General features: G+C 71.9%; 42 protein-coding genes and 1 pseudogene (1 of these 43 running past the window's edge). 20 read left to right on the forward strand and 23 right to left on the reverse strand.

The window, feature by feature from the left end:
- Positions 1 to 784, reverse strand: partial view of a TrmH family RNA methyltransferase gene (locus C7C45_RS01570; RefSeq protein ID WP_110561807.1) — the 5' portion only. The gene continues 29 nt to the left of window position 1, outside the view; only the first 784 of its 813 coding nucleotides appear in the window; the start codon lies at positions 782 to 784; its stop codon lies beyond the left edge, outside the window.
- Between the two features lie 119 nt (positions 785 to 903).
- Here C7C45_RS01570 and C7C45_RS01575 point away from each other — a divergent pair, with 119 nt between their 5' ends.
- Positions 904 to 2751, forward strand: a complete 1848-nt coding sequence (locus C7C45_RS01575) for a thiamine pyrophosphate-requiring protein (protein WP_110561808.1) — start codon at positions 904 to 906, stop codon at positions 2749 to 2751.
- Positions 2752 to 2894: 143 nt separating this feature from the next.
- Here C7C45_RS01575 and C7C45_RS01580 read toward each other — a convergent pair whose 3' ends face one another.
- Complete coding sequence (locus C7C45_RS01580) at positions 2895 to 5267, reverse strand: ABC transporter permease (protein WP_110561809.1); 2373 nt, start codon at positions 5265 to 5267, stop codon at positions 2895 to 2897.
- Complete coding sequence (locus C7C45_RS01585; protein ID WP_110561810.1) at positions 5261 to 5992, reverse strand: ABC transporter ATP-binding protein; 732 nt, start codon at positions 5990 to 5992, stop codon at positions 5261 to 5263. Before C7C45_RS01585 ends, C7C45_RS01580 begins: the two co-directional genes overlap by 7 nt.
- Before the next feature lie 67 nt (positions 5993 to 6059).
- Between C7C45_RS01585 and C7C45_RS01590 the strand changes: the two genes are divergently transcribed.
- Both C7C45_RS01590 and C7C45_RS01595 read left to right on the forward strand, forming a co-directional pair.
- Positions 6060 to 8765 (forward strand): helix-turn-helix transcriptional regulator, encoded by a 2706-nt coding sequence (locus tag C7C45_RS01590; protein WP_167454605.1) that lies wholly within the window; start codon positions 6060 to 6062, stop codon positions 8763 to 8765.
- Positions 8766 to 9044: 279 nt separating this feature from the next.
- A pseudogene (locus tag C7C45_RS01595) lies at positions 9045 to 9332 on the forward strand (transposase); the annotation flags it as partial.
- Between the two features lie 15 nt (positions 9333 to 9347).
- On the opposite strand, the gene C7C45_RS01600 reads toward C7C45_RS01595, so the two are convergent.
- The 4 genes from C7C45_RS01600 to C7C45_RS01615 form a co-directional block, all read right to left on the reverse strand.
- On the reverse strand, positions 9348 to 11552 hold the full coding sequence (locus tag C7C45_RS01600; protein ID WP_244200185.1) for a transglycosylase domain-containing protein: 2205 nt from the start codon (positions 11550 to 11552) through the stop codon (positions 9348 to 9350).
- Positions 11553 to 11834: 282 nt separating this feature from the next.
- Positions 11835 to 12608, reverse strand: coding sequence for a hypothetical protein (locus C7C45_RS01605; RefSeq protein ID WP_110561813.1), 774 nt, complete (start codon positions 12606 to 12608; stop codon positions 11835 to 11837).
- Positions 12609 to 12759: 151 nt separating this feature from the next.
- The gene (locus tag C7C45_RS01610) at positions 12760 to 13866 is read right to left on the reverse strand and encodes an SPFH domain-containing protein (RefSeq protein ID WP_110561853.1); all 1107 of its coding nucleotides are present in this window, start codon (positions 13864 to 13866) and stop codon (positions 12760 to 12762) included.
- Positions 13867 to 13871: 5 nt separating this feature from the next.
- The gene (locus C7C45_RS01615) at positions 13872 to 14345 is read right to left on the reverse strand and encodes an NfeD family protein (protein ID WP_110561814.1); all 474 of its coding nucleotides are present in this window, start codon (positions 14343 to 14345) and stop codon (positions 13872 to 13874) included.
- Positions 14346 to 14453: 108 nt separating this feature from the next.
- Here C7C45_RS01615 and C7C45_RS01620 point away from each other — a divergent pair, with 108 nt between their 5' ends.
- Positions 14454 to 15767 (forward strand): serine hydrolase domain-containing protein, encoded by a 1314-nt coding sequence (locus tag C7C45_RS01620; protein ID WP_110561815.1) that lies wholly within the window; start codon positions 14454 to 14456, stop codon positions 15765 to 15767.
- Positions 15768 to 15957: 190 nt separating this feature from the next.
- On the opposite strand, the gene C7C45_RS01625 is transcribed toward C7C45_RS01620, so the two are convergent.
- Entirely contained in the window at positions 15958 to 16770 is an 813-nt protein-coding gene (locus C7C45_RS01625; protein WP_110561816.1) for a DUF3097 domain-containing protein, read from the reverse strand.
- 187 nt (positions 16771 to 16957) lie between these two features.
- Between C7C45_RS01625 and C7C45_RS01630 the strand changes: the two genes are divergently transcribed.
- A complete protein-coding gene (locus C7C45_RS01630; protein ID WP_110561854.1) occupies positions 16958 to 17752 on the forward strand; it encodes a hypothetical protein in 795 nt (264 codons plus the stop codon).
- Between the two features lie 133 nt (positions 17753 to 17885).
- Here C7C45_RS01630 and C7C45_RS01635 read toward each other — a convergent pair whose 3' ends face one another.
- The 4 genes from C7C45_RS01635 to fabG form a co-directional block, all read right to left on the reverse strand.
- Positions 17886 to 18665: an HAD-IIA family hydrolase gene (locus C7C45_RS01635; protein ID WP_091403868.1), complete on the reverse strand. Its 780-nt coding sequence runs from the start codon at positions 18663 to 18665 to the stop codon at positions 17886 to 17888.
- Positions 18666 to 18680: 15 nt separating this feature from the next.
- On the reverse strand, positions 18681 to 19709 hold the full coding sequence (locus tag C7C45_RS01640; protein ID WP_110561817.1) for a ferrochelatase: 1029 nt from the start codon (positions 19707 to 19709) through the stop codon (positions 18681 to 18683).
- Positions 19710 to 19809: 100 nt separating this feature from the next.
- Entirely contained in the window at positions 19810 to 20577 is a 768-nt protein-coding gene (gene fabI / locus C7C45_RS01645; RefSeq protein ID WP_110561818.1) for an enoyl-ACP reductase FabI, read from the reverse strand.
- A gap of 27 nt (positions 20578 to 20604) precedes the next feature.
- Complete coding sequence (fabG, locus tag C7C45_RS01650) at positions 20605 to 21309, reverse strand: 3-oxoacyl-ACP reductase FabG (RefSeq protein WP_110561819.1); 705 nt, start codon at positions 21307 to 21309, stop codon at positions 20605 to 20607.
- A 155-nt stretch (positions 21310 to 21464) separates the two neighbouring features.
- On the opposite strand from fabG, the gene C7C45_RS01655 reads away from it, so the two are divergent.
- The 5 genes from C7C45_RS01655 (at position 21465) to C7C45_RS33845 (ending at position 25885) form a co-directional block, all read left to right on the forward strand.
- Positions 21465 to 22700 (forward strand): sensor histidine kinase, encoded by a 1236-nt coding sequence (locus C7C45_RS01655; protein WP_146247227.1) that lies wholly within the window; start codon positions 21465 to 21467, stop codon positions 22698 to 22700.
- A complete protein-coding gene (locus tag C7C45_RS01660) occupies positions 22697 to 23359 on the forward strand; it encodes a response regulator (protein ID WP_110561821.1) in 663 nt (220 codons plus the stop codon). The genes C7C45_RS01655 and C7C45_RS01660 overlap by 4 nt, the downstream gene beginning before the upstream one ends.
- A gap of 99 nt (positions 23360 to 23458) precedes the next feature.
- Entirely contained in the window at positions 23459 to 24364 is a 906-nt protein-coding gene (locus tag C7C45_RS01665; protein WP_110561822.1) for an alpha/beta hydrolase, read from the forward strand.
- Positions 24361 to 25605, forward strand: a complete 1245-nt coding sequence (locus C7C45_RS01670; RefSeq protein ID WP_110561823.1) for an acyltransferase family protein — start codon at positions 24361 to 24363, stop codon at positions 25603 to 25605. The genes C7C45_RS01665 and C7C45_RS01670 overlap by 4 nt, the downstream gene beginning before the upstream one ends.
- Positions 25606 to 25729: 124 nt before the next feature.
- Positions 25730 to 25885, forward strand: a complete 156-nt coding sequence (locus C7C45_RS33845; protein ID WP_167454599.1) for a hypothetical protein — start codon at positions 25730 to 25732, stop codon at positions 25883 to 25885.
- A gap of 42 nt (positions 25886 to 25927) precedes the next feature.
- On the opposite strand, the gene C7C45_RS01675 is transcribed toward C7C45_RS33845, so the two are convergent.
- Genes C7C45_RS01675 through C7C45_RS01685 form a run of 3 tightly spaced genes read right to left on the reverse strand, consistent with a single transcriptional unit; the run spans position 25928 to position 28955 of the window.
- Positions 25928 to 26878 (reverse strand): VWA domain-containing protein, encoded by a 951-nt coding sequence (locus tag C7C45_RS01675; protein WP_110561824.1) that lies wholly within the window; start codon positions 26876 to 26878, stop codon positions 25928 to 25930.
- Complete coding sequence (locus C7C45_RS01680; protein WP_110561825.1) at positions 26875 to 27873, reverse strand: DUF58 domain-containing protein; 999 nt, start codon at positions 27871 to 27873, stop codon at positions 26875 to 26877. Before C7C45_RS01680 ends, C7C45_RS01675 begins: the two co-directional genes overlap by 4 nt.
- Positions 27852 to 28955 (reverse strand): AAA family ATPase, encoded by a 1104-nt coding sequence (locus tag C7C45_RS01685; RefSeq protein WP_110561826.1) that lies wholly within the window; start codon positions 28953 to 28955, stop codon positions 27852 to 27854. The genes C7C45_RS01680 and C7C45_RS01685 overlap by 22 nt, the downstream gene beginning before the upstream one ends.
- Before the next feature lie 241 nt (positions 28956 to 29196).
- Between C7C45_RS01685 and C7C45_RS01690 the strand changes: the two genes are divergently transcribed.
- The 3 genes from C7C45_RS01690 to C7C45_RS01700 are packed head-to-tail and all read left to right on the forward strand — an operon-like array spanning position 29197 to position 31587.
- Positions 29197 to 29427, forward strand: a complete 231-nt coding sequence (locus tag C7C45_RS01690; RefSeq protein ID WP_110561827.1) for a hypothetical protein — start codon at positions 29197 to 29199, stop codon at positions 29425 to 29427.
- The gene (locus C7C45_RS01695) at positions 29424 to 29975 is read left to right on the forward strand and encodes a PH domain-containing protein (protein ID WP_425271102.1); all 552 of its coding nucleotides are present in this window, start codon (positions 29424 to 29426) and stop codon (positions 29973 to 29975) included. Before C7C45_RS01690 ends, C7C45_RS01695 begins: the two co-directional genes overlap by 4 nt.
- Before the next feature lie 43 nt (positions 29976 to 30018).
- Complete coding sequence (locus tag C7C45_RS01700) at positions 30019 to 31587, forward strand: PH domain-containing protein (RefSeq protein ID WP_244200186.1); 1569 nt, start codon at positions 30019 to 30021, stop codon at positions 31585 to 31587.
- A gap of 162 nt (positions 31588 to 31749) precedes the next feature.
- On the opposite strand, the gene C7C45_RS01705 is transcribed toward C7C45_RS01700, so the two are convergent.
- Positions 31750 to 32817: a phosphatase PAP2 family protein gene (locus C7C45_RS01705; protein WP_244200187.1), complete on the reverse strand. Its 1068-nt coding sequence runs from the start codon at positions 32815 to 32817 to the stop codon at positions 31750 to 31752.
- 124 nt (positions 32818 to 32941) lie between these two features.
- Between C7C45_RS01705 and C7C45_RS01710 the strand changes: the two genes are divergently transcribed.
- Both C7C45_RS01710 and C7C45_RS01715 read left to right on the forward strand, forming a co-directional pair.
- Entirely contained in the window at positions 32942 to 33346 is a 405-nt protein-coding gene (locus C7C45_RS01710) for a thioesterase family protein (RefSeq protein WP_110561828.1), read from the forward strand.
- A complete protein-coding gene (locus C7C45_RS01715; RefSeq protein WP_110561829.1) occupies positions 33343 to 34173 on the forward strand; it encodes an MBL fold metallo-hydrolase in 831 nt (276 codons plus the stop codon). Before C7C45_RS01710 ends, C7C45_RS01715 begins: the two co-directional genes overlap by 4 nt.
- A gap of 3 nt (positions 34174 to 34176) precedes the next feature.
- On the opposite strand, the gene C7C45_RS01720 is transcribed toward C7C45_RS01715, so the two are convergent.
- Both C7C45_RS01720 and C7C45_RS01725 read right to left on the reverse strand, forming a co-directional pair.
- Positions 34177 to 35112, reverse strand: coding sequence for a carbohydrate kinase family protein (locus C7C45_RS01720; RefSeq protein ID WP_110561857.1), 936 nt, complete (start codon positions 35110 to 35112; stop codon positions 34177 to 34179).
- 117 nt (positions 35113 to 35229) lie between these two features.
- Positions 35230 to 36408, reverse strand: a complete 1179-nt coding sequence (locus tag C7C45_RS01725) for an XdhC family protein (RefSeq protein ID WP_208641031.1) — start codon at positions 36406 to 36408, stop codon at positions 35230 to 35232.
- A gap of 368 nt (positions 36409 to 36776) precedes the next feature.
- Between C7C45_RS01725 and C7C45_RS01730 the strand changes: the two genes are divergently transcribed.
- Complete coding sequence (locus tag C7C45_RS01730; RefSeq protein ID WP_110561830.1) at positions 36777 to 37871, forward strand: lytic polysaccharide monooxygenase; 1095 nt, start codon at positions 36777 to 36779, stop codon at positions 37869 to 37871.
- Positions 37872 to 37947: 76 nt separating this feature from the next.
- Here C7C45_RS01730 and asnB read toward each other — a convergent pair whose 3' ends face one another.
- Positions 37948 to 39909 (reverse strand): asparagine synthase (glutamine-hydrolyzing), encoded by a 1962-nt coding sequence (gene asnB, locus C7C45_RS01735; RefSeq protein WP_110561859.1) that lies wholly within the window; start codon positions 39907 to 39909, stop codon positions 37948 to 37950.
- Positions 39910 to 40037: 128 nt separating this feature from the next.
- Here asnB and C7C45_RS01740 point away from each other — a divergent pair, with 128 nt between their 5' ends.
- From C7C45_RS01740 to C7C45_RS01760, 3 genes are all read left to right on the forward strand, one after another.
- Entirely contained in the window at positions 40038 to 41519 is a 1482-nt protein-coding gene (locus tag C7C45_RS01740) for an aminopeptidase P family protein (protein ID WP_110561831.1), read from the forward strand.
- Between the two features lie 598 nt (positions 41520 to 42117).
- Positions 42118 to 44001, forward strand: coding sequence for a right-handed parallel beta-helix repeat-containing protein (locus C7C45_RS33460; protein WP_146247228.1), 1884 nt, complete (start codon positions 42118 to 42120; stop codon positions 43999 to 44001).
- A gap of 305 nt (positions 44002 to 44306) precedes the next feature.
- Positions 44307 to 45959, forward strand: a complete 1653-nt coding sequence (locus tag C7C45_RS01760; protein ID WP_146247229.1) for a hypothetical protein — start codon at positions 44307 to 44309, stop codon at positions 45957 to 45959.
- A 75-nt stretch (positions 45960 to 46034) separates the two neighbouring features.
- On the opposite strand, the gene pulA is transcribed toward C7C45_RS01760, so the two are convergent.
- The 4 genes from pulA to C7C45_RS01785 all read right to left on the reverse strand — a co-directional run bounded on the left by pulA (position 46035) and on the right by C7C45_RS01785 (position 54064).
- Positions 46035 to 51560, reverse strand: a complete 5526-nt coding sequence (gene pulA, locus C7C45_RS01765; protein WP_110561835.1) for a pullulanase-type alpha-1,6-glucosidase — start codon at positions 51558 to 51560, stop codon at positions 46035 to 46037.
- Positions 51561 to 51681: 121 nt separating this feature from the next.
- Positions 51682 to 52362, reverse strand: coding sequence for a cellulose binding domain-containing protein (locus C7C45_RS01770; protein WP_110561860.1), 681 nt, complete (start codon positions 52360 to 52362; stop codon positions 51682 to 51684).
- 76 nt (positions 52363 to 52438) lie between these two features.
- Entirely contained in the window at positions 52439 to 53140 is a 702-nt protein-coding gene (locus C7C45_RS33465) for a hypothetical protein (protein ID WP_146247230.1), read from the reverse strand.
- A 120-nt stretch (positions 53141 to 53260) separates the two neighbouring features.
- Positions 53261 to 54064 (reverse strand): hypothetical protein, encoded by an 804-nt coding sequence (locus C7C45_RS01785; RefSeq protein ID WP_110561838.1) that lies wholly within the window; start codon positions 54062 to 54064, stop codon positions 53261 to 53263.
- A 19-nt stretch (positions 54065 to 54083) separates the two neighbouring features.
- On the opposite strand from C7C45_RS01785, the gene C7C45_RS01790 reads away from it, so the two are divergent.
- Entirely contained in the window at positions 54084 to 54272 is a 189-nt protein-coding gene (locus C7C45_RS01790) for a hypothetical protein (RefSeq protein WP_110561839.1), read from the forward strand.
- Positions 54273 to 55436: the final 1164 nt, after the last annotated feature.

The following is a 55436-nucleotide window of genomic DNA, read 5'->3' on the forward strand; positions in this document are numbered from 1 at the left end:
CCCAGAACGCCACCGCCGCGGCGGCGGCCACGTTCAGCGAGTCCACCCCGCGCCGCATCGGGAGCCGCACCCGCACGTCACTGGCGCTCTGCGCCGCCCCGGTCAACCCGGGCCCCTCCGCACCGAACAGCAACGCCGCGCGGGCCCGCTCGGCCGGGGAGAGCCGCTGGATCGGCAGGGCGTCCTCCGCCGGGGTCAACGCCAGCACCGTGAAGCCAGCCTCCCGCACCTGCTCCAGCCCGTCCGGCCAGCGGCTGAACTTGGCGTACGGCACCGCGAAGACCTCGCCCATGCTGACCCGCACGCTCCGCCGGTACAGCGGGTCGGCGCAGGTCGGCGACAGCAGCACGCCGTCGATGCCGAGCGCGGCGGCACCCCTGAACACCGCGCCGAGATTGGTGTGGTTGTTGACGTCCTCCAGGATCACCACCCGGCGCGCGGCGTCGAGCACCTCGGCCGCCGTCGGCAGCGGGCGGCGGTGGAACGACGCCAGCACCCCGCGGTGTACGTGGAAGCCGGTGGCCCGTTGCAGCACGTCCTGCGTCGCCGCGTAGACCGGCGCGTCGCCGGTGTCCAGATCGGCGAGCTGGTCGATCCGCTTGGCGTCGACCAGGTACGACCGGGCCGGGTACCCGGCGCGCAGCGCCCGGCGCAGCACCAGCTCACCCTCGGCGATGAACAGGCCGTGCGGTGGCTCCCAGCGGGTGCGCAGCTCGACGTCGGTGAGCGCTCGGTAGTCGGCGATCCGGTCGTCGTCAGGGTCGGTGATCTGGTGGACGGGCACCCGACGATTCTGCCGGACGACGAACCTCGCTCACCGATGCCCGCCTGGCGGGGCGTTTTGTCCGAGGAAGAAGGGGAATGACCGGCCGTGTAGCCGACCCGACGGGAAGGACCAGCCAGGTGAGCAGGGACCACACCGCACCGGGAGAAGCAGGTGCACTACCCCGGCGCCCGACCGTCGCCGACCACATCGTGTCGCGGCTGTTCAGCTGGGGGGTGCACCGCTACTTCGGCTACCCCGGAGACGGCATCAACGGCCTCACCTCCGCGCTGCAACGCACCAACCAGCGGGCCCAGTTCATCCAGGTACGCCACGAGGAGACCGCGGGTTTCGCCGCGTCGGCGCACGTCAAGTACGGCGGCGGGCCGCTCGGCTGCGCGCTGGTGACCAGCGGGCCGGGCGCCATCCACCTGCTCAACGGCCTGTACGACGCCAAGCTCGACCACCAGCCGGTGATCGCCCTGGTCGGGCACACCGCGGTCACCGCCGAGGGCGGCGGCTACTACCAGGAGGTCGACCTGCTCGCCCTCTACAAGGACGTGGCCGCGGCCTTCCTCGCCCAACTCGACCATCCGGCACAGGTCCGCCACCTCATCGACCGGGCGTGCCGCACGGCGTTGGCCCGGCGTACCGTCACCGCCCTGATCCTCCCCCTGGACCTGCAGGACGAGCCGGCCGTCCCGAACCCACCGCACGCGCACGGCTACTACCAGACCAGCAACGTGCCGAGCAGTACGCCCACGGTGCCACCGGAGGCGGACGTACGCCGGGCGGCCGAGGTGCTCGCCAGCGGGCAGCGGGTGGCGATGCTGGTCGGGCAGGGCGCGCTGGGCGCGACGGACGAGGTCCGGGAGATCGCTGATCGGCTCGGCGCCGGGGTGTCCACCGCACTGCTCGGCTTCACCGCCGTCGACCACCGCGAACCGTGGGTCACCGGGGCGATCGGGCTGCTCGGCACCCGACCCAGCTGGCAGTTGATGACCGGCTGCGACCGGCTGCTGATCGTGGGCAGCAACATGCCGTACTCGGAGTTCTACCCGCCGCCCGGTCAGGCCCGTGCGGTGCAGATCGACCTGGACGGCACCCAACTCGGCCTGCGGTATCCGACCGAGGTGAACCTGACCGGCGACGCCCGCCCCACGCTGCAGGCGCTGCTGCGCGAGCTGGGCCCCGGCCCCGGCCCGACCGCCTGGCGGGCGGAGATCGCCGCGGCCACCTCGGCGTGGCGTCGAGTGCAACGCGACCTGGCCGAGCAGCCGGCCGACCCGGTCAACCCGCAACTGCTCTTCCACACCCTCAATGAGCGGCTGCCCGACGACGTGCTGCTCGCCGTCGACTGCGGCACCGCCACCGCCTGGTACGCCCGCCACATCCAGGTCCGCCCCGGGATGCGAGCCAGCCTGTCCGGCACACTGCTGTCGATGGGCGGCGCCATGCCGTACGCGCTCAGTGCCAAGTTCGCCCACCCGGACCGCCCGCTCGTCGCGTTGATCGGCGATGGCGCCATGCAGATGAACGGCGTCAACGAGCTGATCACCGTGGCCAAGTACTGGCGAAGCTGGGCGGACCCGCGATTCGTGGTGCTGGTGCTCAACAACCGGGATCTGGCGTTCGTCAGCTGGGAACAGCGCTCCTCCGAGGGGACGCCGATGTTCCCGGACAGCCAGCAGTTGCCGGACATCGCCTACCACCAGTGGGCACAGGTGCTCGGGCTGCAGGGTGAGCTGGTCGACTCGCCGGAGCAGGTGCCGGACGTCTGGGATCGGGCACTCGCCGCCGACCGGCCGGTGGTCATCAACGCCCTGGTCGACCCGGCCGAGCTGATGCTCCCACCGCACTTCACCGCCGAGCAGGCCCGCAAGACGGCGGCGGCGGTGCTGCGCGGCGACACCGACTGGGCCGGCATCATCCGCCGCGGCCTACCCTCAACGCTGGCGAGCTACCGCCCCCGCCGCCGCGAGCGCTAACCCACCCCACCCCCACCCCACCCCCACCCCACCCCACCCCCACCCCGCGATCTTGCACTTTCTGTTGCGACAAAAGGTATTAAATAGGGCGAGTCGGCAACCGAAAGTGCAAGATCGCGGGCGCCTGCACGCCTGGTCTGGCATCACGCGTTTGGTGCGCCTGCGGCGCGCTCGAGCAGAGCCGGCAGGACCGTGGCGATCAGGACGCAGCCCGAGACCACGGCGCCCAGCACCGTCCACGGCACGTCGAGCGGAACGGGGCCGGCCACCCGCAGCAGGGCCACCAACAGCCCGCTCAGCCCCGCCGCGGCGACGGCTGCCGCAAGCACCACCCCGACACCGACGGCGACCAACGACTCCGCCAGCGCGTACCGGAGCACCTGGCCACGATCGGCGCCGAGCAGGTGCAGGGTTCGCCGCTCGCCGGCGCGGTCCGGTGCGCCCATGACCAGGGTGTTCACCAGCGCGATCGTGGTGTAGGTCAGCAGGATCCCGAGGACCATCAGCAGCCCGAGGCGGCTCGCGCTCGCACTCCCGGCGGCGGCCGCCGCCGACCACTGCCGCTTGCTGACGACTTTGGCGCGGTGCGTCTGGGCGGCTCGGCGCAGGGCGGCCTCCACGGCGGCCGGGTCGGCGCCGGAGCGGACCTCGACCAGGGCCGTCGACGGCAGGCCGGCGCGGGCGTTGCGTTGATTCACCAACGCGGCCGTGGCCGTGGCCGCACCGGGAGAAAGTAGCCGAATCACGCGCAGCCGGGTCTCGGTGCCGTCGGCCAACCAGACCCGGGCCGTGTCACCCACCCGGTATCCCCAGTCCGGCTCCGGGACGATCGCGTCGTCCGGTACGGACTCCACGCCCTGCGTCGGGCGCCGGATCAGCACGGTGTCGCCCTCAAGCGTGTAGACGCTGGTCTCGGTGACGGTCGAGACGTCGGCACCGGGAACGGACCGCAGGCTGGCCGTCAGCTCGGCGTCGAGCCCCGCGGTGCCGTCGGGCAACACCAGGTAGTCGGCCTGCACCGACTTCGCATCGGCCACCGCTTTCGCGGCGTCGGTCATGGTGGAGGCGGCGAGCAGCGCCGCGGGCAGTGCCACGGTCAGCAGTACGGGCGTCGCGAGCGCTGCCGTACGCCGTGCCGAGCTTGCCGCGGCGGCCGCCACCAGCATGCCGATGGTGCCGCCCAGCCGCTCGAAGGGTCGCGTCAGCAGTCGGGCTGTTGGCCGGACCACCGCGGGGGCGAGCAGCGCGGCGGCCGCGATCAGCAGCATCAACACCGGCATGTAGGTCTTACGGTTGGTCGCCGAGCCGGGATCGAAGACGGCGGTGACCACCATGGAGACCAGCGCGGTGGCCAGCGTCCCGAGGCCCAGCACCCAGCGGCTCAGCGGCATCGCCTGCGCCTGCGCCTGGGCCTCGCGCAGCGCCTCGACAGGCCGGACCCGGCTGGCCCGCCAAGCGGCGGTCACCACGGCGAGCAGAGCGACGAGGATGCCGGAGGCGAAGGAGAGATACGCCGGTACGGCGGAGTCGCTGACTGTGTCGATCCAGTCCGGGGCCATGCGGCGGGCCACGAGCCAGTCGAAGAGGGCCGGGGCGGCGTACGGGCCGGTGACAGCGCCGACCCCGGCCGCGAGGACGGAGACGACCAGCGCCTCAAGGTAGATCATCCGGCGGATCTGGCCGGGTGTGGCCCCGGCCGCCCGCAACAGCGCCATCTCCCGATGCCGCTGGCCCACCGCGAATGCGAAGGCCGCGGCCACCACAGCGATCGAGATGAAGATGGCGAAGCCGAGGGCGATGCCCACGATGGTGTTCGCGTTGTTGCGAGCGTCGCCGTCGCTCTCCCGGTTGGGGTCCAGCCGGGCACGCTCGTCGGAGACCAGCACCCGGGCCTGGGCACCGACCGCCGCGCGGACGTCAGCCTCCGGCTGCCAGCTCAGTAGCGCGTCGATGCGCGGAGAGAGCTGCGCCGCGCGGACGTCGGTGAAGAAGACGGAGTTTTCGCTGCTGGGGCTAATGACGCCGACGACGGTGTACGCGCGGACCCCGGCCGCCGTGATCACCTGCGTCCGGTCGCCCGGCTGCGCGCCGCCGCTGACGACGATCTCGTCGTCGGCCGCCGGCGCCCGGCCTGCGACCAGATGCCCCCCGGCAGCCCGCAGGGCCGACCAGGGTCGCCCGACACTCCCGCCGGGACCGGTGGCGAGCGTCGCCGGGAAGACCCGGTCGACGACCGCGTGCGGCAACGTGGCGGCCACCGCGGCGGACACCCCCGGTGGCTGGGCCAGCGGCACCGTCTCGGCGCCCTGCCAGGTCGGCACGCTGAGTTCACCGAGGCTCACCACGACCACCGGGACGTCCGGATAGCGTTGCGGTTCGCGGTCGGCGGCGCCGGCCGTGGTGGCGAGCACCTGGCCGAGCGCGGCGACCAGCGCCGATCCCAGGGCCAGAGCCACGAACATGCCGACGAACGACCGCCACCGGACCCGCAGCGTCGCCAGCGAGAGCGTCAGCATGCGGCCGCCTCCAGCCGCGCCAACTGCATCATGATGGCCTCCGCGGTCGGCGCGAGAATCTCGCCGTCGATGCGGCCGTCCGCGAGGAAGAGGACCCGATCGGCGTACGCGGCGGCGTGCGCGTCGTGGGTGACCATCACGACGGTCTGCCGGCGCTGGTCGACCAACTCGCGCAGCAACCGCAGCACCTGCTCGCTGGAGCGGCTGTCCAGCGCCCCGGTCGGCTCGTCGGCGAAGAGCACCGTCGGCGCGGTCAGCAGCGCCCTGGCAATCGCGACGCGCTGCTGCTGCCCGCCGGAGAGCTCACCCGGCCGGTGCCCGCCGCGGTCGGCAAGTCCGACAGCGGCGAGGCTGGCAAGCACATCTGAGCGGCTGGGACGGCGCCCCGCGAGCCGCAACGGCAAGGCCACGTTCTGTTCGGCGGTGAGTGCCGGCATCAGATTGAAGGACTGGAACACGAAGCCGATGCGGTCACGCCGGAGCAGGGTCAGCCGTCGCTCACTGAGCACGGTCAGGTCCTGTCCGGCGAGGCTGACCCGTCCGGAAGTGGGCCGGTCCAGGCCGGCCGCGCACTGCAGGAGAGTGGACTTGCCGGAGCCGGAGGGCCCCATGACGGCGGTGAAGGATCCGGTGTCGAAACTGACGGAGACACCGGCCAGAGCGGTGACCCCGTTGGCGAAGCGCCGGGTCACCTCGCTGATCTCGACGACGGGTACGGAAGGCATGCACCGACGCTATGAAGATCCGTTCCCGCGAGGTACCGGACACGTGACTGGTGTAGTTTCCGATCTCATGCTGTTGGGCCGCGATGCCGACCGGGCGGTCCTGCGGACCGCCGTGGAGCAGGCACGCGCCGGTCGCAGCGCCGCGCTGGTGGTACGCGGCGAGCCCGGCATCGGCAAGTCCGCGCTGCTGGACCACGTCACCACCGGCCCGGGACTGACCGTGCTGCGCTGCGCCGGGGTCGAGTCCGAGGCGGAGATTCCGTTCGCCTCTCTCCACCTCCTGCTCTACCCGGTGCTCGGCCGCGCGGAGACCCTGCCCGAGTTGCAGCGCACCGCCCTGCTCGGTGCGCTCGGGGTGGAACCGGCCGCCGGTCGGGACCCGCTGCTGATCGGCGCCGCCGCGTTGACGTTGCTGGCCGACCTGGCCGAGAACGAGCCGGTGCTCTGCCTCATCGACGACGCGCACTGGCTCGACGAATCCTCCGCGCGGACACTGCGTTTCGTCGCCCGTCGACTGCACGCCGACGCGGTTGCGATGATCTTCGCGGCACGCCCCGAGTTCGACCCGGCGGGTCTGCCCGAGCACCGATTGGACGGGCTCGGAGCCCCGGCCTCCGCCGCCCTGCTGGACCGCTGGGCTCCCGACCTGGACCATGCGGCGCGGGAACGGATCATCCAGGACAGCGGGGGCAACCCGCTGGCACTGCGCGAGCTGCCGCATCTGGCGGCCGAACAGGCGCACCTGCCCGCGCCGCTGCCGCTGTCGCGGCGCCTCGAACATGCCTTTGGTACGCGCATCGCACGGTTGGCCCCCACCGCGCGTTCCGTGCTCGCCATCGCCGCCGCCGACGAAACCGCCGGGCTCGGCAACCTGTTACGTGCCGCCGCCGCCAGGGGGATCTCCCGCGACGCCCTACGCGCCGCCCTGGCCGAGGCCGAGGAGGCCGAACTACTGCGGGTCTCCGCCGGCCGGGTGGTCTTCACGCATCCGTTGCTGCGGGCCGCCGCCTACCAGCAGGCCGGAATCGAGCGGCTGTCCGTGCACCGGGCGCTCGCCGAGGCCGTCGCCGCGGACCCGGATCAACAGGCCTGGCACCTTGCCGCGGCGGCGACCGGCCCTGACGAGACCACCGCCCACGCACTCGAACTCGCCGCCGAGCGGGCGCAGGGCCGCAGCGGATACGCCGCGGCAGCGGCGGCACTGGAACGCGCCGCCGACCTCAGCGGCGATCCCGAGCAACGCGCTCGCCGGCTCATCGGGGCCGCGGTCGCGGCAAACCAGGCCGGACAGCAGCACCGCACCCAGCACCTGCTGGACCAGGTTGGCGAGACTCCCAGTGACCCGCTCCGAGCCGCCCGCTACCACGAACTGCAGGCCCGGGTCGCCTTCGAGTCCGGCGATGCCGCCCGGGCACACGACCTGCTGGTGGCAGCGTCCACGGCACTCACCGACGTGGACCCCGTCGGGGCGCAGGCCGTCCTCATCGACGCCGCCCGCAACGCCTGGCAGCTCAGCGACCCGCCCCGCGTGGCCGACGCGGCCGCACGGCTGGCGAAGTTGGGCCCCGCCCCGGACAGCCTGGCGGCGGCGGTCTCCGCCGTCACCGGAGCCGCGACCCTGCTCACCGCCGGCCCGGCGGATGCCCTACCCGTGATGCGCCCGCTGGTCGCCGCGGGACTCCGATCCCAAGGCGCCTACGCCCTGCGGCTCAACGCCGCGTTCGTGGCGGGCATCGTCGGAGACTTCACCGCCGGCGGCAGCATCGCCCGGCAGGTCGTCGACGACTGCCGCGCCGCCGGCGCGGTCGGCTGGTTGCCACTCGCACACGTGACCCTCGCTACCGCCGAGCTCTATCTCGGACAGTTCCGCAACGCGGTCGCCTCCGCCACCGAGGGCCTGCAACTGGCCGACGACACCGGCCAACCGAACCGCGCCGGATACCTGGAGGGCGTGCTCGCCTGGATCGCCGCCGTGCAGGGCGACGAAGACAACTGCCTGCGTTTCAGCGGCCAGTGCCAGGACGGCTTCGCCACCCACCGCATCGCCAATGGCCTTGCCTGGGCGGTCTGGGCCCGGGCGATGCTCGACCTCGCGCACGGCCGCACGGCCGAGGCGCTGGCCCGGCTCGACGCCGCCCTGAACGGGCCGGTGCGGCACCAGGCCCACGCCGTCTACTTCGCACCCGACCAGGTCGAGTGCGCCGTACGCCTGGGTGAGCCGGAGCGCGGCCGCGCGGCGAGCGACCGGTTCGGCGCGTGGGCCGATGCGTCCGGACAGGACTGGGCACGGGCCGTGTGGCACCGCTGCCAAGGCATGGTGACCGTGGACACCGATCTCGCGGACCACCACTTCGCGGCGGCGTTGCGCGCGCACGCGGACGGCTCACGGCCGTGGGAGATCGCCCGTACCCACCTGTCGTACGGCGAGCGGCTGCGCCGCGACCGACGCAAGAACCAGGCCCGGTCGCACCTGAGGACCGCACGGGAGATCTTCGAGCGGCTGCCGGCACAGCCGTGGGCCGACCGGGCTGCCGCGGAGTTGCGTGCCGCCGGCGAGCAGACCACGTCCGCCCCAGCGGTCGACCTGCTCGCGGCCCTCTCGCCGCAGGAGTTGCAGATCGTCAAACTGGCGCACACCGGGCTGACGAACCGCGAGATCGCGGCGCAGCTCTTCCTCAGCCCGAAGACTGTCAGCTACCACCTGTATCGGGCGTTCCCGAAGCTCAACGTCGCCAACCGGGGCCAGTTGGCCCGCCTCGACCTGGGGGTGTGAGCAGAGCAGGTGCGACGATCGGCCTAGGGCGTGTCCTGCCGATCATGACGCCAGTGACGGCGGCGATGGCGCGAAGGTTGGGGCAGGTCAAGCCTACTGTGGGCCGGCAGCGCCGTCGTGTGAGGCACCACAAGTCCAGGACCGACCGAGGCCGGGGACGACAGAGCCCTGGGCACCCTCTCGCCATGATCAATTGATGAGAAGTAGGTACCAGGGGCAGCTCGAACCTACTTTTCATCAATTGATCAACGCATGCCATGCCGGTGTCGCAATGGCGCGTCGCAGCAGGGCTACGCCCACGACTCGACTCGCCGAGCGTTGCGACAACGCGGCATCCGCCACGTCATCCCTGAACGGTCGGACCAGGTCGCCCGCCGGGCCGCCAAGGACAGCGCCGGCGGGCGACCCCCGGCCTTCGACAAGGTGATCTACCGCAAACGTAACGTCGTGGAACGCTGCTTCAACCGATTCAAACGGTGGCGTGACCTGGCCACCCGCTACGCCAAACACGCATCCCTTTACCGCGCCAGCCTGGTCCTCATCGCTGCCGTCATCTGGCTTCCTTGATCGACAGGACAGGCCCTAGCCCCGGCGGTTGTTCAGCCAGCGTTGCAGGAGGTCGCCGGGGTCTTCGTCGGTGGGCTGCTGCTGGCGGTCCGGAACCGCCGGGCGGTCCACCGGGCGGTGCGGATCGCCGGCCAACTCGTGGCTGGGCGCGGCGAACGCCTTCTCCGGTTGTCCCTTGACCGCGGTGGCCATGACCCGGGCGACCGCGTCGATCACCTTGGTCTGCACCGCCGAGCCCACCTCGTCGGCCGGGTCGTCCGGGTTGGCGGCGATGCCGGCCACCGCGACCTGCGGGGTGAAGCCGACGAACGTCTCGGTGGAGTTCTGCTCCGAGCTACCCGTCTTACCGGCCACCGGCCGGCCGTCGAGGATGTCGTTCACACCGGTGGCCGTGCCGCCGTTGCACTGCCCGAACGCCGACTGCTGGCCCACCGGGCACCGAGCGGCGTCGGTCGCGGCACGGGCGACGTCGGCGTCGAGGACCCGCTTGCAGGACGGCTGCCCGACCGGCACCTTCTCGCCGTTCGCGTCGGTCACCGAGGCCACCGGCACCGGCGTGCAGTAGGTGCCTTCGGCGGCCACCGTGGCGTACGCGTTCGCCAGGTCCAGCGGAGTGGTGGCGGCCACGCCGAGGGTGAAGGAACCCCAGTTGGCGGCGTTGTTCTTGGCGAAGGAGGCGTCCGAGTCGGCACGGAAGGTGATGCCGAGCCGCTGCGCCATCTCGACCACCTTGTCCTGGCCGACCTGCTCGGCCAACCAGACGAAGTAGGTGTTCACCGAGCGGCCGAAGCCGTCCCACATCATCCGGTACCCGTCCATCCAGTCCGGGTTCGCGTTCGCCGGGCACCAGTGACCGTCACAACTGCCCGGGCCCTCGGCGGCGTACCGGGTGGGCAGTTTGGCGGGCGCGTCGAAGCCGGTGGAGAGGGTACGGCCCGCCTCCAGCGCGGCGAGCATGGTGAACAGCTTGAACGTCGAACCCGCCTGGTACCCGTCGACGCTCGCCCCGCCGGAGATCAACGGGTTGACGGTGTTCGGGTAGTTGGCCTGCCCGGCCGGGTTGTCGGCCAGGCTGTAGTGCCGGTTGACCGCCATCGCCAACACCTGCCCGGTGCCCGGCTGGACCGCCGCGATCGGCAGGGCGCGCTTGTTGTCGTAGGAGTAGACCTTGGTGGCCTGCTGCTGCGCGGTGGCCTGGACCTTCGGGTCCAGCGAGGTGACCACGGTGTAGCCACCCGAGCGCAGAGCCTGCTCGCGCTCCGCGACGGTCGCCCCGAACGCGGGCTGGCTCACCCACCACTGGCGCAGGTAGTCGCAGAAGTAGCCCCAGTCGTCGTGGCCCTGGGAGACGGCGGTGCAGCCGTTGGGCTGGGCGGTCGGGTGCAGGGTCAGCGGCTCCGCCTTGGCCTGGGCGGCCTGCGCGGCGGTGATCGCGCCGGTGGCGACCATCGAGTCCAGCACGTACGAACGGCGGGTCAACGCGTCGTCCTTGCTCCCGTCGATCGGGCTGTACGCGTCCGGGGACTGCACCAGGCCGGCGAGCAGGGCCGACTCGGCGAGGGTCAGCTGCGCCGGAGGCTTACCGAAGTAACGCTGACTGGCCGCCGCGATCCCGTACGCGCCGGAACCGAAGTACGCGATGTTCAGGTACCGGTCGAGGATCTCGTCCTTGCCGAGGTTCTTGTCCAGCGCACTCGCGTACCGGATCTCCTGGATCTTGCGCCCGACGGTGGGGTCGGTCGCCGCGGCGCGCTCCTCGGCGGTGCGGGTGGGGTCGGTCTTCAGGACGTTACGGACGTACTGCATGGTCAGCGTCGAGCCGCCCTGCTCGGTGCCGCCGCCCTTGACATTGGCCACCAGTGCCCGGGCGAGACCGCGCAGGTCCGCGCCACCGTGGTCGTAGAAGCGCCGGTCCTCTGCCGCCACGATCGCCTGCCGCATCACCGGTGCGATGTCCGCCAACGCGACGTCGGTACGGTTCACGTCGTAGAAGGTCGTGATCAGCGTCTTGCCGTCGTTGGCGTAGAGGTACGAGCGCTGCGGCGTGGCCGGGGTGCGCAGCGAGGCGGGCAACGAGGCGTACGACGCGAGCGCCGAGCGGGCGGTCAACCCGAGCAGCAGGTTGCCCGGCAGCGCGGCGACTGCCAGGGCAAGCCCGGCCAGCACGCCGGCGAGCAGCACGGTGAACAGCCGCGACAGCGGCGAGCGGGAAGCGGCCATGCTCCCCAGGATTGCCACGAAAGCCGCCAACCGACCACCCCCACAGGCCAATTGTCAGCAACTTCACGGCCCCCCACCAGCCCCCACCCAGCCCCGCACCCCAGCCCCCGGCCGCCCGTCCCCCGGCCGCCCGTCCGCCCGCCCCGCGCCGTTGATCATGAGGTTATTGTCACGACACGCCGAGGCCAGGGACGATAACCTCATGATCAACGGACCAGGGCGAGCCGAGGGCGGCCGGGGCGCGGGGCGCGGGGGCGCCGGGCCGGGGCGCGGGTGGGCGGGTCAGGGGCTTGAGTTTGGGGTACTGAGGCTGGCGGCGGCTGCGTCCTGTGCGGTTTCGCGGGGCATCAGGCGGCCGGAGCGGTAGCCGATGCCGATGCCGGCGATCAGTACGAAGATCGCGCCGAACGTCTGCAGCGACCCGACCAGGGCGCCGCCCAGCCCGAGAAGTGGCGCGGCGATGATCAGCATGACTCCGTCGCCGAGGCTGAAGGTGCCCGAACGGGCCACCGCCCACCCGGTGAGGAACCAGCCCACGCTGTAGAACGTCGCGCCGACCAGGACCAGTGACCGCGCGGTGGTGCCGAAGACCGGCGTCTGCTCGGCGAGCCCGGCGAAGGGCAGCATCAGCACGGTGCCGGCGATGCTGACCAGCAGCCCGGCGGCGGCCACCCGGCGGCTGCGGGTCGCGGCCAGCAGCCCGGTGAGGGCCAGCAGCGCGAGCAGGCCGAGCCAGACCGCCGCCACCCAACCGATCAGGTACACCGCCTGGCCGTCGGCCGGGTAGGGGTCGTTGCCCACCCCTCCGTCACTGGCCATCGCCACCGCGCCGTAAAGGATGGCGTACGCGGGCAGCAGCCACACGGCCGCCCGCGCGAACCGACGCACCGACCAGGCCCAGCTCGCGTTCGTGGCCGGGCCGGCGGGGGTGGGCTCGCCGACGAACGGCAGTACGCCGAACCCGCCACCGGTGCTGCGGGACCCCAGCGGGGCGACCGGGTCGTGCGCGCCGGGCACCGGGGCCGAGGACCACATCCGATTCGCCGGATCCTTCATGCGTCACCTCGCTCGTCCGCGAGTGGTGCGGAACGCGCCGGGGCGCCCCGATTGCCTGGTCACCACCCGTCCTAGGACCGATCGTGGCAGGCGTCGGAGCGCCCCATGAGTCTTTCTCGCATTTACCCGGCCGGGCGGCCGGCGTACTGGATCAGCCGCGCTCGCGCTGGTCGGCCGGGTCCTCGGTCAGGCTGGTCGGGGACACCGGCTCCGGTGCGGGCAGCCCCTGCGGCTTGTTGCCGCCGGCGGCCTGCGCCTCGGCGACGCGTACCTCGTCGTGGATCTGCTGGGCCGCGTCCGCCGCGGCCTGCGCCGCCTCCGCGGCCTCGCGCTCGACCTGGCTCGCGTGTTCGGCCGCCTCCGGCGCGGGAAGATCCCCCACCATCTGGCTCAGCCCGCCGAGCGCGCCACCCATCCCCTCCAGCGCCTTGGTCAGCTCGGCCGGGACGATCCAGACCTTGTTGGCGCTGCCCTGCGCGATCTGCGGCAGGGCCTGCAGGTACTGGTAGGCGAGCACCTTCTGGCTCGGGTTCGCCTGGTGGATCGCGTCGAACACCGTCCGGATCGCCTTCGCCTGACCCTCGGCCTGCAGGATCCGGGCCTGCCGGTCACCGTCGGCGCGCAGCACCGCCGACTGCTTGTCACCCTCGGCGGTGAGGATCACCGACTGCTTGTGGCCCTCGGCGGTGAGGATCGCCGCCCGGCGGTCCCGCTCGGCGCGCATCTGCTTCTCCATCGAGTCACGGATGCTGGCCGGCGGCTCGATCGCCTTGATCTCCACCCGGGTCACCTTGATGCCCCAGCGGCCGGTGGTCTCGTCCAGCACCCCGGAGAGGTGCCGGTTGATCTCGTCCCGGCTGGTCAGCGCGCGCTCCAGGTCCAACGAACCGATCACGTTACGCAACGTGGTGACGGTCAACTGCTCGATGGCCTGGAGGAAGCTGGAGATCTCGTAGGTCGCCCGGACCGAGTCGACCACCTTGAAGTAGAGAACCGTGTCGATCGAGACCACCAGGTTGTCCGAAGTGATCACCGGCTGCGGCGGGAAGCTGACCACCTGCTCCCGCATGTCGACCTTGGTGCGAACCGCGTCGATGAACGGCACCAGCAGGTTGAGGCCGGGGCTGAGGGTGCGCTTGTACTTGCCGAGCCGTTCCACCACGTCCTGGCGTTGCTGCGGCACGATCCGCACCGCCTTGGCCAGCGTTATCACGGCGATCAACGCCACCGCGATCACCAGCACCCCGATTATCGTCATCCCGTTCACCCTCTCGCTTCCGGCAGCTCACCGGCGGAAGAAACATCGTCCTGCCACACCAGGGCTGTCGCGCCCCGGACCTTTATCACCCGAACCCGATGACCAGGGTCAAAACTCTGCGCCGTGTCGTACGAGCGGGCGCTCCACAGCTCACCGTCAATCTTGACGAGGCCGTGCTCGGCGTCCACCCGTTCCAGCACCAGCGCCGTGGAGCCCTCGATCGCCTCGACGCCGAACGGCTGCTCGCCGCTCTCCAACGCGGAACGGCGGTGCCGGCGGATGACCGGCCGGGCCACCACCAGACTCAACGCCGACACCACCGCGAAGACCAGCGCCTGCACGAACACCGGCGCGCCAAGCGCCGCAGCACCGGCAGCAGCGAACGCGCCGACCCCGAACAGGATCAGAAAGAGCGTCGTCGTGAAAATCTCGGCGACCGCCAGCACCACACCCAGAACGATCCACACCACGGCGTCCACACCCCGATCGTGACACGCAAATGCACGCGCGGCAGCCCCGCGAAGATCAGTAGGCTCGGCGAGGCCCTTTCCGACCATGATCCGGCGGCCCGACCCGAGGAGATTGCGTTGACCCTGCTGCCCGAGACCGCCCGACAGTTCGACACCCAGGTCGCCCAGGCGCAGCTCGACGGCCGCGCCCCGTCGCTGGTGCTGGGCGTGGTCCGCGACGGCGCGCTGGCCCATCTCGCCGCCGCCGGCGAGCACCCCCGCCCGGACGTCGACCTGCAGTACCGGCTGGGCTCGATCAGCAAGACGATGACCGCCGCCCTGATCATGCAGATGCGCGACGCCGGACGGCTCGCCCTGGACGACCCACTGGAACGGCACCTGCCCGGCACCGGTCTGGGCGCGGTCACCCTGCGCCAGATGCTCGGGCACGCCAGCGGCATCCAGCGCGAACCCGAGGGCGACTGGTGGGAGCGGACGGCGGGCGTCGACCTGACCACCCTGCTCGCCGGGCTGACCGCCGACAAGATCGCCTACCCGCCGCACCGCGCCTACCACTACTCCAACCTGGCGTACGGGCTGCTCGGCGGGTTGCTCGAACGACTCAGCGGGATGCCCTGGGCCGACCTGCTCAACGAACGACTCCTCGGCCCGCTGGGAATGCGCCGCACCACGTACGCGGCAACCGAGCCGTACGCCCGCGGCTACGTCGTACACCCCTGGCACGACACGTTGCGCGAGGAACCCCGTACCGACACCGGTGCGATGGCCCCCGCCGGGCAGCTCTGGTCGACGATCGAGGACCTGGGCCGATGGGCCGCGTTCCTGGCCGACCCCGACCCGTCGGTGCTGGCCGCCGAGACGGTGACCGAGATGTGCTCGCCCGTGGTGATCGGCGACCTGGAGGCCTGGACCCACGGGCACGGTCTCGGGGTGGAACTCTTCCGGGAAGGAAACCGGGTGTACGCCGGGCACGGCGGATCGATGCCCGGCTACATCGCCTCGTTGGCCGTGCACCGGCCCACCCGCACCGCCGTGGTCGGCTTCGCCAACTCGTACGGCCTGCGCACCGGTCGCCTCGGCGCGCTCAGCCGGCGACTGCTCACCCTCGTGCTGGACCGCGAACCCGCGCCGCTCACCCCGTGGCGGCCGGCCGCCGCCGCCCCGCCCGCCGAGCTGGCCGAGCTGACCGGCCGCTGGTGGTGGATGGGCACCGAGATCGAGGTGACCGCAGACCCCGCCGGGGACCTGCACGCCGGCCCGGTCGGCGCACCGGACCTCCGCTTCGTCGCCGAAGGCCCGGACCGCTGGCGGGGGCGGACGGGCAACCAGGACGGCGAGATCCTCACGGTACGACGCGACGAGCAGGGCCGAGCGGTCGCTCTGGACATCGCGACCTTCGTCCACACCCGCACCCCGGACCAGGAGCCCTGACCCGCGCGTCGCCCCGTCCGGTGCGAGTCTGGGATGGTGGCGTCGCGATCCGCACATCGTTCGAATCGCCCGCCCCCAAGATCCGTGCAACTTCACCGATGTTGCTGCCTCGTGGCGCTCGGAGGCAGCAACATCGGGGAAACTGCGCGGATCTTGAGCGACGGGCGGGGCGAGCGCGAGGGCGGGTGGGTCAGGCGGGCTCGGTGACGAAGTCGATCAGGCGTTCCATGGCGTTGATCAGCGGGGTTTCCACGTCGGCGAAGCTGTTCACCCGGGACAGGATGTGCCGCCACATGTCGGCCGGCTCGGCGACCCCGAGGGCCGCGCAGACCCCCTCCTTCCACGGCTGCCCCGGCGGCACCACCGGCCACGCCGCGATGCCCAGCGCCGCGGGCTTCACCGCCTGCCAGACATCCACATACGGGTGTCCGGTCACCAGCACGTAGGGCGAGTTCACGCGAGCCACGATCCGGCTCTCCTTGCTGCCCGGCACGAGGTGGTCGACGAGCACACCGAGGCGTCGGGTCGGGCCGGGGCCGAAGTCGCGTACCTCGGTGTCGAGGGCGTCGATGCCGTCCAACGGCTCCACGACCACACCCTCGATCCGCAGGTCGTCACCCCAGATCCGCTCGACCAGCGCAGCGTCGTGGATGCCCTCCACCCAGATCCGGCTGGCCTTGGCCACCTGGGCCTTCACGTTCTCGACCGCCACCGACCCGGAAGCGGTCCGCCGACGGGCCGCCAGCACCGATGGACGGGTCGGGCGGCGCAGCGTCACCGGTCGACCATCGAGCAGGAACGCCGCCGGGAGCAGCGGGAAGTTGCGTCGTCGGCCATGCCGATCCTCCAGCACCACGGCGCCGGCCTCGAAGCCCACCACCGCACCGCAGAACCCGGAGTCGGCATCTTCCACGACGAGATCCGGTTCGGCGTCCACCTCGGGGGTGACCTTCCGCCGCCGCCAGTCTCCCGCCAACACGTCCTCGCCGTATCGCCCCGCCATGTCGATCACGCTAACCCCCGCAGCTTCGCCCCCGGCCCCGACACACCGCCCAATCGCCCCACCCACAGGGCGCGCAGGGACCGGGTGTCGGGGCAGGGACTCGGGGCGAAGGGGGCAGTTCGGGGCAGGCCGGGCGACCGGAGCGGCAGTCGAGACAGGGCCGGTCGTGACCACGTACCCTTTCGGCATGTCCACCCCCGCAGCGGGCGCGGCCACACTCACGCCGCGCCGGTCGAGCCGGTTCGTCGCCTGGGTGCGCGCGTGGCGCGCCGGGTTGGTGCCGTACGACGAGGTCGCCGACGCCATCGCCGGCAACGAGGAGCACCTTGTTGCGGACGCCCCCGGCACCTGGACCGATGTCCCGCTGAGCGCCGCGCTGCCCACCCTGGCCAAGCTCTCCCCGGACGACATCCGCCTGGTGCTGCCCGCGCCGGGCGACCCCCGAGGGCTGCCCGGTCCGGGCGACTTCGCCGGTGCGGCACTGGTCACGGGCGAGGCGGTGGTCGCGGGCGGGCTCGGTCTGATCCCCCAGGTGCGGATGCACACCTCCGGCTCGGGGGACTGTTTCGAGACGGTGCTCTGGCGGGTCTACCCGCTGCCGGCCAACGCGCCCGCCGCCTCACTCGCACTGCCCGGCGCGGCCGAGGCGGAGGCCGAGCTGGCCGCCGCGCTGGCCGAGACGACCGCCGCGCTGACCCGTCTCGACGTGGCCCAGTGGCGGCCCGAGTTGGCCGGCGCCCTGGCTGCGCTGCGCCGGCCGGACGGCACCACCGACCTGCCACCGGGCTTCGACCCGCGAGCCCGCCGGCTCTTCGCCCGCGCCGCGGTGCTCGACCGGGTGCTCGCGTTGGCCGGGCACGCCGCGCCCGGCGGCGCGATCAACAACTACGAGGCGCAGCAACGGGACGCGGCCCTGCGCCCACTCACCACGGCCTGCCGCCAGGCGCTGGTGGCCGCCTGCAACGCCCCACTGCGCCCCTGACGGGAGGCAACCATGGTCGAAACCGCTGTGTTTCTGCTGTTCGCCGCCGCCGAGATGCTGTTCCTCGTCTGGATGATCGTCGTGGTGCGCCGCCAGCACCGAGGCATGGTGGCGGCCCGCCAAAGCCGATCGGTCAGATCTCGTCGAGCAGGTCCGCGACCGAGTTGATGATCCGGGACGGGCGGTACGGGTAACGCTCCGCCTCGGTGCGGCTGCTGATCCCGGTGAGCACCAGGATGGTCTCCAGCCCGGCCTCCAGGCCGCACAGGATGTCGGTGTCCATCCGGTCACCGATCATCGCGGTGCTCTCGGAGTGGGCGTTGATCGTGTTGAGTGCCGAGCGCATCATCATCGGGTTCGGCTTGCCGACGAAGTACGGCTCCACCCCGGTCGCCTTGGAGATCATGGCGGCGACCGAGCCGGCGGCGGGCAGGGCGCCCTCCACGGACGGGCCGGTCACGTCGGGGTTGGTGCAGATGAACCGGGCTCCGTCGTTGATCAGACGGACCGCCTTGGTGATCGCCTCGAAGCTGTAGGTGCGGGTCTCGCCGAGCACCACATAGTCCGGGGCGAAGTCGGTGAGCACGTAGCCGACCGCGTGCAGCGCCGTCGTCAGCCCGGCTTCACCGATCACGTACGCGGTGCCGCCGGGCCGCTGGTCGGCGAGGAACTGACCGGTGGCGAGCGCGGACGACCAGATCGACTCTTCCGGCACGTCGAGCCCCATCCGGCTCAGCCGGGCCGTCAGGTCACGCGGGGTGTAGATCGAGTTGTTGGTCAGCACCAGGAACGGTTTGCCGGAGGCGCGCATCCGGTTGATGAACTCCGGTGCGCCGGGCACCGGTTGGCCCTCGTGCACCAGTACGCCGTCCATGTCGGTCAGCCAACTCTGCACGGGCTTGCGGTCATGCATGATGATCCTCAGAGGTCAGGGGCGTCGGGTCGGCACGCAGCAGACGGTCGGGCAGGTGTCCCACATCGGCAGCTCGCCCATGCGGCGGCGCAGCTGCGCACCGTCCGGGTCGGTTCGCTCGGTGACCAGCTCACGCACCATGGTCACGAAGCGCGGGTCGGTGCCCGGGGTCGCGGCCCGGACGAAGTCCAGGCCGAGCTGCTTGGCCGTCTCCAGCGCCTCGGTGTCCAGGTCCCACACGACCTCCAGATGGTCGGAGACGAACCCGATCGGGCTGACCACCACACCGGTGGTGCCGCCCTGCGCGAGGCTGGCCAGATGGTCGTTGATGTCCGGTTCGAGCCAGGGCATCTGCGGCGGGCCGGAGCGGCTCTGCCAGACCAGGTCGTACGCCAGGTCGGGGGCGGCGGCCGCGGCGACGAGCCGGGCGGTCTCGTGCAGCTGCGCCTCGTACCGGCCGCCGTGCGGGCCGGCGTTGGCGGCCATCGAGGTGGGGATGGAGTGGGCGGTGAAGACCAGCCGGGTGGTGTCCCGCTTCGCCGCGTCGAGCTGACCCAGCGCCGTCCGGACGGCGTCGATGTGCGGTTCGACGAAGCCGGGGTGGTCCCAGAACTGGCGCAGCTTCTCGATCACCGGGGCGTCCGGGCCGACCGCGGCCCGCGCGGCGGCGATGTCCTCCTGGTACTGCCGGCAGGACGAGTAGCCGCCGTACGCGCTGGTGACGAAGGCCAACGCCCGGGTGACCCCGTCGTCGCGCATCTGGGTGACGGTGTCGGCGAGCATCGGGTCCCAGTTGCGGTTGCCCCAGTAGACGGGCAGGTCGAGACCGTTCGCGGCGAAGTCGGCGCGGACGGCGGCCAGCAGTTCGCGGTTCTGCTGGTTGATCGGGGACACCCCACCGAAGTGCTGGTAGTGCTCGGCGACCTCGGCCAGCCGCTCCGGCGGCACACCCCGACCCCGGGTCACGTTCTGCAGGAAGGGCATCACGTCCTCGGGCCGTTCGGGCCCGCCGAAGGACACCAGCACCACCGCGTCGTACGACATGGGTTCATTCTTGCCGGTCGGCCCGGACCACCCGGCGACGCCCCCTGGTCCGGATGCGTGGGTCACGCGGTCGGTGGTCGGGGGCGTCGTCGGGGCAACGTCAGGAGCCGACGGCGTGGTAGCCGCCGTCGACGTGGACGATCTCGCCGGTGGTGGCCGGGAACCAGTCGGAGAGCAGCGCCAGGCAGGCCCGCGCGGCGGGCTCCTGGTCGGTGAGGCTCCAGCCCAGCGGGGCACGCTCGGCCCAGGCGTCCTCGAACTGGTCGAAGCCGGGGATCGACTTCGCGGCGATGGTGCGCAGCGGCCCGGCGGCGACCAGGTTGCTGCGGATGCCCTGCTTGCCCAGGTGCAGCGCCAGGTAGCGGGACGCGGACTCCAGGCCGGCCTTGGCCACGCCCATCCAGTCGTAGACCGGCCACGCCTTCGTCGCGTCGAAGGTAAGGCCGACCACCGCGCCGCCCGGGGACATCAGCGGCAGCGCCGCCATGGCCAGCGACTTGTACGAGAACGTGGAGACGTGCAGGGCGGTGGCCACGTCCTCCCAGGGGGCGTCGAGGAAGCCGCCGCCGAGGCAGCTCTGCGGGGCGAAGCCGATCGAGTGCACGACACCGTCGAGGCCGTCGACGTGCTCGCGTACCCGGTCGGCGAGGCCCGCCAGGTGCTCGGTGTTGGTGACGTCCACCTCGATGACCGGGGCCGGTTCGGGCAGCCGCTTGGCGATCCGCTCGACCAGGGAGAGCCGGCCGTAGCCGGTGAGCACGACCTGCGCGCCGTTCTCCTGGGCGAGCTTCGCCACCGAGAAGGCGATCGAGGCGTCGGTGATGACACCGGTGACGAGCAGCCGCTTACCGGCGAGCAGTCCGGACATCGCAGTTTTCCTCCGTAGTCAAAAGGGTTAGTGGCCCATGCCGAGGCCGCCGTCGACCGGGATGACGGCGCCGGAGACGTACCCAGCGCTGTCGGAGGCCAGCCAGGTGACCACGGCGGCGACCTCGTCCGGGCTGGCCATCCGGCCGGCCGGGATGGACTTGAGGATCTCCGCCTTGCGGTCGTCGGAGAGGCCGGCGGTCATGTCCGTGTCGATGAAGCCGGGCGCCACCACGTTCGCGGTGATGTTGCGGCTGCCCAGCTCCCGGGTGATCGAGCGGGCGACGCCGACGAGGCCGGCCTTGCTGGCGGCGTAGTTGACCTGCCCGGCGCCACCGGCGAGGCCGACCACCGAGGAGATGAAGATCATGCGGCCCCACTTGGCGCGGAGCATCTTGCCGGACGCCCGCTTCGCGACCCGGAACGCGCCGGTGAGGTTGGTGTCCACCACGTTCGTGAACTGCTCCTCGGCCATCCGCAGCAGCAGCGTGTCGGCGGTCATGCCGGCGTTGGCGACCAGCACCTCGACCGGCCCCAGCTCGGCCTCGACGGCGGCGAACGCGGCGTCGATCGAGGCGGCGTCGGTGACGTCGGCGCGTACGCCGAACAGCCCGTCGGGTGCCTCGCCGCTGCGGTGGGTGATCGCCACCCGGTCGCCCTGCTTGGCGAAGGCCTGCGCGATGGCCAGGCCGATCCCCCGGTTGCCCCCGGTCACCAGCACGGTACGGGCCACTGTTCCCCCTTGCGAATGGTCAGCACGGACGCGTCGGAGCCTAGGCGTTACCGGCAGGTAAGCGCTAACGGGAGTCGCGTCACACCGGGGTATGACGCCGGGATCAACCCCTGGTGGCACGCCTGGCGGGGGTGCCGGCCCGTAGCCTCCCGATGGTGAACCGGCAACCGATCGCCGCGGCCCTGCGGGCGCTGCGGCAGACCCTTCTCGGCCGGGACGCCCCGCCCGGCCGACCGCTGCTGGCCCGCTGGCCCCGGCTGGCCCGTTACGCCGCCCCGGCCGGGCTGCTCGCCGCGCTCGGCCTCTTCTGGATCACGCTGACCGTGGAGAGCGACTGGGGGCTGCCGCCGCCGATCGCGGTGCTGTTCGCGGCGATGACCGTGGCGCCACTGCTGGCGCTGCCCCGGCGTCCTCTGCTGGCCTGGCGGCTGGGCTTGCTGGCCCTGCTGGTGTGCACGTTCAACGCGCCGGACGACCAGGCCTGGCCGTGGACCCCACCGCTGGCGCTCGGGTCGGTCGTGGTGGCCGCGGTGGTCTTCGCGCGGGTCGATCGGCCGGTGCTGGGGTGGCTGGTGACCATCAGCACGGTGCCGGTGCTCACCCTGATCGACGCCGAGAATCGGGCCGCCGTCCTAGCGCTGCTCGGCGCGCTGGCGATCGTCGGTGACCTGATCCGACGCAACCGGTTGTCCCGGCACGCACTGGCCGCGCAGACCGAGCTGAACGAGCGGGAGCAGGAGCGCCGCGCGGTGCTGGAGGAACGCACCCGGATCGCCCGTGAGATGCACGACGTGGTGGCGCACCACATGTCGCTGATCGCCGTGCAGGCCGAGACGGCCCCGTACCGGCTGACCGACGTGTCGGCGCCGGCAGCCGCCGAGTTCGTCGCCATCGCCGGCTCGGCCCGCGACGCGCTGACCGACATGCGGCGGCTGTTGGGGGTGCTGCGCAGCGAGTCCGCCGGCCCGCAGATCGCCCCGCAGCCCGACCTGGGCGACCTGGGCGCGATGGTGGACACGGCACGCCGGGCCGGCCTGCCGGTGACCCTGGACGCCGGGCCGGTGGACGACGGGCAGGTGCCCGCGCCGGTCGGGCTGGCCGCGTACCGCATCGTGCAGGAGGGCCTGGCCAACGCGGCCCGGCACGCCGCCGGCGCCGCGGTGCACGTCACCGTCCGTCGCGGCCGGTCCACCCTGACGGTACGCGTGCATAACGCGCCTCCCGACGACGTGCGCGCCCCGCACACCGAGGCCGGCGCCGGGCACGGGCTGACCGGTATGCGGGAGCGGGCCACCTCGCTGGGCGGTACGTTCACCGCCGGGCCACTGCCCGACGGGGGTTACGCGGTGGCGGCCGAACTGCCGTACGACGTGGAGGGCGGGGACCGATGATCCGGGTGCTGATCGCCGACGACCAGGCGATGGTCCGGCAGGGCTTCGGTGCGCTGCTCGCCGCCCAACCGGACCTGCTGGTGGTGGGGGACGCCGCCGACGGCGCGCAGGCCGTCGAGGCCACTCGCCGGCTCGACCCGGACGTGGTGCTGATGGACGTGCGGATGCCGGTGCTGGACGGGTTGGCCGCCACCCGCAAGCTGCTCGGTGACCGGTCGGCGCAGCGACCCCGGGTGCTCATCCTCACCACCTTCGACCTGGACGACTACGTGTACGAGGCGCTGCGCGCCGGGGCCAGCGGCTTCCTGCTCAAGGACGCCCCGGCGGCCGATCTGGTGCAGGCGGTGCGCGTGGTGGCGGCCGGGGAGGCGCTGCTCGCCCCGGCGGTCACCCGCCGGCTGATCGCCGAGTTCGCGGCCCGCCCGGACCGCCGCCGGCCGCGCCCCACCGACCTGGCCGGGCTCACTCCGCGGGAGACCGAGGTGTTGCGGTTGATCGCCCGGGGCCGCAACAACACCGAGATCGCGGGTGACCTGGTGGTGGCCGAGCAGACCGTGAAGACGCACGTCGGGCGGATCCTGGCCAAGCTGGGGCTGCGCGACCGGGCCCAGGCCGTGGTGCTGGCGTACGAGACGGGTCTGGTGGCCGCGGGCGAGTAGCCCCGTGGGGGTAGCCCGCAGACGGCTCCCCGGGACGACGACCGAGCACCGCCCACTCGCGCACTGTGCCTCCGGACACCATTCCGGAGGGAGCACGTGATGCGACGACGAGGTGCCAGCCGTCTGGCCATGGCCGCGCTGCTCGGCGTGAACCTGGTTCTGCCGACCCGACCCGAGCCGGTCGCTGCGGCCGGGTTCGTCGAGGCGTACCCGGTCACCGAGGCGGCGATGCGCGCGGCCGGCCCCCCGTACGCGGACTGGGCCGCCGACGGGCGTCGTTTCCTGATGTTCGACCCGCGGGGCGACGGCCGGGCGGTCGAGGTGCTCGGCGACCTGGCCGGCGCGGATCGGGTAGCGGTGCTGGTGCCGGGGGTGGGCAGTACCCTGGCCGACTTCGACCGGGGGTTGGGCGGGGTGGCCCGCCGGGCCCCGGCGGTGCAGGCCGGGCAGCTCTACCAGGAGTTGCGGGCGACCGACCCGGCGGCGGGGGTCGCGGTGCTGGCCTGGCTCGGCTACGACCCGCCCGACGGGGCGTGGACGGCTGCCGGCGGCGTCAGCGCCCGGCGGGGCGCGGCCGGGCTTGCCGTGCTGCTGCGGAAGCTGGCGCAGCGGCGTCCGACGGCGACGATCACGTTGGTCGGGCACAGCTACGGGGCACTGGTGGTGTCCCTGGCGGCGGCGGACGCCCCGGCCCAGGTGACCGACGTGGTCAGCCTCGGCGGTGTGGGCGCCGGGGTGCAGCGCGCAGCGGATCTGCCCGGTGGGCGGCGGTTCTGGGCGGCCGAGGCGCCGACCGACTGGATCCGGCGGGTGCCGCCGGTACGGCTGCCCGGCCTCGGCTTCGGCCGTCGCCCCGGCGACCCGGCGTTCGGTGCCCGACCCTTGCCGGTGGGCGGGGTGGCCGGGCACGACAGCTACCTCACGACGGGCAGCGCCACGCTTGTCGCGTTGGCGGCGGTCGTGCTGCACAGCGTCGACGCCGGCCGGATCGGAGACCCTCGGTGAACCGGGACCGTACCGTCGACGCGCTGCGGGCGTACGCCATCGGCGGGGTGGTGTTGGGGCACTGGCTGGTCACCGGGTTGGTGCTGACCGGCGATGGTGGGCTGCACCAGGCCAGCCCCCTCACGGCATTGCCGGGGCTGGCCCCGGTGACCTGGGTGTTGCAGACGCTCGGGTTGTTCTTCTTCACCGCCGGGTTCTCCTCGACCCGGTCGCTGGCCCGTCACTCCGGCGGTCCGGGCGGTTGGTTGGCCCGCCGGCTGCGCCGTCTGCTGCTGCCCATGGTGGCGCTGCTGGGGGTGGGCGCCGCGGTGTTGCTCGCCGCCACCGTCGCCGGGACGCCGGACGACATGCTCGCGGTCGCACTACGGCTCGCGGTCAGTCCCCTGTGGTTCCTGTTGCCGCTGGTGTTCCTGGTCGCGGTGACCGGCCCGCTGCGCTCCGCCGTACGCCGGTGGGGGGTGGCGCGCTGCGTCGCACCGGCGGTGGCCGTGGTCGCCGCGGCCGACCTGGCCCTGCGTCTCCTGCCGACCGGGGCCCACCTGCCACCGGTGACCGTGGTGGCGGCCTGGGCGGTGCCGTACCTGCTGGGCGTGGCGCACGCCGACGGGCGGTTGGTCGGCCGGCGCGCGGCGGGCGCCCTCGCGGGCGGCGGGGCCGCCGTGCTGACGGCGCTGCTGGCCGTGGGCTACCCGGTGAGCGCGGTCGGGGTGCCCGGAGCCGGGATCTCCAACCTGAACCCGCCGTCGCTGCTGGCCGTGGCGCTGGCGGTCACCCAGGTCGGGCTGGGGCTGCTCGCGTCGCCGGTGCTGGAACGGCTGCTGGCCCGGCCGTTGCCGGGTCGGTCGGTGACCGAGGTGAACCGGCACGCGGTCCGGATCTACCTCTGCCACCAGCCGGTGCTGGTGGCGGTGACCGCGCTCACCGCCCGCGGCGGGCTGGCCCTGCCGGGGCTGCACACCATGCCGGACGGCCTGGCCTGGGTGCTGGCGCGCTGCTGCTGGCTGCCACTGCTCGCCGCGGTGCTGGTCACGGTCGTGCGGATCGGCCAGCCGGCGGGTGGTCCGAGGGGGCGGCGCCGACCGGGCGGTGGAGGGGTCGTCGACCGGTCGGCCGAGTACGTCTCGTCGGCATCCCAGGTGTACGATCATCGACGTTCCGGCCCGCCCGACTTGCAGGAGGTGATCGCTGTGCGAGATAGCGATCCTCCCAGTCGTGGCCGGGCCGATGGTCAGCCCCGCTGAGCCACGACTCAGTCTGGTGAGCTGACCCCGCTCCGCTCCCCCACCACTTCGGCCCCTGCCGAGGTGAGTGTGCCGCGCCGTCCGACACCCGGACGGTCGCCGGGAGCCGCCCGGTCACGACTTCGTGTGCGCGTCCCCACCCCTGCGGTCCGCCCCCGCACGCGGACCGTCCTGCCGCCACTCGGAGCCGTCCATGAGCCGCTACGTCGCCCCGCTGGGCTTCACCCTCGCCGCCGTCTGGGTGGCCATCGTCTTCGTGCTGGCCGGCGGCGGTCACTGACCCGCCGCCGGCCAACGCTCAGCGCATTCGCTCGCCCGTCGCTCAGAGCATTCGGGACGACCACAGCAGGCTGAGCGCACCGGCGCAGAGCGCCAGCAGCAGCGCCAACCCGGCGTACCACTGGGTCACCTCGCGCGGCTCCGTACGGAAGCCGATCGAGCTGCCCATGTCCTGATAGACCTTCTTCAGCTCGCTCACCGAGGCCGCCTCGTAGAAGTAGCCCTCAGTCGTCTCGGCCAGCTCGGCCAGGGCCATCCGGTCCACCGGCACCCGCTGCAACTGCCCGCCGATGTCGACCTGGCCGGTGTCCGTACCGAACGCGATGGTGGAGACCGGGACGTTGGCCGCCTGCGCCGCCGCCGCCCCCTCCTCCACCGCCCGCCCGGAGGTGCGGAACCCGTCGGAGAGAAGAACGATCCGTGCCGGCGGGATGCCCGCCGCGCCGTCGGCCGGCACCGACCGGATCGCCTCCAGGCAGGTGAACACCGCCTCGCCGGTCGCGGTCGCCTCGGCCAGCACCAACCCGTCGATGGCACTGGTCACCGCGTCCCGGTCCTTGCCCGGCGGCACCAGCACGTTGGCCGCCTTCGCGAACGACACGAGGCCCAGGTTGTAGCTCTTGGGCAGCTCACTGACGAACTGCTTGGCCGCCTCCTGTGCCGCCTCCAGGCGGTTCGGCGCCACGTCGTCGGCCTGCATCGACAGCGACACGTCGATGGCGAGCATCACGGTGGCCCGCTCCAGCGGCTCCTTGGTGTCCACCGCCGGCCGGGCCAGTGCGGTGGCCAGCACCAGCAGGCAGAGCAGGAACGCGGTCGCCGGAACGTGCCGACGCCAGCCGAGCCCCTTCGGCGCCACCGTACGCAGCAGGTCCACGTTGGTGAACCGCATCGCGTACGCCCGGCGGTGCAGCTGCCGCCAGATGTAGAACGCGGCAAGGGCGAGCACCGGCAGCACAGCCAGCAGCCACCACGGTTGCATGAAACGGATCATCGTGTCGTCCCCCGGGTGCGGGCGTGCCGCTGCGCGGCCACGAATCGCACCATGTCCAGCAGCCAGTCTCGGTCGGTACGCAGACGCAGGTGGGCCGCGCCGGCGCCACGCAGGGCGGCGGCGATCGTGGCCCGTTGGGCGGCCGCGGCGTCGGCGTAGCGCTGCCGCAGCCGCGGGTCGGCGGTCTGCACCTCGTGCAGCTCGCCGCTCTCCGGGTCGACCACCGGCAACACGCCCACGTCGGGCAACTCCAGCTCGCGCGGGTCGATCACCTCGATCGCCAGCACGTCGTGGCGGACCCGCAGCTTGCGCATCGGCCGGGCCCACTGCTCGGCCGGCGCGAGGAAGTCCGAGATCACCACGACCACCCCGCGCCGGCGGGGCGGACGGTTGAGCATCTCGATCAGGGCGCCCAGGTCACCACGGCCAGGCTGGATGGTGGTGCCGGCGACGGTACGCAGCAGGCCCTGCGCTTCCTTGCGGCCGGAGCGGGCCGGCAGCCGGGTGAGCACGCCCGGCCCGGCCGGCGGTGCTGCTCCTCCGCGCCAGCGTCGAGCCGGGGCGGACAGGCCGCCGCCGGTGCCGATCACCGCGCCGATCCGGTTGCCGCCGCGCACGGTCAGGTGGGTGATGGCGGCCGCCGCTGCCACCACCACCTCCCGCTTGAGCCACTGCCCGGTGCCGAAGTCCAGACTGGCGGAGAGATCCAGGGCGAGCCAGGTCTCCAACTCCCGGTCGGCGACCGTACGCCGCACGTGCGGTGTCGTGGTCCGTGCGGTGACCGGCCAGTCCATCCGGCGCACGTCGTCGCCGGGGCGGTACTCCCGGGACTCCCCCGCCTCGCTGCCCGGCCCGGGCAGCAGGCCGGCGTAGTCGCCCTGCAGCAGACCGTCGAGCTTGCGGGTGACGAGCAACTGCAGTCGGGACAGCACGGCCTCGCTGCGGTCGGGGGCGGGACGAGGGGTGGGTGAGGTCACGGGCGCTGCCCGGGCCAGCCAGCGCCCGGCGGCGGCGTGGTCGACGGGGTGGCCTGCTGCCGGGGCGCGACCGCCGGGAGGGGAATCGTCGACATCACCCGGTGCACGATGTGGTCGGCGGGCACGTCGTCGGCGAGCGCGTCGTAGCTGAGCACCAACCGGTGCCGCAGGATGTCCGGCGCGATGTCCTGCACGTCCTGCGGCAGGGCGTAGTCGCGCCCGCGCAGCAGCGCCAGCGCACGCGTCGCCCGGACCAGACCGAGCGAGGCGCGCGGGCTGGCCCCGTACTGGATCAGTTGCGCGACGTCCGGCATGCCGTGCTCGGCGGGAGCGCGGGTCGCCAACACCAACCGGACCGCGTAGTCGACCAGGGCGTTGTGCACGAAGACCTGGTCCGCCTTGCGTTGCAGGGCGATCAGCTCGGGTGTGTCGAAGACCGCGCTCGGCTCGGGCGCGGCCACACCCATCCGGTAGACGATCTCGCGTTCCTCCGCGTCGGTCGGGTAGCCCACCACGATCTTCATGAGGAACCGGTCCCGCTGCGCCTCCGGCAGCGGGTAGACGCCTTCCTGCTCGATCGGGTTCTGGGTGGCCATCACCAGGAACGGGTCGGGCACCCGGTGGCTCTCGCCGCCGATGGACACCTGCCGTTCGCTCATCACCTCGAGCAGCGCGGACTGCACCTTCGCCGGAGCCCGGTTGATTTCGTCGGCGAGCAGGAAGTTGACGAAGACCGGGCCCAGCTCGACGTCGAACTTCTCGCTCGACTGCCGGTAGATCCGGGTGCCCATGATGTCTGCGGGCACCAGGTCCGGGGTGAACTGCACCCGGGCGAAGGATCCGCCGACAACCTTGGCGAGAGTCTCCACCGCCAGGGTCTTGGCGACCCCGGGAACCCCTTCGAGCAGGCAGTGACCCCGGGCGAGCAGCGCGACGAACATCCGCTCCACCATTCGGTCCTGCCCGACGATCACACGTTTGATCTCGAACAGCGCCTTCTCCAGCAGGGTGGCATCCTGTGCGGGTGTGGTCACCGGCGCAGGTGTCTGCGGTGCCGCCCCGTTCGGCGTCGGGGCGTCGGGCATGGTCGGCTGGGCCACCGGTCCTCCACAGCGTTGGTCGGTCGTCGCGGCTGATGCGGTATCAAGACTCGCACGCCTTGCTGAGTGTCGAGGTGGGGAGAAGCCGATTTTCGCCGCGACGTCCTCAGCAGCCGAATCGCGCCTCACGGGTGTACATGGACCGGCCCACCGCGTGTACGATTCACCCCGTCGCCGGGCGGCTCCCCCCGTGGTCGCCCGGCGCTCAAGCTCTCCGTCCCGCCGCCCTAGACTGGCCGGGGTGAGCACCCCCTTCCCCGCCGACGAGGCCCTGGTCTGCTCGGCCCGGGGCTGCCGGGCCGCCGCTGTCTGGGCCCTGGAATGGAACAATCCCCGTCTGCACGACGCCGCTCGACGCAAGACCTGGTTGGCGTGCGCCGAGCACCGGACCAGCCTCGGTGACTTCCTGGACGCTCGCGGCTTCCTGCGTGCCGTCACTCCGGTGCCCGGATCGCCTACGCTCGACATGTGAGCACCCCCGGCGCCCCACCGCCTCTCGGACCCGACGCCTCGACGGCCGCGCCGGTGGCCTGGGGGCCGTTGGAGCCCTGGCCGAACACCGTCCACTGGCAGCCGATCTCCACCGACCTGATCTGGGTGGAGCTGATCCGGCTGGCGATCGTGGTCGCCATCGGGCTGGCCGGGACGGCAGTCGGCTGGGTGTTGAGCGACCACTGGTTGTTCGGGCTCGCCCTCGCGGTCGTGCTGCTGCTCGGCGTGTGGCGGGCGGTCGCGATCGTCCGCGCGGTGCGGGCCTGGGGGTACGCCGAGCGGGAGAACGACCTACTGGTCCGGCATGGGCTGCTGGTCCGCCGGCTCTCCATCGTGCCGTATTCGCGGATGCAGTTCGTCGACGTCAGCGCCGGGCCGTTGGAGCGCGCGTTCGACCTCGCCACCGTGCAGTTGCACACGGCCGCGGCAGCGAGCGACGCCCGGGTGCCCGGGCTGCGCCCGGCGGAGGCGTCCCGGCTACGCGATCGGCTCACCGCACTCGGCGAGGACCGGGCGGAGGGGCTGTGAGCGCCCGAGGCGGCGGCCACCGACCGTGCCGAGGGCCAGCCCGATGAGCGACCGCCCCGCCGAGCCGAGCACCGTGCCACCCGCGAGCCCGACGCCGCGCGAGCCGGTGCCGCCTGCCGACGCTGCACCGCACGGGCCGGTGCCGCCCATCGGCGCGGCAGCCTTCGAGCCGGTGCCGCCCGGCGCGGTGCCCCATGAGCCGGTGCCACCCCTCGGCGCGGTGCCCTACGAGCGCGTGCCGCCCGGGGCCGCCGCGCCGTGGCCGGCTCCCCCGGGCGGCGGCGAGGCCGAGCCGCGGCAGCGCCTGAATCCGCTCAGCCCGCTTCTGCACGGTGCCAAGTCCCTGTTCGTGGTGATCGCCGGGTTGTCCTGGTCGACGCTGTCCCGGGTGGGCTTCGGCTGGTTCGCCGCCATGGTGCTGGTGCTGGCGCTCGGCGCGACAGTGCTGTCGGTGATCAGCTGGTACAACACCGGCTACCACGTGGTGGGCCGCGAACTACGGGTGTACGAAGGGCTGCTCTGGCGGCGTACCCGGGCCATCCCGTTGGAGCGACTCCAGGCCGTCGAGGTGGTCCGGCCACTGCTCGCCCAGCTCACCGGCCTGGCCGAGCTGCGCCTGGAAGTGGTCGGCGGGGGCAAGACCGAGGCGCCCCTGGCGTACCTCGGGGTGGCCGACGCGGCCCGGCTGCGCGAGCGGCTGCTGGCGCTGGCCGGGCGGGTGACGCAGCCGATCGTGCCGGGCTACGCGGCGCCCGCGGTGGTCCCGGTCCCGGGGGCGGCGGCGCCACCGACGACCACGCCGGGCCGGCCACTGCACGCGGTACGCAACCAGAACCTGCTGATCAGCCAACTGCTCACCCCACAGGCGTTCCTGCTTCCGTTCGGTGTGGCCTTCGTCGTGGTGCAGTTCCTCACCGCGGGGTCGTGGTCGTTCGTCGCGGTGGCGAGCACGCTGACCGCGATGGCCGGTGTGCTGCTGCAACCGGTGCGCCGGGTCCTCGACGACTGGAACTTCCGGCTGGCCCGCGACGACGGCACGCTGCGGGTGCACAACGGCCTGCTGGAGACCCGGGCGCAGACCGTGCCGTTGGCGCGGGTGCAGACCGTGCGGGCCACCTGGCCGCTGCTCTGGCGGGTGAACGGCTGGCTGCGGCTGCGCCTGGAGGTGGCCGGGTACTCCGTCGCGGAGGCCGACGACCGCAACCGGCCCGACCGGCTGCTGCCGGTCGGCGACCTGCCGACGGCGACGATGATCGTCGCCGAGGTGCTTGCAGGGGTACGCCTCGACGCGCTCACGCTGACCCCGCCGCCGCGCCGGACCCGTTGGCTGCATCCGCTGGGCCGCGACGCGTTCGGTGCGGGGCTGTTCGACCAGGTGTTCGTCACCCGGTCCGGGCGGCTCACCCGGCAGTTGGTGATCGTGCCGTACGCCCGCATCCAGAGCGTGCGGGTGGTCCAGGGCCCTCTTCAGCGCCGCCTGGGACTGGCCTCCGTGCACGCGGACACCGCAGGCGGATCCGGTGCCACAGCCCAGGACCGGGATCTGGCGGAGGCGTGGACCTTGGCCGCCGACCTAACCACCCGATCCCAAACCGCCCGCCACCCCACCTAACAGTGACCCCCACCCACCCTCCCTCCCCCCGCCCCGCCCCCGCCCCACCCATCCCCGCGTTGATCATGAGGTTATTGCCCTCCCGATCGGCGTGTCGGGGCAATAACCTCATGATCAACGGGGTGAAGGGCGGGGCGGGGGGCCGGGCGGAGGGGGTGGGGGTTAGTGGTCGGCGGGTTGTGGTGGGGGCGGGTGTTCTGCGGTCGTTGGTGGTTCGTGGGGGGTGGTGGACTGGTGCGGTAGTGCCCTGGCCGCTGGCGGCACCTCGGGCTTCGGGTGACGGGCCCGCCAGGCAACCCAACCGCGCTCCGCCAGGCCGACGACCAGGAAGGTCAGCCCCACGTACGCCCAGCCGACCAGCACGTCGATCACGTAGTGCTCACCCGAGTAGACCAGGGTGAAGGTCATCGCCAGCGGGTACGCGAGCAGCAGCGGCCACCAGCGGCGGCGGGTGCTGGTCAGGAAGAACAGCACCACGAACAACGCCCACGCGGTGTGCAGCGACGGCATCGCGGCGACCGGGTTGGAGGCCATCTGGCCGGCGTTGAGCACGTTGCCGGCGCCGTGCATGCCGAACGCCTTCCAGCCCCGGGTGGAGATCCGGGCGACCTCGGTGAGCAGCCCATTCTGCGCTGCCCACCAGGGCGGGGCGGCCGGGTAGACGAAGTAGGTGATCAGGCCGGCGGCGCAGAGGAAGCCCCAGCGCCGCATGTACGCCGCCCAGCGGCGCCGGTTACGCAGCCAGAGCACCGCGGCGGCGGTCAGCGCCACCACGAAGTGCGAGAAGTACACCCAGCTCGCCGCGATGTCCCACCAGTGCACCTGCGGGTGGTAGAGGTGCTGCTGCAACCAGATGGTGGGCACCTCGCCGCCGGTGGCCCAGCCGAACATGAACCGGTCGGCGACGATCAACTCCATGGCGTGCGGGGTGGCCCCGTTGTCGGCGAACCCGCGCGAGAGGTTGTACAGGGCGAACAGCAGCACCACCGGCACCCAGTCCCGAACGAAGCGCAGGTGACTGCGCCACGGCCGGTCGCTGTTCCAGGCGATTGTCGCGGCCCAGATCCAGACGAAGGCGTAGGTGGGGTCGGTGGGCAGCCCGATGGCCAGCCAGGCGGCGAGGAAGGCAACCGCCCAGATGCTCATGGCGACGACACGCCGACGGCCCCCGTCGGCGGACGCGGGCGGGTCGGTCCGGGCGGGGGGCTGGGGGTCAGTCACGACGGCCATCGTCGTCAAGGTTAACGACGGGTATGGCATCGACCGACGGGGACCACCCGGCGAAGCCGTGCACAGGTGCCCGGATCCTCGGGCGCGTGTTCGGCGGGCTCGGCGAGCACCTAGGCTGACGACCATGCAGGAGCAGCCCGAGACGGCCTTCGCGCCGGGCCTGACCGCCCAGGTCGAGTTGACCGTCACCGACGCGGATACCGCCCAGGCGGTCGGTTCGGGGGACGTACCGGTGCTGGGCACGCCCCGGGTGCTCGCGCTGGCCGAGGCGGCCACCGTCGCGGCGACGGCGACGGGGATGCCGCCCGGGTCGACGACCGTGGGGACGCGCGTCGAGCTGGAGCACCTGGCGCCGACCGTGGTCGGCCGGACCGTCCGGGCGCAGGCCCTGCTGGCGACGGTCGACGGTCGCCGACTGTCGTTCGAGGTCACCGTCAGCGACGGCGACCAGACGGTGGCCCGGGGTCGAGTGGACCGGATCCTGGTGGACCGGCAACGCTTCGTCGAACGCGCCGGGCGGGCGTCGTGAACGCCGGCTTCGTCGAGGTCGCCGACCGGGTGCACGTGCTGCGCGAGCCGCTGTTGCGGGTCAACGTCACGCTGGTCGTCGGCGACGACGAGGCGCTACTGGTGGACACGCTCTCGTCGGCCGCCCAGGCCACCGTCCTGGCCACCGCCGTCCGGGCGGTCACCGACCGCCCGTTGACGCTTGTCAACACCCATCACCACTACGACCACTGTTTCGGCAACGCCGTCCTGGCCGGCGACCCGCCCCGCCCGGTGTACGCGCACGAGCTGGCCGCCGCGGCTCTACGCGCGGAGCCGGAGCGACTGCGCCGGGAGGCGTACGAGGAGGTGCGGACGGAGCACCCGGCGCTCGCCGCCGAGCTGGCCGACACCCCGCTGCTCGCTCCGACGCACACCGTGCAGATCGAGACGTCGCTGGACCTGGGTGGCCGGCGGGTGCTGTTGCGGCACCCGGGGCGGGGGCACACCGAGGCGGATCTGGTGGTGCATGTGCCGGACGCGGACGTGCTGATCGCCGGGGACCTGGTGGAGCAGAGCGGCCCGCCCGCCTTCGAGGACTCGTACCCCCTGCGGTGGCCGGACGCGGTCGCGGACCTGCTGCGGCTGACCACCGCGCGCACGGTGGTGGTGCCGGGCCACGGCGACCCGGTGGACGTCGAATTCGTCCGCGCCCAGCACGCCGAGCTGGTGCGGCTGGCCTGGCTGATCCGGGCCGCGCACACCGGGAGCGCGCCGCCGGAGCGGGTGGCCGCCGAGGCCCCCTTCGGAGCCCGCGCCGCCCTGATCGCCGCCCACCGCGGCTACGCAGAGCTCGACGGCGAGGCCTAGGCCCTAAGCGGCGAAGCGGCGCTCGACGGCGGCGCGGGTGGGCATGGCGGTGGCGCCGCCCGGGGACTCGCAGACCAGGCCCGCCACCCGCAGCGCGAACGCCACCCGCTCGACCCAGCCGCCCGGGTCGGTCGGTTCGCCGTCGCGCAGCAGGTCGGCGATGAGCGCGGCCATCACCGAGTCACCGGCACCGGTGGCGTCGATCGCGTTGACCTTCGGGGCCGGCACCCGGACCGGGTCGGCGTCGGCCGCGGCCAGCACCGCACCGGCCGCGCCGAGCGTCACCACCACCGTGGCGGCCCCCAACTCGCGCAGGTACGCCGCCACCCCCTCGACCGGTTCACCAGGGTAGAGCAGCCCGGCGTCGGCGGCGCTCAGTTTGACCAGGTGCGCGCCGGCGGCGAACTCGGCCACCACCTCGCGCAGCCCCTCCAACGCGGCCGGCCCGTTCAGCAGCCGGGGACGTACGTTCGGGTCGAAGACCCGCAGACCGGTGGCGAGCGACCAGGCGCGTCGGGCGGCGGCCAGCGTGCCGGGTTGGAGCAGCACGATCGAGCCGCAGTAGAGCACGTCGGCGCCCTCCAGCAGCGCGAGTTCCAGATCGTCGGGGCCGAGCAGGCCGTAGGAGGCCGGCTCGCCGTAGAAGCGGAAGTCGGGTTCCGGCCCGGCGTACGTGACCACCGCGAGCGTGGTCGGCGCCGGCACCGTGACCGCACCGGCCACCCCGACGTCGGCCTCGGTCAGGAAGGCGCGGATCCGCCCGCCCAGCACGTCGTCGCCGAGGGAGCCGACGAACTGTGCCGCACCGCCGAGTCGGGCCACCCCCACAGCGACGTTGAGCGGCCCACCGCCGATCGCCTGCCGGTAGACCCGTTCCCCGTCACGCTCGCTGTCGAGCAGGTCGACGAGCGCCTCGCCGAGCACCACCGCGTACCCCATGCCGATCCTCTCGTCGTCGCCAACCACCACCGGCCGCCGCACGCCGAGCCGATCGCCGTGCCCCCAGGCTGGCACAGCGCACGCCCCGGTGCGCGCCGAAGGCGGTGCACCAACGCGCTACCCCGGTCGGTGGATCGCCCCGTCGAGCGCAGCGAGGGGGCGACCGCTGCCGCCCCACCGGGCCGCGACGATCTGCGCGGCGACACTGACCGCGGTCTCCTCCGGTGTACGCCCACCGAGGTCCAACCCGATCGGGGAGGCGAGCCGGGCGAGTTGCTCCGCGTCGAGCCCCGCCTCGCGCAGCAGCTTGTGCCGCTCGTCGTGGGTGCGCCGCGAGCCCATCGCGCCGACGTACGCCAGCGGGTGGCGCAGCGCCAACTCCAGCAACGGCACGTCGAACTTCGGGTCGTGGGTGAGGACGCACACCACCGTCCGCCCGTCGACCCGGCCGGCGTCCACCTCCGTGCGCAGGTAGCGGTGCGGCCACTGCACCACCACCTCGTCCGCCTCGGGGAAGCGCCGTGCGGTGGTGAAGACCGGCCGGGCGTCGCAGACGGTGACCCGGTAGCCGAGGAACGCGCCGATCCGGGCCACTGCGGCGGCGAAGTCGATCGCCCCGAAGACGATCATCCGTGGTGGGGTGGCGTACGCGGTCACGAAGAGGCTGACGCCGCTGCCGCGCCGCTGCCCGTGGTAGCCGTACCGGAGCACCCCGCTGTGCCCGGCGGTGAGCAGTCCGAGGGCGTCGACGCCTGCGGCGGCGTCGAGCCGGTCGTCACCCAGCGAGCCGATCGACCGCTGGCCGGTCAGCACCAGCCGCCGACCCAACCGCCGAGCCGGATCGGTCGGCACCGCGCCCGGTGGATCGCCGGCATCGGCGGCCACGCAGGCGACCACTGCCGCCGGTTGGCCGCCCCGGCGGGCGGCGGCGACGGCGTCCAGCTCCGGCAGGGCGCCGGCGTCGACGCGCTCCACGAACACGTCGAGGATGCCACCGCAGGTCAGACCCACGGCGTACGCGTCGTCGTCGCTGATGCCGTACCGGATCAGCTCGGCTGCGCCGGTGTTCAGCACCCGGCGGGACCGTTCGTAGAGGTCCGCCTCGACGCAGCCGCCGGAGACGCTGCCGGTGACCGTGCCGTCGACCGCCACCGCCATCGTCGCGCCGGGCGGTTGCGGCGCGGAGTGCCAGGTGGCCACGACGGTGGCCAGCGCGACCGGCTCGCCGGCGCGGCAACGGCGGTGCACCTCGTCGAACACGTCCGGCACCGGGCTGCCGCCTCTCCGTTCCGCCATCCCCGTACGCAGGATATGGCGTCCAACGGCGACCGGTGGGTCATCTCATTCATCGAGGAACGGCTATTGCGCTGCGGGCGTTCGGCATGGTGGGATGACGCGTACCGGGCGGTGCGAGGGCTGCGGCGCCGCCGGTTGCCGGGTTCGTCACACGCGAGGGCGCCGGTCCCTGACAGGACCGTTGATGGCACGCGTCCACCGGCTGGTCTTTCGCCGGGGCACGTCGCCGTGATCGTCGCACCGTTCACTTCAGCGGGGCGAGCAGGCCACGTCCCACCCGATTGTGGCGGGGCGGCTCGGGCGGCACGCCTCGCGAGTCAGGAGAACCCGTGAACCGTTCCCGTACGGCCGCGTTGCTCACTGCGGCCATGACCCTCGCGCTGGGCGCCGTCGCCCTGGCGTCCAGTCCCCAGCCGGCCGCCGCGCACGGCGCGGCGATGACCCCGGGCAGCCGTACCTACCTGTGCTGGCAGGACGGCCGCAGCCAGACCGGTGAGATCAGGCCGAACAACCCCGCGTGCTCCGCCGCGGTGGCGCAGAGCGGGGCGAACTCGCTCTACAACTGGTTCAGCGTGCTGCGGTCCGACGCCGGCGGCCGGACCACCGGGTTCATCCCGGACGGGCAACTGTGCAGCGGCGGCAACACCGGCTACCGCGGCTACGACCTGCCCCGCACCGACTGGCCGCTGACCCACCTGACCTCCGGGTCGCGGTTGGACTTCAAGTACAGCAACTGGGCGCACCACCCGGGCACGTTCTACTTCTACGTGACCAAGGACAGTTGGAGCCCGACTCGCGCGCTGGCCTGGAGTGACCTTGAGGAGCCGTTCCTGACGGTGACCAACCCGCCGCAGCGCGGGGCGGTCGGCACCAACGACGGGCACTACTACTTCAGCGGCAACCTGCCGTCGGGCAAGAGTGGCCGGCACATCATCTACTCCCGCTGGGTGCGTTCGGACTCGCAGGAGAACTTCTTCGGCTGCTCCGACGTGACCTTCGACGGTGGCAACGGTCAGGTGACCGGGGTGGGCCCGGGCACCGGTTCGCCGTCGCCCGACCCGACCACCACCGCACCGCCGACGACCGCGCCGCCGACCACCGCGCCGCCGACGACCGCACCGCCGACCACCGCACCGCCGACCACCCCACCGCCGGGTGGCAGCGACTGCATGGCGGTCTACAGAGTGAGCAGCGCCTGGCAGGGTGGTTTCCAGGGCGAGGTCACGATCATGAACCACGGCAGTACGCCGTTCTCCGGCTGGACCGCGAGTTGGAGCTGGCCCAACGGGCAGTCGATAAGTCAGATCTGGGGTGCCACCCAGAGTTCGTCCGGCTCGTCGGTGACAGCGACGAACGTCGCCTACAACGGCACCGTCGCACCGGAGGGCACCACCACGTTCGGCTTCCTGGCCAGCACCACAGGAACAAACGGAATCCCGACGGTCACCTGCGCCCGCCGCTGAATCTCCACTAGTTGATCAAGAGGTTTGCGTCACCGGAACGACTCCGGATGACGCAAACCTCTTGATCAACAGGGTGTCAGCGGACCATGGAGCCGACCACCGGCTTCGTGAGCAGAGCCGACTGGTTGCGCTGGATGCCCGGGTCGAGGGTCTTCGCCACGAAGATGGCGTGCCAGATGCAGAAGATCAACACCGTCCACACCTTGCGGGAGTGGTCGGCCTCCTCCCGCTTGTGCTCGTCGAGCAGCCGCAGCGCGTACGACAGGTCGAGCAGGTCGCCCGCACCCGAGGTGCTCAGCACGTGCCGGGCCCACTCGTACATCTCGCCGCGCAGCCAGACCCGGGTGGGGGTCGGGAAGCCCAGCTTCTTGCGGTTGACGATGGCCGGCGGCACGACACCCTGCAACGCCTGGCGCATCGCGTACTTCGTGGCGTCGGAGCGCGGCGGCAGCTTCAGGTCGACCGGGATCTTCGCCGCGACGTCGAAGACGGCACGGTCGAGGAACGGCACCCGCACCTCCAGCGAGTGCGACATCGAGATCCGGTCGGCCTTGACCAGGATGTCGCCGCGCAGCCAGGTGTAGAGGTCGACGTACTGCATCTTGGTGACGTCGTCCAGCTCGGTGCACTCGGCGTAGATCGGGGCGGTGACGTCGGTGTAGCGCACCGAGGGGTCGTAGCGGCGCATCAGGTGCTGCTTCTCCTCCTCGGTGAACATCCGCGCGTTGCCGTAGTAGCGCTCCTCGATCGGGGTGGTGCCGCGCTCCAGGAAGCTCTTGCCCTTGACCCCCTGCGGGATCGCCTTGGAGACCGCGCGCAGGCCCTTCTGCACCCCGCCGGGCAGACCGTTGACGGTGCCCAACGACAGCGGCTCCCGGTAGATGGTGTAGCCGCCGAAGAACTCGTCGGCGCCCTCGCCGGAGAGCACCACCGTGACATGCTCGGCGGCCTTCTTGGCCACGAAGTAGAGCGGCACCAACGCCGGGTCGGCCACCGGGTCGTCCAGGTGCCAGACGATCTTCGGCAGCGCCTCGATCATGTCCTGCGGACCGATCTTGGTGGGGATGGTGGTGACGTCCAGGTGCCGGGCCGACTCCTGGGCGACGTCGATCTCCGAATAACCCGGTACGTCGTAGCCGACCGTGAACGTGAGGATGTTCGGGTTGAACTCCCGGGCCAGCGCGACCACCGCGGTGGAGTCGATGCCGCTGGACAGGAACGAACCGACCGGGACGTCGGAGCGCATGTGCATGCGCACGCTCTCCCGCAGCGTCTCCCGGATCTCGTGGTACAGCTTCTGCTCGTCGTCGACGGGCGCCGGCCGGAACACCGGCCGATACCACCGCCGTACGTCGATCCGCCCGCCCGGGGTCCAGTTCAGGTACTCCCCGGAGCCGATCCGGCTGATGCCCTTGTGCAGCGTGCCGGGCTCGGGGACGTACTGCAGGGTCAGGTAGTGGCTCAGGTTGGCCGTGTCGACGCCCGCGTCGCCCTGGTAGTTGCTGTGCGCGAACGGCAGCAGCGCCTTCTTCTCCGACGCCAGGTAGAGGCCGTCGGCGGTCTCCAGGTAGTGCATCGGCTTGATGCCGAAGTAGTCGCGGGCACCGAACGCGCGCCGCTCCTGCCGGTCCCAGATGACGAACGCGAACATGCCCCGCAGCCGGGTGAGCACCTGCTCGCCCCAGAAGTGGTAGCCCGCGACGATCACCTCACCGTCACCGGCGGTGGCGAACTGAGCGCCGAAGTCCCTGATCAACTCCTCGCGCAACTCGATGTAGTTGTAGATCTCACCGTTGAAGGTGAGCAGGTAACGGCCGTTCGCGTAGGGCAGCGGCTCGTGGCTCGACGCAACGTCGATGATGGCCAGCCGCTTGTGGGCGAACACGCCGTCCGCGTACCGGCCGGAGGCGTCGCCGACCACCTCGACCCCGGTCTCGTCGGGGCCGCGGTGGTGCAGGCATTCCAACGCTCCGGCGATGTGGTCGCGGTGCGCGGCGGCGTTGCCGTTCGCGCTGAAGAAGGCCAGAAGTCCGCACATGGTGGTCATCTTTCCACGCGCGCTGTCGGCCCGTCGCAGCCGTCCGTCGATCCGCCCGCCGGGGGCGTCACCGCGAACCGGGCGCGCGGTACCGTCGGGATCAGCAACGAAGCGGAGGGAGCGGCGCAATGACCGAGGGACAAACCGACGGTACGCCGACGGACGGCACGGAATCGCACGATCCGGACTTCCCGGAGGCGTTCCTGTCGTTCATGCGGCAGGGCTGGCGCGACACCGCGCTCCCCGTGTCGCCCCGGCCGGAGACGCCCAACTACGCCAAGCGGCGGGCGGCGCTCTCGGCGGCGTTCCCCGGCGAGACGCTGGTGATCCCCACCGGCACCGAGAAGGTCCGGGCCAACGACACCGACTACCCGTTCCGGCCGGGCAGTGACTTCGCCTACCTGACCGGCGACCACGACGCGGACAGCGTGCTGGTGCTGCGCCCGAACGGCTCAGGGCACGACGCGATGCTGTACATGCGGCCCCGCTCGTCCCGCGAGACCGACGAGTTCTTCCGCAGCCGCAACGGCGAGCTGTGGGTGGGCCGGCGGCACACGCTCAGTGAGAAGTCGACCGAGCTGGGCCTGCCCACCGCCGACCTGACCGGCCTGGAGGCGACCCTCGCCGACCTGGCGCCGGGGCGTACCCGGGTGTTGCGCGGGTTCGACGCCCAGGTGGACGCGGCCGTCCGCCCGTACGACGGTGCCCGCGCCGAGGGTCAGCCGGCCCGGGACCGGGAGCTGGCGATCGCCATCTCGGAGATGAAGCTGGTCAAGGACGAGTGGGAGATCGGCCAACTCCAGGACGCGATCGACGCCACCGTGCGCGGCTTCGAGGACGTGGCCCGGATCCTGCCGGCGGACCGCGCCGTCTCGGAGCGGCTGCTGGAGGGCGTCTTCGCGCTGCGGGCCCGCCACGACGGCAACGACGTCGGGTATGGCTCGATCGTCGGCGCCGGCGAGCACGCCACGATCCTGCACTGGGTGCACAACCACGGCGCCACCCGGCCGGGTGACCTGCTGCTGATGGACATGGGCGTCGAGGGCCGCAACCTCTACACCGCCGACGTGACCCGGGTGGTGCCGGTGAGCGGGCGGTTCACCGCCCTGCAACGCCAGGTCTACGACATCGTGTACGCCTCACAGCAGGCCGGCATCGAGGCGATTCGACCTGGTGTGAAGTTCAAGGACGTCCACCTGACCTGCATGCGGGTGCTCGCCGAGGGCCTGGCCGAGCTGGGTCTGCTGCCGGTGAGCGTGGACGAGGCGATGGACGAGAAGTCGACGGTCTACCGGCGGTGGACGCTGCACGGCTTCGGCCACATGCTCGGCATCGACGTGCACGACTGCTCGAACGCCCGTAAGGAGACGTACCGCGACGGCGCGCTGGGCGAGGGCTACGTGCTCACTGTCGAGCCGGGTCTGTACTTCCAGCCGGAGGACGAGCTGGTCCCCGCCGAGCTGCGCGGCGTCGGCATCCGGATCGAGGACGACGTGCTGGTCACCGCGACCGGCGCGGTGAACCTGTCGGCCGGGCTGCCGCGCACCTCCGACGAGGTGGAGACCTGGCTGGCCGAGCAGCGTGAGGCGGGCCCCCGCCTGCCCGGCTGACACCTGACGAACGACTGCCCCCGGCGAGGCCCTGGTCAACGTGCTGCGACGTTGACCGGGGCCTCGTCTGCGCCCACCCCTCGACAGCCCTCATGGGCGTGGCTGGCCCGGTCCACGGCCCGGCATCACCATGATCGACACCACCTCGGCGATGTCGCGCCATCAACCGCCCCAGATACCGCAACCTCGGCGACCTGGAGTGGATCATGTCGGCCCGGCCACGGCCGCGGCCACGGCCCGGCACGGCCCGGCACCGCACGGCGCGGCCACGGCCGCACCTCAACCCAGTTGAGTCAGCGTCCGTCCGCTGACCCACCGACCGGCACTGCCCGTCGGCCCCCGCCCGAACCCCGGGTAGCGAGGCTTCCGCATAGGGCATCCGTCAGCGTTTGTGCTGCTCACACCCCTTTCCGCCACCCCGAACCGGTTGCGCTTCCTAAGCTGGGCTGAGCCGAATGCGTGGTTATCTCAGATACGTCCGCATCGCGAAGATGGTTCTCATACGGTGGGGATCAGAGGCTGCAACCCATTTGTAGCTGGTCGTGACGCCTCGGGCGATGCGGCCCCGTCTGGTAGCAGGAAAGGGCGGAAGGCTCTGATGTCCAACGACGTAACGAGTACCGACGGCGGGGCCTCGACAGCTCCGCCGACACGACGACGGCGGGCGCTCTGGGTCGCCGGCGTCGCCGGGCTGACCGGTGTGGTCGGCCTGGCCGCATTGGGCGGTGTGGCCGCCCGGGACGACAAGCCCACCTCCAACCGGGCTTCCGACGCGCAGCCGTCGACCAACCAGCAGAACGTCAGCGACGCCGGTGGTGCGGACGACGGTGCCAAGAAGGACGGCGCCAAGGAGGACGGCGGTCCGGAAGGCGAGTGGAGCGGCGACGACTGGAGCGGCTTCGACGACCGGTCCGACAAGAACGGCAAGGACCAGAAGGACGGGAAGGACGAGAAGGACCGCGCCCGGCAGGTCCCGTGCGACACCGACAAGCTGATCCAGGAGATCGTGTTCGCCAACAACAAGCACGGCGGTGTGCTGGAGCTGGCCAAGGGCTGTACGTACAACCTGACCCGCAACGACTACCAGGGCAACGGCCTCCCGGTGATCACCGAGCGGATCACGCTCAAGGGTGAGCACACCACCATCGGTCGCGACGCCACCGCCGACTACTTCCGGATCCTCAACGTCGGCCCTGGCGGGGACCTCACCCTGCAGGGCCTGAGCATCAAGGGTGGCCAGACCCGTCAGCCCACGATGACCGCCGACCCGGCGACGGTCTGGGCGCCGTACTCGGCCCTGGTCCGCTCCACCGTGGCCAACACGGCAGCCAAGCCGGACGTCGCGGAAGCACCCGGGGGCAAGCCCGCCACGGCATCGAGTCCGGCGACAGCAGCCAAGGCCGCGACAGCGACAGCGGCAAAGCCCGCGGCAGCAGCCAAGCCGGCGGCAGCAGCCAAGCCCGCGGCGGAAGCCAAGCCGGCGGCGGAAGCCAAGCCCGCGGCGGAAGCCAAGCCGGCGGAAGCGACCAAGGCCACCACGACGGCAGCGAAGCCTGTGGTCGTGGCGGCGAAGCCGGCGGCGGTCGGGCCGGCGGTGGTGCCGCTGGTCGAGCAGCCCGGGTTCACCGACGGTGCCGGGGTGCTGGTGCAGCCCGGTGGTCGCGCGGAGATCCTGGACAGCGAGCTGCTCTACAACCAGTCCGGTGGCAACGGCGGCGGGTTGGCCAACTTCGGCAGCACCAGGCTCAGTAAGACGACAGTGGCGCACAACACCGCCTTCTTCTTCGGCGGCGGCATCTTCAACGCCGGTCTGCTCCAGGTCGACGAGTCGAAGATCAAGGACAACACCGGGATCATCGGCGGTGGCGGCATCTCCAACGGCGCGGCCGAGATCTTCACCGATGACGTCGACGGCGGCTCGGTCTGGGTCTACAAGAGCGAGATCACCGACAACGAGACGCTCGGCTTCGGCGGCGGCGTCCTGGACGTCGAGGGCACCACGACCCTGCACGAGACGACGGTCAGCGGCAACACCGCGGTGCTCGCCGGTGGCGGCGTGGCGGTGGCCGACAGCCAGCTCACTCTGAAGAACGCCACGGTGGTCAAGAACAGCACCGCCGGCGTGGGCGGCGGCGTGGCGGTCGCCTTCGACAGCGCCGCGACGATCGAGAACAGCAAGATCAAGGACAACACCGCGGGGTTCTTCGGTGCCGGTCTCTACAACGACGACAGCGTCACCACGGTGCGCGACAGCGAGGTGGCGGGCAACCGGGCCGTCGGCCCGTCCGGCAGCGGCGGCGGTATCTACAACACGGACGGCGGCGAGATCACCCTCCACCGGACGAAGGTGACGTACAACTTCGCCACCCTGCCGCCCGGTGGCATCTCCAACGGACTCTTCAGCTCCGTGAGACTGGACGACGAGTCTGCGGTGTCCGCCAACCGCCCCACCAACTGCCTGAACGTTCCCGGTTGCTTCTGACCGGAACGGGGTGGCTGATCCACATAGAGGGTGCGCCCCTCCGAGCCGGCGACGGCGCGGAGGGGCGTACCCGTTTTGGCTGGTCAACAGGGGTCGACGGCCGCATTGGGCGGCAGTGGGCCTGGCGGGGCGTCCCGGCCCCTCCGGATGGGACATGAACCGAATGCGGGGTTCTTTCGGATAAGCCCGCGAGGCGAGGATCCTTCTCATACGGTGGTTTTGGGAGCTACAACCGATTTGTAGCAGGGGACGTCCGTCTGACGGCGGCGACCCTGTCTGGTACGAGGAGAGGGCAGAGAGCTCCGATGTCCAACTACCTAACGAACAACGAAGCCTCCGGGCGGGCGACGGCCAAGCGCCGCCGCAAGCTCTGGCTCGCCAGTGGCGTGGCCGGTTTGACGGGCGTGATCAGTCTCGCGGCGGTGGGCGTCGCGGGCAGCGCCGGAGCGGTCGGCCTGAACTGGAACACCGCGCAGGTCAGCAAGGACGGCGACCAGCGGGGTGACGAAGGACGCGACTGGGACAAGGACAAGGGCGAGGACCGGGACAAGGACAAGGACAAGGACAAGGACAAGGACAAGGACCACGAGCGCGGGAAGGAGGTGCCTTGCGACACCGACAAGCTGATCCAGGCCATCGTGTTCGCCAACAACAAGCACGGCGGTGTGCTGGAGCTGGCCAAGGGCTGCACCTACAACCTGACCCGCAACGACTACCAGGGCAACGGCCTCCCGGTGATCACCGAGCACATCACCCTCAAGGGTGAGCACACGACGATCTCCCGGGAAGCGACGGCGGACTACTTCCGCATCCTCAACGTCGGCGCCGGTGGTCACCTCACGATCGAGGGCCTGACCATCAAGGGTGGCCAGACCCTCGATCGGTACGACAGCGTCGAGCCGGCAGCCGTCTGGGCGGCGTACTCGGACTCCGAGGCGCTCGCCGCGCAGGTGAAGGCCGGTACCCCGTTGGCCCAGGCGCTCACCGCTCAGCAGGCCAACCCGAAGGCGGGCCTGAAGGCCGCGCCGAAGGTCACGCCGAAGGCTTCGGCGGGCGTCGTCACACCGCTCGTCGAGTACCCGGAGGACACCGACGGCGCGGGCATCCTGGTCCAGCCGGGCGGCACCGCCGAGATCCTGGAGTCCGAGGTCGTCCTCAACCAGTCGGGCAACAACGGCGGTGGCGTGGCCAACTTCGGCACCACGAAGATCTGGCACAGCACCGTCACCCGTAACACCGCCTTCTTCTTCGGCGGTGGTGTCTTCAACGCCGGCCTGCTCAAGGTCGAGGAGTCGAAGATCACGGACAACACCGCCGTCATCGGTGGTGGCGGTATCTCCAACGGTGCCGCGGAGATCTTCGCCGACGACGTCGACGGTGGAACGGTCGAGCTCAAGAAGGCCGAGATCACCGACAACGAGACGCTGGGCTTCGGCGGCGGCTACCTCGACATCGAGGGCAACACCACCGCGTACGAGACCAAGTTCGTCTCGAACACCGCGGTCCTCGCCGGCGGTGGTCTGGCGGCGGCGGACAGCCAGCTCAACCTGCACCAGGCCTTGATCGAGAAGAACAGCACCGCCGGTGTCGGTGGCGGTGTGGCCATCGCCTTCGACAGCGCGGTCACGTTCGAGAAGAGCAGCATCAAGGACAACACCGCCGGCTTCTTCGGCGGCGGGCTCTACAACCGCGGCAGCGTCACCACGCTGCGCGACAGCGAGGTCGTCGGCAACCGGGCCCTGGGCCCGATCGGAGTCGGCGGCGGCATCTTCAACACCTTCGGCGAGGTCAACCTGTCGAAGACGAAGGTCGCCCACAACTTCTCCACCTTCGAGCCGGGCGGCGTCTTCAGCTTCTTCGGACAGGTGAACGTGGACGACAAGTCCGCGATCACCGCGAACCGCCCGACCAACTGCCTGGCCATCCCGGGCGGCACCATCGAGAACTGCTTCGCCTGATCACCTACGGGTGACAGCACACGGCAGCGCAACAGGCCGGCCCCCTTCCGCAGGACGCGGAAGGGGGCCGGTTCGTCACTTCTGGACGAAGACCGCCACGCTGCGCGCCGGCACGGTGAACGTGCCAGCCGCCCGGTCGAACGACGCGGTACGCAGCACCGGGTCGGCCGAGTCGACCAGCACCGGGTGTAGTGCCACGTCCGCGCCGCGCAGACCGGTCAACGTCTGCTTCGCCGTCTGCGGGGTGCTGTTGAAGACGACGGTCACCGACTTCCACGCCCCACCCAGCCCGCGGGCGTCCAGGGTCATGGTCAGCACGCCCGGCATCTCCTGCGCGCCGGACAGCGGGAACGCCACCCGCTGCTGCACCTGCTCGGCGGTGGCCAGCCCGAACACCGGCGACGACGCCCGGATGCGCAGCAACTCGGCGTACCGGGCGTCGGTGGTGTTGATCGCCGCGCAGTCCGGCACCAGCGCCGGGTCCGCCAGCAGGGGCCTCGCGTACGACCACTTGTCCTCGTTGTCCGCCGCGGGCGGCAGGCCGGCGCCGAACCCGTTGCCCTGTGCACAGTCCCAGCGGATCTGGTTGAACCAGTCACCGGAGTTGAACGAGTTACGGTCCAGCGACTTCGACCGCAGCCGTTCGGTGCCGGCGGTGACGAACCCGGTGCCCTGCCCCAGCACGACCGTGCCCAGCGCCAGCACCTGCATCCGGGAACGGTCCGCCGCCGTGGTGGCCTGCGGCAGTTTGTACGCCAGCGCGTCGTACAGGATCTCGTTGTCGTGCGCGTCGGCGTAGGTGACGGCCTCCCCCGGCGCCGCGGTGTAACCGGCCGGGGAGCCGTTGTAGTCCACCTGCGCCCCGGTGACCTGCCGTCCGCCTGTGTCGGTGAACCGGTACCCGCGCAGGTTGCCGGTCAGACCCACCTTGATCAGGTCGTGGGCGTGCAACAGTCGGGCCTTCTGCTCGGCGGGTGACCCGTTGGCCGCGTCACCGTTCGGGTCGGTGTAGAGCCCGGAGGCGAAACCCTGCACCCGCGGGTTCGCGTCGAACGGTCCGCCGCCGCGCACCGCGTCGCGCAGCCGGTCGTTGAACGTGCCGATGCCGGTGCCCGCCATGTTGGCCTGGGTGGCCTGGACGAACCGGGCGTCGTTGGCGACCTCGCCGAAGTTCCAGCCCTCGCCGTAGAGCAGGATCGCCTTGCCGTCCACGCCGTCACGGGCGACGGTCAACCGGTCCAGTGCCCTGCGGACGGCCAGGATGTTGGCCTTCGGGTGGTGACCCATCAGGTCGAACCGGAAACCGTCCACCTTGTACTGTCGCGCCCAGGTGACCAGCGAGTCGACGACGAGTTTGCCCATCATGGCGTGCTCGGGCGCGGTGTTGGCGCAGCAGGTGGAGTTGGCTACCGTGCCGTCCTCCAACAGCCGGTGGTAGTAGCCGGGCACGATCTGGTCGAGCACGGACTTCGCGTCGGTGCCGGCCGCCGACGTGTGGTTGTAGACCACGTCCATGACGACCCGCAGGCCCGCGTCGTTCGCCCCGGCGACCATCCGGCGGAACTCGGTGGTCCGCGCCGCACCGACCGGGTCGACGGCGTAGCCGCCCTCCGGCACGGTGTAGTGCAACGGGTCGTACCCCCAGTTGTAGCCGTCGGTGTCGGCGACCGCCGCCACGCACTTCTGCTGCTCCGCGGAGTCCGGCGGGAGTGCCGCCAGGTCGCAGGCCGGCTGGCGCTGGTCGGCCCGTTTCTCCGGGATTGTCGCGAAATCGAACGCCGGCAGCAGGTGCAGGTGGGTGACGCCGGCGTCGCCGAGCGCCCTCAGGTGGGTCATGCCGGCGGTCTTCGGGTCGGTGAAGGCGAGGAACGTCCCCCGCCGCTCGGCCGGCACGGTGTCGTCGGCGATGGAGAAGTCCCGTACCGACAGCTCGGTGATCTGCGCCTTCGCCGGGGGCACCGGCGCCGGTTTGCGTAGCGTCCGCCAGCCCACCGGGGCCAGCGCCGGGTCGTTCAGGTCGACCAGTTGGCTGTGCGTGGAGTCCGCCGCCAGGGCCACCGAGTACGGGTCGGTCACCGACGCGGTGACCATCTTCTGCGTCGCCGGCTGCCAGGCCTGCACCTGGTAGCGGTAGTACTTGCCGACCCAGGTGGAGTTGCCGCGCGCCGACCAGACACCGGTGCGGTCGTCGCGGCGCATCGGCACCGTCCTGGGCTGGGCGGTGGGCGAGTCGAACAGTTGCAGCGTCACCGTCCGGGCGGTCGGCGCCCACAGCGCGACGCTCGGCGTCCGACCCGCGAAGGTCGGCCCGAGGGTCGCGTCGGTGGCCCGGGAGTACACGTCGTCGAGCACACCGGGGATCTGCACACCGGTCGCGGAGAGAAGGGCGCCCGTGGCGTCGCGTTCGGTGACCAGCACCTGCCCCCGCAGCGCCGCCGGGACCTTGGCGAGGTCCGCCCGGTCCAGGGCGAAGCTACGGTACGACCACAGGTGCGGGAACCTCGTGCGCTGGGCCTCGGTGAGCCCGTTGCGCTGCGCCCGCAACGGCAATGAGGTGTACGTCCCGGTCAGCTCTCCGTCGACCACGCTGACCCCGCCGGTGGGCGCGGTGATCAGCGCGTACGTCCTACCGTCGGTCGGCGGAGTCTGCCACGCCACGGTGGACCGGTCGATCCAGTGCGCCTTCTGCTTGGTGATGTCGGTGTCCCTGCTGGCGCTGGTCGCGGTCGACGGCAGCAAGCGGCCCGGTGTGGCGGCGAGCAGCCACACCTCGCGTCCCGCGCTGGCGAAGTCGAGCCGCTGGTCGTCGGGCAGGTCCTTGGTGTCGCCCTGGTGGATGATGTAGTTCAGCCCGGTGGCACCGGCTGCCAACGGCACCCGGAACACCGCCCCGAACGCGTCGGTCGAGGTCGGCTTCAACGGGCTGGACCACTCGGTCGGGTTGGCCGCACCGTCCCACAGGTGCAGACCCCAGCCGTCGTAGTTGCCGTCGGCCCGCCGGTAGTGGATCACGGCGGTGCCCTCCTGGACCGGCGGGTCCGGTTCACCGGTGGCCGCCTGCCGGCTCGGGTAGATCGCCGGGTCGCCCTGCTTGAGCCAGATCTCCCCGGTGGACGTCACGTCGATGCTGCGGTCCTGCGCGACGTCCTTGGCGCCGTCCGCGTCGACCACCAGGAGGCTCACCGACTTCGCGCCCGGCTTGAGCTTCACCCACGCGAACCGGCCGTAGGAGTCCTCCCCGGCGAACGGCTGCCCCTTGGGAAACTCGGTGACGTACGCCGGGTCGAGATCGCCCCAGGCGTACAACCCCCAGTCGTCGTACCCACCGGCGGGCCGCTGGTAGTGCACCACCGCCCACTCCCGGGAGTCACCCTGCGGAGGCGTACCCACGACGGCGGTGGACCGGGCCGTCGCGGTGCGACCCCGGCCGTCGCGGACCACCGCCTTGTACTCGACCCGGGTGCCGCCGGCCAGACCGGTCAGGTCGTGCTGCACGGTGTACGGCGCGTGGTCGGCGCTGCCCAGCAACGTCCACCGGCCACCCGCGACCCGGGCGGCGACGGTGACGGTGGCGAGGGGGTCACCGGTCACCTGGGCGGTGACCGCGGCCCGGGTGGCGACCGGCGCGTCCGGAGCCGGGCTGGTGATGGTGATGGTCGGCTTGCCGGCCGCCGGTGCGATGGGGTTGCCGGCCCGGTACACCGCCGCCGACAGCGGCGGCACGGTCAGGGTCAGCTTCCCGTCGGCACCCGCCTTCGCGTCCGAACGGGCCGGGGGCGCCCCGCCGGCCTGTTCGTCACCCGAGCCGCCGTAGATGCCGGTGAAGGTGGCGCCGGCCGACCAGGTGTCCACGGTGACAGTCTGCGCGGTGTCGGCGTTGTTCACCGCCACCACGTACTCGGTGCGGTCGGCGGGGGCGATCCGGGAGGCGGCGAAGACACCCGGACCGTCGGCGGCGTACCGGGTGACCTGCACGCCGTCGCGCAGCGCCGGGTGGGCCTGGCGCAGCCGGCCCAGCTCGGCGATGGTCCGGTACAGCGGGTGGCTGGTGTCGAACTGGTCGCTGGCGTGGGTGCGGTCGGTGCCGAGCAGGTCGTCGTCGAGGTAGTCGGGAACCTTCGACGCGAACATGTCCTGCCGGGCGTCCTTGTCCCCGCCGGGCCCGGTGAAGCCCTGCTCGTCACCGGAGTAGATCACCGGCTGGCCACGCGTGAGGAACATCAGTTGGTGCGCGAGCTGGTCGCGGCGCAGGTGACTGGTCGGGTCGGTGCCACCGGAGGCGACGAACGAACCGATCCGGCCCATGTCGTGATTGCCGAGGAAGGTGGTCAGCCGACCGGCGTCGGTGTCCCGGGCGGAGTAGAGGTCGTCGCGGGCGTACACGTCGGCGAGCGCCTTCGCCGAGCCGGCACCGGCGGTGTACCCGCGAGCGGCCTCCTGGAAGGCGAAGTCGAGGGTCGCCGGCAGGCCACCCTGCCGGACGTAGCTGGAGCTGATCTCCGGGTCGGCGCTGTACACCTCGCCGAACATGAAGAAGTCCTTCTTGCCGGCCTTCTCGGCGGCCCGCTCGATGCCCTGGCTGAACTGCGGCCAGAAGTCCATGTTGACGTGCTTCACGGTGTCCAGCCGGAACCCGTCGACGCCGATCGCGCCAATCCAGTCCCCGTACGCCTTGGTCAGCCCCTGGACCACCTCGGGGCGCTCGGTCCACAGGTCGTCGAGACCGAAGAAGTCGCCGTACTCGCTGTTCTCGCCGGCAAAGGTGGAGTCACCCCGGTTGTGGTACATGGTGGCGTCGTTCAGCCAGGCCGGGACCTTGACGGTGGCGTCACCCGCCTCGGCGAACGTCGGCGTGTACGGGAACGACTCGTTGCCGACCGGCGGGAACGCGCGGCTGCCGTCGGCGTAGTTGCGGTCCTCGAACGCCCGCCCCTGCGCGTCGGTGTAGGGCGAGGTCGCCTTGTCCACGTACGCGTACTTGTCTTCGGCGTACTTGATGACGTCGGCGGTGTGGTTGACGATCACATCGAGGTAGATCTTGATGCCGCGCCGGTGGGCGAGCGTGACCAGCCTCTTCATCTCCTCGTTGGTGCCGAAGTGCGGGTCCACCTGGGTGAAGTCGGTGATCCAGTAGCCGTGGTAGCCAGCCGAGATGTCGTTGCCTGCACCCTGCACCGGCCGATTCTTGAAAACCGGGGCGAGCCAGATGGCCGTGGTGCCCATGCCCTGGATGTAGTCCAGCTTGTCGATGACGCCCTTGAGGTCGCCACCGTGGTAGAAGCCCTTGTCGGTGGCGTCGAGCCCGGTGCGCAGACGGTCACCGGAGAGGCCGCCCCGGTCGTTGCGCGGGTCACCGTTGGCGAACCGGTCCGGCAGGACGAAGTAGAACTGCTCGGCCCGCGCGGAGTTGCCGCCCGCCTTCAGCAGCGCCTCGGCGGTGGGTTCGTCGCGCCACTGGGCGGCGCCGGCAGTGGCCAGGGGGGCGCCGCCGGACGACCGGGGAGCGGCGGGGTGCGCGGCGACCGGAGTGCCGACGAGCGTGAGCGTGAGCACGGAGACGAAGGTCAGCAGGGCGGTGCGCGGTATCGGCGGGGGTTTCATCGACGCCTTCCTCTGGTCGCTGATTGGCCGCACGCTAACCCTTGCCGAAAAATTCTGCAATAGTTTGCAAACACGGTCGCAACAAGGCAGCAACCTTGCAGGAGTGCTGTGTTCGTCGAGGTCAGAACCCGCTGCAGCGCACCCCGTCGACCGTGCACACCCACGGCGTACTGGACGTCCGCTCCAGGTGGAACCGCAACGACACCGAACCACCAGGCCGCACGTCCACCCCACTGACGTACGTGAAGCCGCTGCCGTTCTGTCGAACCGTCCCCTGTGGCACGCCCTCCACCCAGGTGGTCACCAACCGCCCACCGGAGAACTCCAACACGACCGTCCAACCACGGCTCTCGGCAGACGCGTTGACGATCGACACCTCGCCGATGAAACCCCCGTCGAAGCTCTGCACCACCCGGTACCGCCCACTCACCGCCGGCCGCCCCTGCGGAACCCGGCTCGGCGACCGCGTCACCGTCGGACCGACAGACGAGCTCCCCGACGGTGACCGCGACCCGGCCACGGCGCTCGGCGGCAGCCCACTCGCGCGCCCCGACAAGCCCGGCAGCACCGGAGCCGGCGACGACGCCGACACCGACGTGGGCGCGCTCGGCGCGGCGACCGCCGACGGCAGCGGCAACGCCGGCGGCACCGGCGCTCCGTCCGGCGCAGGACTACGCCCCCGGTACGCGCCCAGGGCTACGAAGAGCAGGACCACCATCACGACGACACCAGCGCCCACCACGATCCAGGGCGACGAGACGATCGCAACCGGACCGCGCGGCAGTCGCGGGACACGACGCATGCCGAACATGAACCTCCCTCAGCGGACCGTCCGGGCAGCCTAACGACCGACGGCCGGGGCCGGAAGCGCCGACAGCTCAGCCCAGCCGGCAGTCGACCCCGTTGATCGTGCACCGGAGCGGCCGCTCCGCCGACTCACCCCAGCCGAGGCGCAGCCGCAGCGTCCGAGAGCCACCCGGGTCCAGCGAACGGGTACCGCGCACCACGAACTCGCCGTTCCCGCGCCCCCACACCGAGATTCCCGAGTCGTCAGTGACCCGCAGAGCCCGCAGGTCGTCGTCGAACGCCAACTCCACCAGCCAGTCCACCGACCGACCCGACCCGTTCTCGACGGACAGCACCGCCGCGTCGCCGTCCCATCCGTTCGTACCGACCTGGTACCGGGCCTTGACCGTCTCAGCCGTCGGCACCGTCGGCACCGCCGAGGCGCTCGTCCGCCCCGGAGTCGGCGAACTGCTCACGGTGGCACGCGGCGACGGCGTCCGACTGCTGCGCGACGGCCGCGGCGACACCGAACGCCGCTCCACGGCGGCCGGAGTCGGCCCACCGGTCGCCGACGCGGCGGCCGGCACGGTCGGCAGGAACACCGGAGGTCCCGCCTGCGGCGCGGCGTCCCGCTCCCGGCCCCGGAACGACAGCAACGCGATCACCAGGAGCACCACCAGCGCACCCACACCAAGCAGCACCACGACCCACGGCGCCGATGCCAACACCCGAGCCGCCCGCGACCCTGCCGCACCGTCCGGCCGCACCGCCATCAGGTCCCCCCTCGTCCCCACCGACGCGACAGCGTAGCCAGCACCGCGCCGACCGGAAACCGGGCGGGTACGGATCGGGCCAACCGGCCGACACACCCCGGAAAACAGCTCGACCCCGCGGACGACCCGGTCGGTCGAACCTCAGCGCTGCGGCACCCGCACCTCGATCTCCGAACCCAGCCGGGCGTCGGCGGCCAGACCGAGGTCGTCCCCGCTCCAGAACCGCCCCGGGTCGTACCAGTTCGGACGCCGGCCCGCCGGCAGCAACCCCATCGCCTCATAGGTCACCGCCACCACCTCGGCGCAGTACGCCGTCTCCAGCGCCCGGTCCCGCTCCCCCGCTGGCCCGGGCGGGCCAGCAGGGGTGGCCGGGGTGGCGGGGATGGCCGGGCCGGCGGGGATGGCCGTGCCAGCAGGGGTGGCCGGGGTGGCAGGGGTGGCCGGGCCGGCGGGGGTAGCCGGGGTTGGCCGAGGTGCCGGCCGACCGGGACGTGGCAGCGCCGGCCGATTGAGGCGTGGCAGTGCCGGCACCCGACCACGCACCCAGCGCCACGCCAACTGGGCCGTCGAGGGGAACGGCGTGCCGTCCAACCGCGCGATCGTGCGCAGCACCGCCCGTTCCATCTCCGCGTCGGCCGGCGGATCGAGCTGCCGCAGCCAGGCCCGCTGACCGTACCGGTTGGCCCAGACGCAGACCGCGTCCCGCAGGTCGTGTAACTGGACACCGCGCTGGTGGGTGCCCGACCACAGATCCGGCAACGACCTGCCCAACTCCGCGTGCCACATCAACGGCGGCATGTCGTCCAGCACCACCGCCATCCCGACATGGTTGACCGGGCTGTTGGTGGTGAACTGGATCGCCCGGTCCGGCACGCTGCGACCCCGGAACACCCACACGTCGCCGGTGCGGGTCAACTCGACGGCCTCATCCAGGCTGATGCTCATGAGGGTCTAGCCTAGGCCGATGCGGCAACGAATGCGGTGGTGGAAGGTCCTCGGGCTGGCCGGCCTCGCCGGCGTCGCGGCCTCCGGCGTGGTCATCGCGCGGGCCGAACGGCGTCGGCGCGCGTACACCCCGGAGGAGATCCGGCAGCGGCTACTGGAACGGCACGCCCAGGCCGGCGACACCGCGAAGCCCGCCGACCAAGCCTGACCACCCGCCCGACACTCCCTCGTGGACGATCAACGGTCGCCGTCCCCTGACGGCCAACCACCCCGACGCTTTCTCGTGGGGTCGACGGCGGCAACCCCTGACCGCCGATCGCCCCGACACTCTGTCGTGGACGGTCCATGATCGCCGCCCTGACCGCCGACCGCCTCAATGCTCCCCGCCGGTGCTGCGTTCGTCTCGCATGACCACCCGCCCCGCCCCGACGCTCCCCCGCCCGCCCGCCGGTGCTGGTTCGCCTCGCATGATCGTGCTCGATCCTGGTTGTAGTGGCCTCGTTCGTGGTTGAGGGCACTGTTTCATGGTTCGAGCACGATCTTGGCCTAGTGAGCGGTGCCGCAGTGTCGGTGTTCAGGCCCGGGGTGGCTTTCGAGGCGGTGTGCGGGTGCCGACCCGAAGCGAGCCTGGTTGCCAGCGCGACGGTTTTGGGCACGTTTGTCTGGTTCGCCGTGCTCTAGGCGGGCCGGCCAGCTCCGCAGCATCCAACCTGCGCTCGCGTAATGGGCATGATCGGCATGATCGACTCCATGTCGCCGATGTGGCGGTATCTCGCCCGCCGGATACCGCCATGTCGCCGACATGGAGTGGATCACCGCCGGATGCCCACCATGCGGGAGCGCCAGGCCGCCGGTTTGTTCTGTCTGGGCGGTTTCGTCCAGTGGTCGGGGCCACCCTGGCGGTGGAATCGGGGGCCGGCTCGGGTCGTTACACCTGGCGTGCCGCCGCAGCCCCCGGGCTCAGGCGTGTGGCAGCCCCGGGAACACCCACCGGGCCGCCACGGTTCACATCCCCCGTAGCCGCCAGCTTCCGGGAACACCCGCCGGGTCGCCGCGGTTACATCCCGTAGCCGCGAGCCGCTGGGAACACCCGTCCGGCCGCCACGGTTACACCCCCCGGCCGCCGAAGTAGCAGGCCAACCCCGGAACACCCGCCAGGCCGGCACGGTTACACCCCCGGCCGCCGAAGTGGCAGGCCAACCCCGGGAACACCCACCGGGCCGCCGCGGTTACACACCCGGCCGGCGAAGCGGCAGGCCACCCCCGGGAACACCCACCGGGCCAGCACGGTTACACACCCGGCCGCCGAAGTAGCAGGCCAACCCCCGGGAGTGCGGCGGAATGACCCGCCAGTTACACCCCCCGTTGAGAC

Origin of the sequence: Micromonospora arborensis, assembly GCF_003205615.1 — a bacterium.
Classification (GTDB): domain Bacteria; phylum Actinomycetota; class Actinomycetes; order Mycobacteriales; family Micromonosporaceae; genus Micromonospora; species Micromonospora arborensis.

Bases quoted from the DNA above. Each gene is read 5' to 3' on its own strand.
- C7C45_RS01605 (WP_110561813.1), bottom strand. From the start codon at position 12,608: ATGAAGGATCCGGCGAATCGGATGTGGTCCTCGGCCCCGGTGCCCGGC.
- C7C45_RS01725 (WP_208641031.1), bottom strand. From the start codon at position 36,408: ATGGCGGAACGGAGAGGCGGCAGCCCGGTGCCGGACGTGTTCGACGAG.
- C7C45_RS01630 (WP_110561854.1), top strand. From the start codon at position 16,958: ATGTCCACCCCCGCAGCGGGCGCGGCCACACTCACGCCGCGCCGGTCG.
- C7C45_RS01790 (WP_110561839.1), top strand. From the start codon at position 54,084: ATGCGGCAACGAATGCGGTGGTGGAAGGTCCTCGGGCTGGCCGGCCTC.
- C7C45_RS01610 (WP_110561853.1), bottom strand. From the start codon at position 13,866: ATGACGATAATCGGGGTGCTGGTGATCGCGGTGGCGTTGATCGCCGTG.
- C7C45_RS01730 (WP_110561830.1), top strand. From the start codon at position 36,777: ATGACCCTCGCGCTGGGCGCCGTCGCCCTGGCGTCCAGTCCCCAGCCG.
- C7C45_RS01675 (WP_110561824.1), bottom strand. From the start codon at position 26,878: ATGATCCGTTTCATGCAACCGTGGTGGCTGCTGGCTGTGCTGCCGGTG.
- C7C45_RS33460 (WP_146247228.1), top strand. From the start codon at position 42,118: ATGTCCAACGACGTAACGAGTACCGACGGCGGGGCCTCGACAGCTCCG.
- C7C45_RS01720 (WP_110561857.1), bottom strand. From the start codon at position 35,112: ATGGGGTACGCGGTGGTGCTCGGCGAGGCGCTCGTCGACCTGCTCGAC.
- C7C45_RS01590 (WP_167454605.1), top strand. From the start codon at position 6,060: ATGCTGTTGGGCCGCGATGCCGACCGGGCGGTCCTGCGGACCGCCGTG.
- C7C45_RS01785 (WP_110561838.1), bottom strand. From the start codon at position 54,064: ATGAGCATCAGCCTGGATGAGGCCGTCGAGTTGACCCGCACCGGCGAC.
- C7C45_RS01580 (WP_110561809.1), bottom strand. From the start codon at position 5,267: ATGCTGACGCTCTCGCTGGCGACGCTGCGGGTCCGGTGGCGGTCGTTC.
- C7C45_RS01660 (WP_110561821.1), top strand. From the start codon at position 22,697: ATGATCCGGGTGCTGATCGCCGACGACCAGGCGATGGTCCGGCAGGGC.
- C7C45_RS01700 (WP_244200186.1), top strand. From the start codon at position 30,019: ATGAGCGACCGCCCCGCCGAGCCGAGCACCGTGCCACCCGCGAGCCCG.
- C7C45_RS01770 (WP_110561860.1), bottom strand. From the start codon at position 52,362: ATGCGTCGTGTCCCGCGACTGCCGCGCGGTCCGGTTGCGATCGTCTCG.
- C7C45_RS01705 (WP_244200187.1), bottom strand. From the start codon at position 32,817: ATGGCCGTCGTGACTGACCCCCAGCCCCCCGCCCGGACCGACCCGCCC.
- C7C45_RS01740 (WP_110561831.1), top strand. From the start codon at position 40,038: ATGACCGAGGGACAAACCGACGGTACGCCGACGGACGGCACGGAATCG.
- C7C45_RS01665 (WP_110561822.1), top strand. From the start codon at position 23,459: ATGCGACGACGAGGTGCCAGCCGTCTGGCCATGGCCGCGCTGCTCGGC.
- fabI (WP_110561818.1), bottom strand. From the start codon at position 20,577: ATGTCCGGACTGCTCGCCGGTAAGCGGCTGCTCGTCACCGGTGTCATC.
- asnB (WP_110561859.1), bottom strand. From the start codon at position 39,909: ATGTGCGGACTTCTGGCCTTCTTCAGCGCGAACGGCAACGCCGCCGCG.
- C7C45_RS01640 (WP_110561817.1), bottom strand. From the start codon at position 19,709: ATGTCGTACGACGCGGTGGTGCTGGTGTCCTTCGGCGGGCCCGAACGG.
- pulA (WP_110561835.1), bottom strand. From the start codon at position 51,560: ATGAAACCCCCGCCGATACCGCGCACCGCCCTGCTGACCTTCGTCTCC.
- C7C45_RS01710 (WP_110561828.1), top strand. From the start codon at position 32,942: ATGCAGGAGCAGCCCGAGACGGCCTTCGCGCCGGGCCTGACCGCCCAG.
- C7C45_RS01635 (WP_091403868.1), bottom strand. From the start codon at position 18,665: ATGCATGACCGCAAGCCCGTGCAGAGTTGGCTGACCGACATGGACGGC.
- C7C45_RS01760 (WP_146247229.1), top strand. From the start codon at position 44,307: ATGTCCAACTACCTAACGAACAACGAAGCCTCCGGGCGGGCGACGGCC.
- C7C45_RS01600 (WP_244200185.1), bottom strand. From the start codon at position 11,552: ATGGCCGCTTCCCGCTCGCCGCTGTCGCGGCTGTTCACCGTGCTGCTC.
- C7C45_RS01585 (WP_110561810.1), bottom strand. From the start codon at position 5,992: ATGCCTTCCGTACCCGTCGTCGAGATCAGCGAGGTGACCCGGCGCTTC.
- C7C45_RS01625 (WP_110561816.1), bottom strand. From the start codon at position 16,770: ATGGCGGGGCGATACGGCGAGGACGTGTTGGCGGGAGACTGGCGGCGG.